The sequence below is a fragment of the Novosphingobium sp. genome, assembly GCF_036820275.1.
Classification (GTDB): domain Bacteria; phylum Pseudomonadota; class Alphaproteobacteria; order Sphingomonadales; family Sphingomonadaceae; genus Novosphingobium.
In genome coordinates this window covers 1-57,671 of the sequence record NZ_DAISLT010000030.1, presented here as the reverse complement: position 1 = coordinate 57,671, position 57,671 = coordinate 1, and the positions used below count along the sequence as shown (strand labels likewise).

Genomic DNA, 57,671 nt, shown 5'->3' with positions numbered 1-57,671 from the left:
CGCGCCGACGCCGCACCCGACATCAGCACGACACCGGCGTCCGTGTGCAAGTACGGCAGCGCCTCGAAGACGGTCCAGTGCTGGCTCCAGAACTTGGCGGCGAACAGTGCCTCGCTGGTTTCCGGATCGCCGTCGCGAAAGGCGCCGGTGCGATAGCTTGCAGCGGAGATGAACAGGCCGGAGAGTTGCTGCTCATCCGCTGCGAAGAACTTGGCAATCGAGGCCCGGTCGGTAGTATCGACCGCACGGCCGATGGCACCGGTTCCCAATCGCTCGATGGCCGCTTCGAGCTTTCCGGTAGACCGCGCTCCGATCAGCACGCGATCGCCGCGTGCGACCAGAGCCTGTGCAAGGGCAAATCCGATGCCCGACGAGCCGCCGATGATGGCGTAAGTTCTGTCACTCATGGACACGAAGCTATTGATGCCGATAAGAACGGTAAAATGAATAGATTTCTCTCCATTCACGAATTGAATTCCTGACTATGTCCTCTCGACATCCGTCCGGCGACGAGATGGGCGTGTTCCTTGATGTCTGCGCGGCCGGAAGTTTCGCCGCAGCGGCAGTGCGGCTGGGACTGACACCATCTGCGGTCGCCAAGGCCGTCGGCCGGCTCGAACAACGGCTTGGGGTGCGCCTCTTTCACCGCACGACACGGCGCCTCGCTCTTACAGCGGAAGCCGTTGCCTATCGCGAGGTCTGCGGCGCGGCGCGGCAGAGGATCGAACGGGTCGAGATGGAGCTGGCCCTGATGGCGTCGGAACCTGCAGGAAACCTGCGGATCAGCCTGCCGCCTTTGCTGGGCACGCACCTGATTGCGCCGGCGCTTTACAGGCTTTGCGATACCTGGCCCCGTCTCCGCCTCGAAATCTCGACATCGACCGCCTGGACGGAACTGGCAGAAGACAATATCGATCTCGCCGTGCGGATCGGCGAATTGCCGGAGCTACCGGGGCTGATGGCTCGTCGGCTTGGTATGCAGCGGATCGTGCTGTGCGGTTCTGCGGAATATTTCGCCTCACGCGCAGTTCCGCAGACAGCGCAGGATCTGGCTGGGCACAGCCTCCTTGCCGCCGCGCGGGACGGGCGAGTGGCGCCGTGGCATTTTCGCAGCCCGGGCGGGGAACTCATCGTGATGGAACCGGAACCAAAGCTGGTGCTGGATGGCAGTCTTCTGACGCTTTCGGCGATCCGGGCTGGGCAGGGGATAGGGCTTGTACCTTATTGGCTTGCCCGTGACGCGATTTTGGATGGAAGTCTCGTCCCCGTCCTCGAAGAACTGGTGACCGGTCATTTGCCGATCAATGCCCTCTGGATCGCTTCTCCGATGATCGTGCCGCGTCTGCGGGTGGCGATAGACGCCGTCGTTGAAACCACCCGCGAAGCAGCCGAAACAGCCTTGATCGGTTGAACCTATCCGTCGCTTTTGGCAGCCTCGATGGCATCTGGCTGCGAATGGCGAGCGAATTTGGGTAAGAAAAATTCGCCCTCCCGGTTAGCTTTCAGGCAGGGAACTTGAGATTGGAATGGCGGTTGCAAGGGCAAAAACCGGCAAGACCAAACAGTAATCCCATATGTTGTGATACCAACAGGCGTTGCCGCAGATAAGCGCCGCCAGTGGCCGACAATCACCAATCGACGCGTTACAGGGTGTGAAAATGCGCGACTAACCGCTTGGCACGGTTCTTGTTTGGAGAGGTCCCGAACAACCTCCGGGGGACCAATGACCAAGTTTCTGAATGCCGCTGCCACGGTGACAATCGGCAGTATTCTCGTTTCGGGTTTCGCTTCCGCCGCCCTGGCAGCGGATACCGCCGAAATCGCGCCGGCAGATAGCAGCGGAGGAACGAGCGAAGAGATCGTCGTCACCTCGCTCAAGCGCGAAGTGAAGTTGCAGGATGCACCTGCGAGTATCACTGCGATATCGGGCGATACGCTGCGGTCCGCCAACATCGATTCCGCCAACGACCTCGTTCGTGCCGTGCCCAGTCTCACCATCACCGACGCAGGACCGGGGCAGCGCCGTATCACCCTCCGGGGTATCCGCAGCGCGGGCGACGCGCAGGTCGGGATCTATTACGACGAGACGCCGGTCGCCGGCCCTCCGGGCACCACCAGCGATCCGGGCGGCAGCCAGTCCGACTTCAAGCTGTTCGATCTCGAACGCGTGGAAGTGCTGCGCGGTCCGCAAGGCACGCTTTACGGCGCCGGTGCGGTCGGCGGCACGATCCGCCTTGTCACCCGTAAGCCGGACTTCGAATTCGGCGGCAACGTCGATGTTTCGGGCACCACGACGGAGGGCGGCGGTCAGGGATACCAGCTCAATGCAGCGGTCAACCTGCCGATCGTCAAGGACGTGCTGGCCGTGCGCGGGGTCTATTTCCGTCGCGACAACGACGGCTGGGTCGACAATCCGGGGTTGGGCCTCAAGGGCATCAATGCCGAGCGCAGCGACGGCGGCCGCGTGCTGGTGCGCTTCATCCCCGCGCCGTGGCTGACCATCGACGGTGCAGCGCATTTCCTCTTCACCGAGGGCGGTGCCAGCACCTGGTCGCCGAGCGCGGGCAAGTACAATGCCGTCAATGCCTCGCAAGTGCCCTATACCGACAAGCAGCGGCTCTACAGCCTGTCGGCGCGTGCTGAACTGGGCTTTGCCGATCTCGTGGCGACCACGAGCTACCAGGACCGCGATACACTGGTGACGCGCGATCCGACGCCGCTGTTCCGCAGCTTCAAGACCCGCGCGACTTGCGCCACGCATTTCACGGCGGCGGTCTGCGCGACCAACAACGGGTTCGCGGCCTACAACGCCTATGTCGATGGCCTGCTGCCGGTCATCTACTACCAGCCGCAGTCGGTGACCGACTGGACCAGCGAGCTGCGCCTGCAATCGAGCGGGACATCGTGGTTCCAGTGGACCGTGGGCGGTTTCTACGAGGACCGCGACGCCAAGGTGCTTTCCGAGGCGCGCCGGACCAACGCTTCGGATGGTTCGCAGATCGCGGGGGCGACGCCGCTGCTTCAGCGCCACGTCGTGGATTATCTCAAGCAGAAGGCGGCCTTCGGCGAGATCGCGGTCACGCCCCTTTCCGGCCTGACCCTGACCGGCGGTCTGCGCTACTACAGCTACGACAAGACCGTGGGCGGTGACACCACCATCGGGCTCGACATCCTGCGCACCTCGGTCACGCCCTGGGCGCTCTACAAGACCAACAACAAAGGCTGGCTCTACAAGGGCAACGTGAGCTGGAAGGCGGCGGACAACGTGCTCGTCTACGGCCAGGTCGCGACCGGCTATCGGCCGGGCGGTGTCAACCAGGTCCTGGGCCTTGCGCAGGCGCTTTCCTATGCGCCGGACAAGCTGACCACTTATGAAGGCGGTATCAAGACATCGTTCGGCGGCGATGCACTGATCCTCAACCTTGGGGGCTACATCACCGACTGGTCGGACATGCAGGTTAGCATCAACAGCGGCAGCTTCGTCTATCTCGGCAATGCCGGCGCGGCGCGGATCAAGGGTGTGGAAGCCGAAGCCACGCTCAATCCGACGCGCGGACTGACCTTCAACGTCAACGCCGCCTTTACCGATGCCAAGCTGACCGAGGACCAGGTTCCCGACGGCGTCACCCCGCTTGCCTCCACCGCGCGGCGCGGCGACAAGATCCCGTTCATCGCACCCCAGACGGTGAGCTTTGCCGGGCAGTACGACTGGGCTTTGGGCTCCGGCGGCTGGAGCGCGTTGCTGCGCGGCGACCTCAGCTATACCGGCGCGTCGCGCGCCGACTTCCGCCCGACATCGATCAGCTACCGCAAGGTTGGCGACTATACCCTGGCGAACGCTCGCATCGGCGTGCGCAACGAGCGGTACGGGGTGTTTTTCTATGTCAACAACCTGACCAATACTGTTGCCCGTACGTCCGCGGGCAATACGCTGGGCGGCACGACCGAGACCGTGACCACCATTCCGCCGCGCACCTACGGCATCAACCTCACCGGCTCGTTCTGATCCGCAGCGAAAGAGCATCTTGATGAAACACGCTTATCTTGCCCGCGCCGCTTCCGGCGCGCTTGCACTCGCATCGGCCCCGGCGGCCCACGCCGATGCCCTGTCGGACAAGGATACCGCTGCGATCATCGCCGGGATCGATGCCCGCAAGCCCCAGCTTGCCGCCAATGCCCGCAAGATCTGGGAACTGGCCGAAGTCGGCTTTCACGAGGACCAGAGTTCGGCATTGCTCCAGCAACAGCTCAAGGGCGCGGGCTTTCGGGTCGAGACGGGGACGGATGGCATTCCGACCGCCTTTACCGCCACTTACGGAAACGGCGGCCCGGTGATCGCCCTGTTGGCCGAGTACGATGCGCTGCCCGGCCTGTCGCAGGTCGATCGGCCGGTGGAACAGTCGCGCGGCGGGCTGGCGGGTCATGCCTGTGGGCACAACCTGCTCGGCACAGCCTCGGTCGAGGCCGCGATCGCGCTGGCCAAGTGGCTGAAGGCCAGCGGCACGCCCGGCACCGTGCGGCTCTACGGCACGCCCGCCGAGGAAGGCGGTTTCGCCAAGGTCTACCTCGTGCGGGACGGTTTCTTCAAGGACGTGGACGCGGTGCTGAGCTGGCATCCCAGCTCTGCCAACGGCGCGTCGCAGGGGCAACTCCTGTCGATGGTGACGGCCAAGTTCCGCTTCACCGGCGTCGCCTCGCACGCCGCCGCCGCACCGGAGCGGGGGCGTTCCGCGCTCGACGGCGTGGAGATCCAGAACGTCGCGGTGAACTACCTGCGCGAACACGTTCCGTCGGATGCGCGCATCCACTACACGATCACCGATGGCGGCGATCAGCCGAACATCGTGCCGGCTCATGCCGAAAGCTTTTATTACGTGCGCCATTACGACCCGGAAGTCGTGCGCGATGTCTTCGAGCGCGTGGTGAAGGCGGGTGAAGGTGCGGCACTCGCCACCGGCACCAGGTTCGAATACGAGATCATCGGCGGCAGTTTCGGCACTTTGCCCAACGATGCGCTGGGCCGGGTGGTCGATGCCAGCCTGCGCAGGGTGGGCGGCTACAGCTACACGCCCGACCAGCAGCGTTATGCCGACGCGATTGCGAAAACCCTGCCCAAGGGTGCGGCGAAGGCTGGCCCTTCCGAGATCGGCGCCTACGATTTCGGCCGCAAGGGTTCCGCTTCGTCGGACGTGGGCGACATTAGCTGGGTCGTGCCCACCGCCAGCCTCGGCACGGCGACCTGGGTGCCCGGAACCGCGCCGCATAGCTGGCAGGCGGCGTCGGCCAGCGGCACCTCGATCGGCGTGGAAGGGGCGGAAGTAGCCGCCAAGACTCTGGCGCTTTCAGGGGCGCAACTGTTCCTCGATCCGGGCAAGCTGAAAGACGCGAAGGCGGAGCTTCTGCGCAGCCAGGGGCCGGACTTCAAGTATGTGCCGCTGCTGGGAGATCGCAAGCCGCCGCTCGACTATGCCCGCAGCGCATTGCCGCAGGGTCGCTCGGCGAAGTAGTCATCTGGCTTACAAGCAAAAGCCCGCCGCCGTCTTCCGGGACGGCGGCGGGCTTTTTGTTTTCGCAGTCTCAGCGGCTGCGTTCGAGACGTTCGTAAGCGGCTTGCAGCGGACGCGGATCGACCCAGTCGGCCAAGGCGAAATCGCGTTCGAGGAAACCGAACAGGCCCAGCGCCTTCTTCTGCTGGTCGAACAGGGCGAGCCGCTCGGCGTCCAGCGTGGGGTGCAGGGTCTTGTGGAATTCGGCCCCATAAGCCTGGGTGACCGCCTCCACGCTGCCGCGGGTTTCGGACTGGAGGATCTCGTGCACCCGCGCGACGTTCTGCGCCGCCCAGTCCGCTGCGCGCAGCGTGCTTTCCAGGAAGCGGACGAGATAGTCGAAGTGATCGTCGATCAGGCTCTGGTGGACGGTGATCGGCCGGGGGGTGCCGTTGTTCACGCGTGAACTGCGGTTCGGCAGGGCATCGAGATCGATGCCCACGACCACGCCCGCCTCGCGCGCGCCGTCGAGTGCGGAAGCGCCCTTGACGTAGACCGCATCGACTTCGCCTGCGACGAGAGCGTCGATCGCCCAGAGCTTGTTGAGGCTGCCTCGTCCCGGCTGGCTGTCGCGACCGGCACCGCCGATGTTGCGGATCGTGCCGTCCACTTCGACCAGTTCCACATCGTCGAACGTCAGCCCGGCTGTATGCAGGGCGCCCTTGTAGCCTAGCAGCGACATGCCCCGGCCGATGCTGGTGCCGCGGATGTGGCTGGGAATCTCGTGGTCGGTCCAGCCGGGCAGGGCAAGCCGCTTGCCATTGAGGTGCTTCGCGTCGGTAATGCCGGAATCGGGGCGAACGAGGATGACCTGACTTTCCTCGATCCAGGTCAGGCCGACCAGTTTTGTCGGCTCGCCTTGCGCGCGCGCGGCGAAGGCGAGGATGTTGCCGCCTTCGCGGATCAGCGTCGGCAGGCGGTGGTCGTAATGGCGCAGCGCGATCTCGGGCGTCGATTCCTGCAGGGTGCGGACGGGAATGCCTTCGGCGGCGAATTCCTCGGTCAGCCAGCCCAGCTTGTAGGCAAGGCCGGTGGCGGTGGGCACCGGGCAGCGGGTGAACCAGATTTCGTCGGGGGCCGAGGACGCGGAAGGAACGGGTTGGGTTGCCATGCGAGTTGTCCTTTTTCTCAGAAGGTCACGGAAACGGCGCCGCCCCAGACGCGGGGCTCGATGATGTATTTGATGTATCCGAAGTTCGCGGAGGGGATGATCGTCGAGGCGGCGTGGCTGTTGGTCAGGTTGCGCGCGAAGACCGAGAGCTTGATGTCGCTGGGCAGTTTCCAGCTCAGCGCGACATTGCCCAGCCACTTCGGTCCCTGTTCCAGCGGTGCGGTCTGGGTGCCGGCGTTGAAGTAGAGATGCGAGCGATAGGACCAGTTGGTTTCCGCAACGATCCGATGCCCGTTGCCCAGTTCGAAAGTATAGTCCCCGGCGATGCTGGCGGTAACGTGCGGCGCGCGCACGAACTGGTTGCCGGAGCAGTCGACGCTTGCCTTGCAGTTGGGAAATTCGGTGTACTTGGTGTCTAGCAGGCCAAGCGTTCCGGTCAGGTGCAGGGCATCCACCGGGCGCGCGGAAAGGACGCCCTCGATGCCCTTGGACCAGCCCTTGCCCGCATTGGAAAGCTGGCTGAGCGGCAACTGGATCACTGTTACCTGGATGTCGCTGTAATCGTTGTAGAAGGCGGCGAGGTTGGCGCTCAGGCGGCCGCCGAACCATTCCGACTTGAGGCCGATCTCATAGCTTTTTACATATTCGGGATCGACGGTGGCGACCTGGGTCTGCACGGTGGCGCCGGTGTTGAAGCCGCCGGAGCGGAAGCCCTTCGCATAGCGGGCATAGACGTTGAGATCGCGGGTGAAGTTGTACTTGGCCGTCGCGTCATAAGTGAACGCGCGCCAGTTGCGCTTCGTATCCTGTGCCGAGCGGGTCGCGATGCCCGTGCCGGTCACCGAATTGCGCGACCAGAAAGCCACGGTGTCCAGATAGGTCAGCGTTCCGGTGCCGCCGGTGGCGGTGCCGATGGTGTCGAGGTCGATCGCCTTGTCTTCCCAGGTATAGCGGCCGCCCAGGATGATTTCGAGATTGTCGATCGGCTCGTACGTGACATTGGCGAAGAGGCCGTAGCTGTTGTTGCTCTGGCTGAACTGCGTGTTGGTCCACGCCGTCCTGAGACCCACGGTATTGGGCAGTACGGCGGTGGCTGCCTCGGAATCCAGCTTCTCGTAATAGTAGTGCGCGCCGAGAATCCATTTCAGGCGGCCCTCGTCCGGCGAGGCGAGGCGCAGTTCCTGGCTGAAGACCTTGGCGTCGAGGCTGCTGTAGGTATGGGTGCCTTCGTGGTCGACTTGTGTGCCGAGTTCGGAGCGGTGCTTGAACTCGTTGTATCCGCTGATCGATGTAAGATGAAGGTCTCCCACGTCCCAGTCGAGGTTGAGTTGAACCCCGCGCTGGCGCAGATCCTGTCCGCTGTTGCCGAACGAGGAATTGTTCCTGTAGCCCTGCGGTACAGCGAAGCCTGCACTGTCGGTGGCATTAACGCCCTGGTAGATGATGTCGCCCACGTTCTTGTAGTCGCGGTACTGCACGCGCAGCAGCGCTTCGAACGTATCGGTCGGCTTGGCGAGCACCGAGAAGCGGGCGGCGGCTTCGCGGTTCTTGCCCATCGGGGTGCCGTCGTGCCGATTGGTGGCGAAGCCGTCGTCATCGCGGAAGTGCCCCGCGAAGCGCACGGCCACCATGTCGTTCAGCGGTCCGCCCCAGGCGCCTTCCAGCAGGGTTGATCCGTAGCTGCCGTATTCGGCACGGGCATAGCCGCTCGCATCGAAGGCGGGTCTGCGCGAGATGAAGTTCACCGCACCCGCCGTGGTGTTCTTGCCCCAGAGCGTGCCTTGCGGACCACTGAGCACTTCGACGCGTTCGAGGTCGAAGATCGGGAAGCCCTGCGCCACTGGAATGCCCAGATAGACTTCGTCCTGATAGATGCCGACCGGGCTGGTCTGGCCGTTGCCGGGCACCGAATTGCCGATGCCCCGCAAGTACCAGCGCGGAGTCAGGTTGCCGACGGACGTGTCGGCACTGAAGCTGGGCACGAAACGGGAGATGTCGCTGGCGCGGGTTATGAGCCGGTCGCGCAGGGCGTCGCCGCCCAGCGCCACGACCGAAGCGGGCACATCCTGCACGCTCTGGGTACGCTTCTGCGCGGTGACGAGGATCGTATTGCCGCCCGCGTCGCTGGCGGCATCAGCTGCGGTTGCAGGGGCCTCGTCGCCGGCTGCTTCCGTGGCTGTCTCGGCATGCGCCTGCGCCGAAAGCGCCAGGGCGAGCGCAAGGGCGCCGGCACCGCCGAGGCGGAGTGCGAGAGGAAATGGGGAAGGCTCCCTGAATGGCATGACGTGCTCGTTCCTGGATTGTGAGGTCTGTTCGCAATCGCAGGAGCAAGGCGCGTGCCACTTCGGAAAACGGCTTCATTTCCGGCCTGTCGTCTCGAACGCCTTCTCCCGGCTGCACAGAATGAAGCAGCCGGTGCGCGGATATGATCGCGAATGGCGAAAGGTTAGGGCATCTTCGAAACAGTAAAGTTACCCGATGGCTCGAAAAAACTGCGCTAGGCGGCGCGGTCGCCGGCCCGCAAGGCGAGCGCTGCGGCGAGGGGGCGCGCGTCGATCCAGCCATCGATATCGACGGCGTTTTCAAGAAAGCCATGGAGGCGCAGGAACTGTTCCTGCGCGCGCAGCATCTCGATCCGTTCGGGCGAGAGATCCGGATGCAGCGCGCGGTGAAAGCCGTCGCGATAGGCGGCTTCCACGCCGGCCGGACCGGAGAACGTCTCGCGTTCGAGGATCTGGCCAAGCCGGGCGGGATGGTGAGCGGCCCAGTCCGCTGCCCGCAAGGTGCACAGCAGGAAACGAACGACGACGTCGAAATGCTCCTCGATCATGTGCCGATGCGTGACGATCGGGCGCGGCGTGCCGTTGTTCACCCGCGTCATCCGGCTGGGATAGGCGTCGAGATCGATGCCGACTTCCAGCCCGAGCTTCTGGGCCACCTCGGCGGCGGCGGAGCCCTTGACGTAAACCGCATCGACCCGGCCGTCCGCCAGAGCCTGAAGGCCAGACCACATGCGCTGCATCATCTGCGGTTCGGAAAAATCGACCCTCGGGGTCGGCACGTCCACGAATTGCACGTCGTCCAAAGAGAGGCCTGCCAGCCGCAGGGCGTTCTTGATCCCGTGCAGCGACATGCCGCGCACGACGGACGCCCCGCGCGTCGAGACGTAGCCGGGCAAGGCGAACCGCAGGCCGCGCAAACTCTGCGGGTCGAAGACCTGCTCTCCGGCGCGAACCATTATGGCCTGTCGCTCGTCGATCCAGGTGAGCCCGATGACGCGGGTCTCGGCGCCGAGCGATCGCGCCGCGAGAGCGGGAATATTGCCGCCCTCGCGAAAGAGCCTGCAGGTCATCTCCTCCTGGTCCCGTTCGGCCACATGCAGCCGGTCCTCCCGCAACCAGTCCACGGAGATGCCGTCGGATGCGAACTCCTTGTCCAGCCAGCCGAGCGACCAGGCGATGGAAGAGGCAGCCGGAACCGGTGAGCGCACCAGCCAGATCCGATCCAGTGTCATGGCATCGCCCGGTGTCATTGCTGCATCCTCTCCATCCGCCATATCGTGTTCCTTAAAGCAAAGCCCGTGCCAGCGAGGAATGACGAAAGGCCTCCGCATCGAACGGCGGGGCTGCACGAAATCACACGGACATTGCGCAGATTTGCGCAGCGACAGCACTGTCCGCGCAGGTTGGGGCGGTTTCAGGCAGCTTTGCCGTGCGTGGCATGATCCGTGCTTTCCCATCTTTCGAACATTGCATTTTCTCAAGGAGAGCAAGAATGGCGTTGAGCTTCTATTGGCACCTGTCAACGGACGCGCCCGCCGATCGCGGGCGCGGCGAGTGGGCCGAAGGAGAGCGGCCCTGGACCCCGAAGCAGGATGTCGCCAGTCGCCGCCTTCAGATCAACCATTACGATTACCTGACGCAAGTTGCCCGCGCGGCCGAATTGACCGGCTTCGACGGCATCGTCATCCCCGACGAGCCCCAGGGCGAGGAGCCGTGGATCGTGACCGGCGCGCTGCTGCGGGAAACCCGCCGCGTGGGGATCGTCACGGCTGTCGCTCCCGGCTCGGCATCCGGGGTCTACCAGGGCAAGATGGCCGCCAGCGTCCAGCGCTTTTCGAACGACCGTCAGAGCTGGCTCATCGAAAACGGCGAAGGCCGGGGCGCCGGAGACGTGCTCGCCGCCAAGGAGCGGGCGGTGCGGGCGGGTGAATTGCTCACCTTGTTGGAAGGTATCTGGAGCGAAGGTCCCTTCGATCTGGAGGGACGTCATTTCGTGGTCGAGAAGGGCGGGCTGGCAGGTCTTGTGAAGGGACGCCGCCGCCCGCCGGTCTGGCTGCGCCGATCCGATGGGCCGGACGCGCAGCTGCTTGCCCATGCCGACGTGCTCCTGATCGACACGGAAGAGGCGCTTGGCTCCCTCCCGGATCTCGTCAGGTCGCTGCGCCAGGACCATCCCTCGCTTCGGATCGCCGCGCAGCTGCCGCTGCTGGCCCGTGCGGAAGCGCAGGACCTCGCGGTGGAGCTTGCGCGGCGCGACCTTTCGCCCTCCGCCTTGGTCGGCACGTTCGATGAGGTGGCTGCCAAACTCGGGGAACTGGCGAGCGCCGGGCTCGAAATCGCCGTGCTGGCCGCGCCCGACCAGATCCAGGAAGTCCACATTGCGGGCGAGCAGGTCATCGGCCGCGTCCGCGCCTCGGCCCTGCTTGCGGCCTGACGGAGACCAGACGATGAGCATCGATTTCTACTGGCGCATTCCCACCCATGGATGCAGCAGCTCGCTGCGCGAACGCAGCAGCAATCGCGGCGACTGGACGCCGCTCGTGCCCGGAAACCAGGCGCCGGGGCTGGTGAACGGCGAGCCTGACGGCACCAGCTATCTCGATCACATGGCCGAGATCGCGCGCGCGGCGGAAATTTCCGGGTTCGTCGGCGGTCTGTTGCCCTCGTTCCCGATGACCGACGATCCCTGGGTGATCTCGGCAGCATTGGCACGGGCGACCAAGGCTTTTCGCTTCATGATCGCGTTCCAGCCGGGTTTCCTCAATCCCGTGCGCGCGGCGCGGATGTCGGCGAGCCTCCAGCGGGCGACCAACGGACGGGTGGTCTACAACATCATCACCGGGGGTGGCGGTCCTGCCCAGCGCTGGTGGGGCGATCCTTTCGAGCATGACGACCGCTATGGCCGTACCACCGAGTTCCTCGACGTGATGAAGGGGGTGTGGAAGGACGGTCCGTTCACGCACAAGGGCCGCTTCTACGAAGTGGAGGATGCCGCGCTGGCTCCGGCTCTGGGGCGAGAGGACTTGCCGACGATCTACTTCTCCGGATCTTCCGAGGCGGCGTTGCAATCGGCGGCGCGCCATGCGGACTATTACCTTTCCTGGCTGGAGCCGTTCCCGCAGCTGGCCCAGAAGTTCGACCAGGTGAAGTCGCGCACGGCCGAGATCGGGCGCGGCATCAAGTGCGCCATCCGGGTCGAGGTCGTCGCGCGCAAGACCGAAGAGGAAGCCTGGCGCGAGATCGAACGGGGCTTCGCCAACGTCAAGGCCGAAAGCCGGGAGGCGTTCGGCGAACGGCGGGGCGACTCCGTGGGTGTTCGCCGCCTTTCGGGACTCGGCGTTGCGGAGGCGCGCGATTACCGCGACCTGATCGTCTCGCCCAATGTCTGGGGCGGTTTCAGCTTGCTGCGCCCCGGCCCGGCGCTGGGCATCGTCGGCAGCTACGAGAACGTGGCGGCGCGGCTCGACGAACTTATCGGGCTCGGCGCGGATTCGTTCATCCTCGCGGCAACCCCGCATCTCGAAGAAGCCTATCGGGTGGGCGAGGAAGTCCTGCCGCTGCTGGGCCATCAGGCGGTGCAGCGGTTGGAAGCGGCAGAGTAGCGTAGACCGGCACTACAAGAAAAGCCCGGCGCAGCATTTGTTGCGCCGGGCTTTTTTCGGAGTTGCGACGGATTCTGAAGGTCAAGGTTGGGCGGAGTCGCTCCACCAGCCTTCGAGCTTGAGGTCCTTCACGGCCTGATCGACGTAGCGCCGGTCGACCAGGTGAGACACGTCGACCTTGCTGCGCGTCAGGCCGGTGCGGAATGCATAGTCGGCCACGAAGTCGAAATGTTCCTGGATGGTCGGCCGCGGCAGCGGCGAATAGCGCTGACGCCAGGGGAGCGGGTTGTTGTCGGAATCCTTGATGACGGCGGCGAGCGGCGTGCCGCCCAGAGTGCCCCACGAAAGCACGGTGTCGCGGTTTTTCTCTTCGCTCGACCACTTCGCCTGCCGCACGAAGGCGGTGACGACGGTCTGCACGATGTCGGCGTGGGCATCGAGGAAGTCCTTGCGGGCGAAAGTACCGGCGGCCATCTTCCAGCTTTCCGGCGCATTGCTGGTTGACCAGAGGATGCGCGCCAGACCCTTGTCCTGCAGCACGTAGGCTTCGGCCTGGATGAGAACGATGGCATCCACCTTGCCGCTGGTGAGCGCGGCCTGGCCGGCCACCGCATTGACGTTGATGATCTTGAAGTCATCGAGCGTCATGCCCTGCGACTGGACGTAGCGCGCGAACCCGGCTTCCCAGGGACGGCCCCGGTGCAGGGCGATCTTCTTGCCCTTGAGGTCGCGCAGGGTGCGGGCGGAGGAGTTTTTGCCCACGGCGAGGTAGATGTTCGTGCTGCTGCGGCTGGGTACGACGAGCCGCAGGTCCACGCCGCCGGCCATGGCGATCACCGAGGGCAGATCGCCATACGCGGCGAGATCGATCGTCTTCGCCGCGAAGCCTTCGTTGACGACGGGGCCGCCGACCGAAGCGGGAACCGGCACCCAGCGCGCCTTCCAGCCCTTTTTCGCCAGTTCGGCATCGAGCCAGCCGTCTTCCTGGATGCGGGCGAGGCCGCCGATGAATTCGTTCTTGCCGTCCTTGGGAGAGACGATGCCGGCGATGTCGACGACTTTTTCTTCCGCTTGGCCGCCCTTGGGTGAACAGCCGCCGGCCAGGGCGAGCAGCGGAAACAGCAGGGCCAGTAACGTGCGGCCTTTGATCATGGTGGAAGCTCCGAAAGGAAGGGGCGTTCAGCCGCGCGGGCGCGTGGGGAAAGTGACCAGCGTGCCGTCTTCCTCGCGCGGTTCGCTGGTCAGCTCGGCAAGGATTTCGTCCTTGAGGCGGTGCAGCAGCGGCGAGGCGCGGTCGCGGGGATGCGGCAGGTCGACATCGACGATCCGGGCGATGCGGCCGGGGCGGGACGACATGACGACCACGCGGTCGCCGAGGAACAGGGCCTCGTCCACGTCGTGCGTGACCATGATCATCGTCGTTCCCGCCTCCATCCAGATGCGCTGGAGTTCGGTCTGCACCTTGACGCGGGTGAGCGCGTCGAGCGCGCCCAGCGGCTCGTCGAGAGCCAGGACCTTGGGTTCGTTGACGAGGGCGCGGGCGATCGCCGCGCGCTGCGCCATGCCGCCGGAAAGCTGGTGCGGATAGGCCTCGCCGAAGTCCGACAGGCCGACCAGCGCGAGGTGTTCGGCGATCAGGCGGTCCCGCCGCTCGCGGGGGAGCTTCTGGTTGAGCAAGGCAACCTCGACGTTCTTCGCCACGGTCATCCAGGGGAACAGGCGGTGGTCCTGGAACACCAGCCCCCGTTCCAGCCCGGTGCCCGCCACCCGCGCATTGTCGAGCCGGATTTCTCCGTCGTAATCGGTATCGAGGCCGACGATCAGGCGCAGCAGCGTGGACTTGCCGCAGCCGGAAGGGCCGACGATGCTGACGAATTCGCCGGGCCGGATCGCCAGGTCGATGTCGTCCAGCACGGTCATGGCCTTGCCGCCCATCGCATAGTGCTTGGAAAGGCCGGAGATGCGGACGGCGCCGGTTCCGTCATGCGCGGGCCGGTGGGCGGGATCGCGGAGTGTTCGGTGGTCGGTCATGGCCTATCCTATTTTGCGGCGGCGCCCTGCCAGCGCAGCAGGCGCGCGCGCAGGAGAGCGAAAAGCTGGTTGAGCGCGAAACCCATCACGCCGACGCAGGCGACGCAGACGAGCACTACGTCGGTACGGGCGGCGACTTGGGCCGCCATCATCTGGGTGCCGAGCCCGGCCGTGGCGCTGAACAGCAATTCCACGCCGATGGTGGCGATCCAGGAGAACGCGAGCGCCTGCGAAATGCCGGTGAAGATCAGCGGAAGCGCGCTGGGCCAGGCTATCAGGCGCAGCGCCTGCATCCGGGTGAAGCCGTAGAGGCGGCCCACCTCGGCGTGGCGCTGCTCGATGGCCTGCATCCCCTTCTGGGTGTTGAGCACGGTCGGGTAGAAGGCGGAGAGCGAGACGAGCAGCAGCTTCGCCCCATCGCCGTTGCCGAACCACAGCGCCACCAGCGGCAGCCAGCCAAGGATCGGCACCTGACGCATGGTGGTGATCAGCGGCGAAGCGGTGCGGTCCAGCAGGCGGGAAAGGCCGGTGGCGATGCCGGTCGCAATGCCGATCGAGCCGCCGATCAGCAGCGCGGTCAGGGCGCGCTGGAGGCTGGCACCGGCGTGGAGGAGCAGGGTGCCGTCGGCCAGCATCTCCGCGAAGCTGCGGGCGATCTGTTCCAGCGGCGCGAAGGCATAGGCATGGCCGGCGCTCTGGTGCGATTCCCATTCCCACCAGCCCAGCACGAGCGCCGGGAACAGCAGGGCGAGCGCCAGGGCGCGCAGGCGCGAGGTGAGGCGGGCGGCGAGTGGCATTGTCATGCCGTCCTCCAGCGGGTCAGGCGACGTTCGAGGCGAACCATCGAACCGTCGAGCAGGAAGCCGATCAGCCCGGCGACGAAGACACCCGAGAGCACCACGTCGATCTGGAACAACTGGCGCCCCATTTCCATCATCTGTCCAAGCCCGCTGTCGGCGGCGAGCAGTTCCGCGGCCACCAGTGAAAGCCAGCCGCGCGTCAGGCCGAGCCGCAGGCCAGTCAGCACTTGCGGCACCGTGGCGGGCAGGATCAGCCTGCGCAGGAACGGCAGCAGCGGCATGCGATAGAGCCGCGCGACTTCGCGGTGGCTTTCGGGAATGTCGCGCACTGCGTCGTGGGTGGCCAGCGCCGAGGGGAAGAAGCTCGCCATGGCGACGATCACGATCTTGAAGCTGTCCTCGACGTCGAAGAACAGGATCAGCAAGGGGATGAAGGCGATGACCGGCACCTGCCGCACGCATGTGAACGTGGGCCAGAGCAGCCGATGGACTCCCTGCGAAAGAGCCATGGCGGTGCCGATGACGATGCCGAAGATGCTGCCCGTCACGAAACCGTTCGCCAGGCGGTAGAGGCTTGCCAGCAGGTGGCGCTCCAGTTCACCGCTGGAAGCCAGGGCGAGCAGGGTGGCGCCGACCTGTTCGAGCGGCACCAGCACCTGCCGAGGCCAGATGCCGCTGAGCGCCGCGATTTCCCACAAGGCCAGCAGCGCGGCGAGTGGGGCGATCCGAAGCAGTCCGGCGGCGATTGTCGGGCTTCGGGAACTTATGGCTTGCACTGCGGGGCAACTCCTTGCGCCAACGCGATCTGATGAGATTTCAGCAAGGTCCGTGCCATTCGCCGGAATGGGCCGATTACGGGTGTGTGTTCGGGGCGGCGCCAGCCCGGCCTGTCGAAATTTGCGCAGTGACTGTGCGGATAGGGCCAGTTTGACGGCTATGTGCAGCTTTGGCCGTGGCTGCGCAGTTCTGCGCAGCGATCCCGGCATTTTCGGTGCCGTGCGAGCCTGATGCCCGGTTTTGCGCGAACGGCACGTTCGTTGCTTTTGGAGGCGGACCGATCATGCCGAGAAAGGTTCTGCGCAGATGTCGACACCCGATACCCCGCCCGCCATGCCCCGTAGCCCGCTTGGCCGACGTCTTGGCGCCATGCTGGTCACCGCCGCGCTGCTGATCGCTCCGCCCGTCTCGGCTCAGGGCGTGCCGCGCGCCGACCCGGAGCAGGGCGACGGCCGGGTCTCCCCGTTTTACGAGTGGAAACAGGCGATCCCCAAGACACCCGGCAAGTTGCTGCGCAGCGAGCCGCTGCCGGAAACCATCGGCCTGGCGAGCGCCGGGCGGCAGCTTCGCATCCTCTACACATCGACCAGCGGTTTCGACGGCAGGACCCCCATCGTCGTGTCGGGGGCGCTGTTCCTGCCCAAGGGCAAGGCGCCGAAGGGCGGCTGGCCGGTCATCGCCTGGGCGCACGGCACCGTGGGCCTCGCGGATATCTGCGCGCCGTCCTGGGCGGGGCGTTCCTATCGCGACACGGTCTACCTCAACCGCTGGCTGGCGCAGGGCTATGCGGTCGTCGCGACCGATTACCAGGGGCTTGGCGTGCCGGGGCCGCATCCGCTCATCAACATTCCCGCGATCTCCTACGGCGTGCTCGACAGTATCCGCGCGGCGGTGAACGGTGTGCCCGAAATCGCCAACAATGCCGTGATCGTCGGCCAATCGCAGGGCGGAGCCGCCGCTTTCGGCGCGGCGTCCTATGCTCCGACTTATGCGCCGGATATTCAGCTCAAGGGTGCGGTCGGCACCGGGGTGATCTACAATCGTTCGCCCGAGTTGCCGCCGCTCCCACCGCCGCCGGTGAAGCCCAACCCCAATGTCTTTGACGAAGCCATCGTCTACAGCCTGTTCGGCTTCGTGGTGGCGCAACAGTTCGATCCCGCGCTGCAATTCTCGGACGTGTTCACCGAAAAGGGCACGGCCCTCGCCGAAAAGGCCCGGACTAGCTGTCTAGCGGCGGTCGAGGCCGATGCCCAGTTCGGCGCCTTCACCCGTGCCGAGACCTTCCTGGCCACGCCGGGAGAGCGCTACCGCCGGTTCCTGGCTTCGGCCGACGAGCGGGCCGCGCGCTACAGCCGTTACCCCACGCTGAAGCTGGAAGTCCCGATCTTCATCGGCACCGGCGCTTCGGACCTGACGCCCTCGGCGCTCAACCAGTTGACCTTGATGAAAGACGCCTGCGCCGCCGGTTCGGTGGTCGAGGGGCATGTCTATGCGGGGCTGGGGCACAGCGCGACGGTCAATGCGTCGCTGCGCGATTCGATACCCTTCGTGCAGAAACTCTTCGCGGGCGAAAAGATCGCGCCGGTTTGCGAGCCGCACTTGCAATAGCGGGCGCTCTCTTCTGATGGCTACCCTTGCGGATCTTCCGCCATGATGATCGCAAGCAGGCCGGGGAAACGGGCGTCCAGATCGCTCCGCCGCAAAGCGGCGGCCCGGCTGTTGCCACGATCGACCTGGCGGATCAGCCCGGCGTGGCGCAGCACCTTGAAGTGATGGGTCAGCGAGGCCTTGCTCACCGGAAAGCCGAACGAGGCGCAGGTCCGCTCGCTGTCTTCGGGCAAGCGCGCCAGCGTGGCGACCACGTGCCTGCGCAGCGGCTCGGCCAGCGCCGCGAGGACGGCGCCGAGTTCGATCTCCTGAAGGTCCGGATGCCCTTCTTCGTCACGCATGTAAGGTAAGCCTTATATATTACCTAAAGAGCAGGTATGGCCGCCTTCATACCAATGGAGGTGAAAATGTCCAAGAATGCACCCGACGTGCCGCAGCCCCAGCCGGGAGAGGTCGGCCCTTACGCGCTCGTGGGCACTGTGCGGGCGCTGCCCGGCCGGGCCGATGCCCTGGAAGAGCGCCTGCTGTCGATGGTGGCGCCCACCCGGCTGGAGGAAGGGGCGCTGGCCTATCATGTCCATCGCGACCGGGCCGATCCCTCGCTTTTCGTGTTTTACGAGGCATGGCGTTCGCGCGAGGATCTCGACCTGCATCTGGGGATGCCCTACGTCGCCTCTTTCCTGGAAGAGCGCGGCGATTATCTGGAGGGCGATCTCCAGATCACCTGGCTGCGCATGGCAAGCCCTTACGCAAGCTGATCGCGACCTTCTGCCGCCTTGCTTGGCAGTGGATCCGAAAAGGGTGCGCAGGTCTTCCGGCTGCGCGCCCTTTTCAAGACCGACTTCTAGAAATTGACGCCGAACTGCGCGACGATCGAGCGGCTGCGCGTGGGTTGCAGGAAAGCGTTGGTCGATCCGGCAAGCCCGCTCACGAAGTTGAGCTGATCGGTCAGGTTCAGCACCTGGATCGCCGCGTTCCAGCGCGGCTGGCGGTAGAACACGCCGAGGTCGAGATTGTAGCTCGTGGGAATCCTTACGGTCTTGCTGAGGTTGAGATACCAGGGACTCGTCAGCCAGCCGGAAAGCTCCGCGCCGAAGCCGGAGGGGTGACGCCAGTCGATATAGCCGCTGAGGTTGTACTTGGGGATCTGCACCGCATCGTAGCGGCCGGCGGGAAGCTGGTTCAGCACGTTGCTGTCGCTGAACACGGTGCCGTTGTCCGGCACGAAGCCGCGCGGGGCGAAACCGGCCTGCGAGGTATATTCGTTGTAGGCGGAAAGGTAGTTGAAGTTCACGCCGGTGCGCCAGGTCTCGCTCGGCTGGTAGCGCAGCGTGGTTTCGATGCCCTTCACCTTGAGGCGGGCGATGTTGTTGAACTGGTCGGGACTTTGATCGCGCGCCTGCCGGAAACCGGCGAGGGTGAAGAACAGCTGGCCCGCGATCGGCTCCGCCTTGAGGCCGACCTCGTAGAGTTCGCTCAGGCTCTTGAACTGGAGCGGATTGAGCAGGTTGGCGGCGGCTCCGCTGCCCCAGCTCAGGCCATTGGCGAAGCCGCCGGTATTGATCGCGATCGAACGGTCGTAAGTGAAGTAGATCGTCGTGTTCGCGGTCGGCTTCACATAAGGGCTGACCTGGACCGAATAGAGCTTGTAGAGTCCGCTGTCCGCGCGGTCGCTGCCGCCGGGCAGCACGAAGGGATTGCGGATGGCAGCGTCCACCCAGCTATGGCTCGCACCCGCGTTGAGCCCGGCAAACGTGCCGAACTTGAGGTTGTGCTGGGTGAAGATCGTGGTGGTGCTCCACTTCGACTGCGACGTATAGGACGCCACGGATTCCGCGTAGAGGCCATCGCCCGCGTAATACATCGGCGGCAGGTTGAGCCAGCCGAGCGAACTGGAATATTGGGGCACCCCGGCCGTTCCGATCCAGGCCGCGTTGCCGCCGTTGGGATTGGATCCGGTCAATCCCAGCAGGTCGCCGGGATTCTTGGTCGAGGGATCGAGCGTCAGGTCGTAGGCGTAGATGTTGAAGAAGCTGTTGTTCGCCGCGATAGAGCGGTTTGTCTCGCGGCGGTAGACGATGCCGGTATTGCTGTCGTCGTCGATGTCGAGTCCGAAGAGGTTCTCGAAGTGGTGGCGCAGTTCCAGCCGGTTATCGAAGATACGATCGCGCGACTGGACGTTGAAAGACCCGGTTGCATCGGTCACATCGTTCGAACGCTGGTAGAACGTGCTGTTTACCAGGCTGGTGTTCTCGTCGAACTCGTAGTTCAGGCGAAGCTGCGCGGTCACGCGTTTGGCGGTGCTCTTGTCTTCCGCGCGCTGCGAGCGCTGGCGCGAGAGCTTGACCAGTTCGTTGCCCTCCAGCGAAGGATCGTAGACCCAGCCGCGCACGGTGCCGGGGCTGGTCTGGGTATTGGGCGAGGCGGTCTGGAACGAGCCGGGGACGACGACATACTGGCCGTCGGCATTGCGCGCGCGCCTCACCCAGCCCTGCGTCGCCGAATCCGCGGCACCCGAGGCGAAGACCGGCGACCAGTACGTGGAGCCGTTCTGGATCACCGGCGTTGCGCGACCGGCATAGTACAGGCCGTCATCGACCAGTTCCTGGGTGGCACGGTTCCAGCCGTGCGTGACGTTCCAGTCGTAGTAGTTGTCATAGGAAAAGTTCAGATCGGCGCGGAACTGACTGTTGGGCTTCCAGGCCAGTGCACCGTAGAGGGCATAGTAGTTGTTCTTGACGTTGTCGTAGTAGTCGTCCTGCTTCTGCACCGTCACGCTGGTACGATAGGCCAGCGTGTCGCTGATCGGGCCGGTATCGTCGCCGGTCACCGTGAAGGCCAGCTTGCTGTCGCCGTCCGGGATCAGTGTGCCGATGCGGGTGGAGAGGCTGGAGCGGCGCTGATCGAAATCGGGCTTCTTCGAGATGTAGTTGATGTAGCCGCCGCTGCCCGTCACCGATCCGAAGATCACCGAGGAAGGCCCCGCCACGATATCCGCGCCTTCATAGGCGTTGAAGTTGGCCGGGTGGCGCACCGCATAGCCGCGCTGGCCGTCCTGGAACACTTCGGACGCCTGGCCGCGAAGCTGCGGCGCGATCCCCGCGTTCTGGCCGCCGCCACGGGTGATGCCCGGCGCATATTTGGCCAGGTCGTCGGAACTCGTGATGATGTCTTTGGTGAGCTGCTCGGCATTGATCTCCGTCACCGAGCGCGGAATGTTGAGGATGGGTTCGGCGGTGCCGTAGATCGAAGTCGGCGCGCGCGTCGGGAGGACCGAGGTTTCCTTGTTGAGGCGTTCGCCGTTGACCGTGATGGACGCGGCGGCTCCTCCGGCCTCTTCCTCCGCCTCGGTGGACAGGCCCGTTTCGGCATCGGCGTAGCGGGTTTCCGCAAAGGCCAGACCCGGCCAGGCAAGCCCGATGATGCTGATGCCGTAAAGGTACTTGGTGACGCGCATGAACTGCTCCTGCTTCGAGCCGGTGAATCCGGTGATTTTCCGGGGTGAAGCCGAACGCCCTGATGCAGGCTCTTATGGATCGCGCCACCCTCGTGCATCCTCAAAGCAAAGGGTGTGCCAGAGGAGGTATCGGCGGTATTTTTGCGAAGAAGCTCCGTAGATATGGTGATTTGCCAGCAGTGTTGCTGGTCATTGAGCAGTACCGGGAGCAATTCCAGCCGCCTCCGCGGGCGGTGGCGGAGACTGTGGGCGGCCTGTCGGGAAATGGCCCGGGTCTTGCTTCAAGAGCTGCGTGGCGAGCCCGACGAAACGCGACTTCGCGCCGCGAACGCGGTGGGCATCGCCGCCTGAATAGAGCAGGAGGTTGGACGGACATGGCAGTGAAGATCTTGTGGTATCTCACGGCGCCCGATGGTGTCGTGCCCTGGGAGGAAAAGGGGCGCTGGGATACCGGCTTCGATCACCTTCAGCAGCTTGCGGCGACGATCGACAAGCTGGGCTATTACGGTGCGCTGCTCGCGACCGGCTACGGCGGGAACGACGTGCTCACCGTGGCGGCGGCGACGTTGCCGGTAACGCGGCGCATGACGTTTCTCGGGGCCATACATCCCGGTCTGCTCTCGCCCGCGAAGCTTGCGCAGATCGCGCTGACCATCAACACGTTCTCGAACGGGCGTCTGGCGCTCAATGCGGTGAACGGCAACGACGCAACCCAGCAGGCCTACGGCATGCATCTTGCGCACGACGAACGCTATGATTTCAGCCTCGAATACTGGCGCGCCTTCAAGCATGCCTATTCGGGGGCGCCCGAAGGTTTCCATGGCAAATACGTGCAACTGGCGCCGCCGCCGCAGGGGGGATATCGCCCCGCCCATGCCGGAGCCGAGCGGCCGCCGGTGCCGCTCTGGGGCGCGGGAACTTCGGCGCCCGGCGTGGCGCATTCGGTGCAGCTTCTCGATACCTACCTCAGCTTTGCGGATACACCGCAGCGGCTGGGCGACAAGTTCCGCCGCGTCGGCGCCGAGGCGGCGAAGCTGGGCCGTACGCTGGATTTCGGCACGCGCCTCCAGATCATCGTGCGCGAGACCGAGGAAGAGGCCTGGGATTATGCGCAGTGGCTGGTCGACCAGACCTCGCTCGACTACGCGCACCAGTCGCTGAGGCGACAGTTGCCGCGCGGCGAAACGCTGGAAGCCTATCGCAGCCCGAACGAGCAGGTGAACCGCAATCTCGCCGCGATCCGCGCCGGACGATTGCCAAAGGCGCGCGACTACGAGATTTACCCGAATATCTGGACCGGCCCGGCGCTGCACGGTTTCGGACTGCTGGGGCCGGGGGCGGGGACCACCCTTGTCGGCAGTGCGGAAAACGTCGCCGCGCGCATCCGCGGGTTCGAGGCGCAGGGGACCAAAGCATTCATTCTCTCCGGCTGGCCGCTGATCGAGGAAGCGCACCGCGTGGCGCACCTGTTGTTCCCGCTGCTCGATCTCGACCACGGCTTCGAGGTGCCGCTGCTCAATGCGCAGCGGTCGCGTTCGTTCGTTTCCGCCAATTGAAGGACAGGCAGTCATGACCGCCCCACTCGCCGCCGAAGCGCTGGACCAGATCTTCGGCACTGCCCGCAGCAACCATCGTTTCCAGGATCGCGCCGTTAGCGACGCGACGATCCGGACGCTCTACGAACTCGCCAAGCTGGCGCCCACCGGCTTCAACGCGCAGCCCGCGCGCTATGTCTTCATCCGCAGCGAAGCGGGCAAGGCGAGACTGGCTCCGGCCTTGTCGGGCAGCAACCGCGAAAAGACGCTTGCTGCTCCGCTCAACGCCATCGTCGCCTGGGACAGCCGGTTCTTCGAGCATTTGCCTGCACTCCTGCCGGGGCGCGACGTGAGCGCGTTCTTCGTCGAGGAAGCGCGCATCCGCTCAGCGGGCACGTTCAACGCGGCCTTGCAGGCGGCGTTCCTGATCGTCGCGGCGCGTGCGGTGGGACTGGACGCAGGCCCCATGACCGGCTTCGACGCGGCCGCTCTGGACCGGGCGTTCTTTCCGGACGGTCGGCTCCGGTCGCTGCTGGTCCTCAACCTGGGCTATGGCGATCGCCGGGACATCCGCGAGCGAGGACCGAGACTGGCTTTCGAGGATGCGGTGCAGATCGTGTAGGTATCCGGAGAAAGGGGAGCGTTCGTTCGCTGGCCGCTCCCCCTTTCCTCGTCCTACTCGGCCGCGACGGCAGTTTCGGCCGCGACAAGCACCGAGGCTTCCGCCAGCGGCCCATGGTCGATCCACGTGCGCACGTCGAAATCGCTTTCCAGGAAGCCCCAGTCGCGAAGGAAATCCTTCTGCGCCGAAAGACCGGCGATGTAGCCCTCGGTCAGTTTCGGGTGCAGGCTGGTCGCGTAGCGGGGGAAGGTTGCGGCGATGGTCCGGCGATCGGATCGGCCATCCTCGCGGGTGAGGGCATCGAGCGCCTCGCCGGGATTGGCCTCGGCCCAATCGGCCGCGCGGATCAGGGCGGCCAGGTAGCGCACCACCAGATCGCGATGCTCGGCAAGGAACCGGCGATGCACGGTGAGCGGGCGCGGCGTGCCGTTGTTGATCTGGTGCAGGGGATCGGGCTGCTCGGTCAGGCGGACCAGCTCGCGCAGGCGTTCCGCGTGCTGGTTGAACAGGCGCAGGCCCGAGGACTGGCGCAGGAACACCGCATCGACGCGGCCGTCGAACAGGGCTTCGAGTTCCGCCGAGCCCGAGCCGCTGCCGATGCCCCGCGCCACCGGCACATCGACGAATGTCACGTCCGCCGGTCCAAGCCCCGCGATCGCCAGCCCATTGGCCAGTCCATGGAGATTCGCGCCGCGCTGGAAGTCGATGGAGATGTCCGCGCAGAGCGGAACCGCCAGTCTTTTGCCGCGCAGTTCGGCCAGCGAGCGGATGTTGCTGTCTGCACGGACGACGATGGACTGGAATTCGTCCACCCAACTGATCGCCAGCACCACCGTGTCGGCGCCTTTCGATCGCGCCCAGATCGGGGGAATGTTGCCCCCCTCGCGCAGCATCGCCGGGTTCGAATGGTCGAAGTGGCTTTCGCGTAGCGCGGGGTCTTTCGAGTCCTGGAGCGAGCGCAGCACCGCGCTGCCGTCCGCGAATTCGTCGTGCAGGAAGTTTTGCTGGATTGCGATGGTGGAGGCGGTCGCTCCGCCGCAGCGGGTGAACCAGATTTCGGTATCGCTCATGGCAAGGTTCTTTCGTTGAAACGGCTCAGGTGCGGCGCCAAAGGGCATCGGTGCGCCAGGCGGAGAAGGCGGTACGGTCCGGGGCCACGCCGCCGATCAGGCTGGAGGCGGCGTCCTGGTTGTTGGCGAAGCCCCAGATCAGAAGCCCGCCGCGCTCGTGCTGGATGCGCTGCGCTTCGCCGACGAGGACTTTGCGCTTTTCGACATCGGGCTGGGCGGCGGCGGCAGTGACCAGCCGGGTGAACTCGGTATCGTCGAAATGGGTGCGGTTTCCCGCCGAGCGCGGCCCGTCGTGCTGTTGCAGCGTGAGCAGGAACGGACGCGAGACGCCAACTACGGTGCTGAAGGTCCAGTTGTTCTTGTCCGGCCCGTTGAAGATGGAATCGTCGACCAGCTTGATCTTCACTTCGACGCCCGCTTCCCGTGCCTGTTGCGCAAAGACGATCGCCGCATTGCCGCCCGCCCCCGCCGTGGTGACGAGCTCTACGGTCAGGCCGCCGCTATGCCCGGCGGAACGCAGGAGGCTGCGCGCCTCGGCCAGGTCGCGACGGCGCTGGGGGATGGCGTGGTTGAAAGTGGGATCGCTGGGGGAATAGAGATCGTTGGCGACGCGGCCCTGACCATGCAGCACGCGTTTCACCAGTTCCGGGCGGTCGGCGATCAGACGGAAGGCCTTGGCCACGCGGGGATCGTCGAACGGCGCCTTCGACAGGTTCATCGCGAAGCCGTGCCAGGCGTCGGTCTCGGAAGAGACGACCTCGAACTGGGCGGCGTTCTTGAAGAACGCGAGCTGCTCGAAGCCGATGCTCGGGGCAATGTCGACCTGCCCGGTCTGCATCGCCTGAAGCCGGGCGATCGGATCCTTGAAGTCGATGATCTCCACTTCGTCGAGATAGGGCTGGCCCTGCTTGTAGTAGTTCTCGAACCGGCTGAACACCGATCGCTGGCCGGGGGTGAAACTCTTCAACCGGTAAGGGCCGGCACCCACGGGATTGCGCACCGGATCGTAGTCGGTCGGCACGATCCCGCCCCAGCTCATCCACAGTTCCGGAAGCGCAGCCAGGCCGTGGCCCTGCTCGAAGGGAATGCGGACGGTCAGCGGGTCGAGCGCCTTCACGTCTCCGCGCCGCAGCGAGGGCAGATAAGAGCCGTAGGGAGAGGCGAGGCCGGGATCGGTGAGCCGCAGGATCGAAAACACTACATCCTGCGCCAAGATCGACTTGCCATGGTGAAACTCCAGCCCCTTGCGCAGGCGGATCGTCCATTCGGTGGCATCGTCGTTGACTTCCGCGAATTCGGCGAGAGCCAGTCCGGGATTGGCGTTGCGCTTCCACTCCCACAACTTGCTGTAAAGCGCCCAGCCGCGAAACGATCCGGTGCCGAGCGGCTTGTGCGCGTCAAGGTTGCCGGTCTGCGCGCCGGCGATGATCGCGAGGCGGGCTTTTCCACCGCGCTTGGGCGTGCCGCCAGAGGGAGCCTTGCCTTGCTTTTCCCCGCTGCATCCAGCGAGCAGACTCCCGCCCAGCATGATGCCTCCCGAAAGGGTCGCGCCGCGGGCGAGGAAGGCGCGGCGCGAGTGCGAGGTGATCCCGCTCATCGCTGGGCATCTCCGTGCGTGCCGCTTGCGCGGTCGGCGGCTTGGGGCAGGGGTGGGGACACGATGCTCTCCTTGCGTGATGTTGGCGAAGGAGGGGAGCAAGGGCCATGCCAACCGTGGGATGGCGCAAGTCTCGTCGTTCCGGGCGGTCAAGGTTGCGCGAGGTTGCGCAGTCCCGATCGCCGGAATTGCTGATTTCTGCGCAAACGGGAGGAAGGGCGGCCGAGAAACCGCCGAGGTTCGCCGACTGGCACGGATACTGCTTTGCATGGCTGCACATCTTGTGGAGTGCCGTCATGACCATCGAGTTCTTCGCACGCCTGCCCCTGCACGGCGAGACCCAGTTCATTCCCGGAGACAACCGCAATCGGGGGGACTGGAACCGCCAGCCCCACCTGAGCACCGGCGCGGTCTCCTCGTTCGAGGTCGGCGACGGTTTCGCCTATATCGACTATCTCTCGCAAGTGGCCCGCGCAGCCGAGATCAACGGTTTTTCCGGGGCGCTGCTCGTCAATGCGCCGTTCGGCGACGAACCCTGGATCGTCTCGGCAGCGCTGGCGCGCGAAACGAAACGGCTGCGCTTCGTCGATGCCTTCCATCCCGGACACTTCAGCCCCTGGCAGGCCACGCAGATGGCCGCCAGTTTCCAGCGGATCAGCGGTGGACGCCTCGTTTGGAACGTGATCCAGGGCGGTTCGGATGGATTGCTGCGTGCCAATGGCGAGCCGTTGCCCCATGACGAGCGTTATGCGCGGGCCATCGAGTTTCTCGATCTGGTGAAGGGCTTCTGGAGCAGCGAGAGCTTCCACTACAAGGGGCGCTATTACGAAGCCGACGGCGGCGGCCTGCGCGGCCCTCTGGCGCGGGCGCCGATACCGACGATCTGCTCCGCCGGCACGAGCGAGGGCGCCAAGGAACTCGCGGCCCGGCATTCCGACTATTACCTCGTCCTCGCGGAATCTCCCGAGCATGTCGCGCGGAACATCGCCGATGTGAAGGAACGAGCGGCGAAGTACGGTCGCGCCGACAAGATCCGTTTCGGCGTCTCGGTCGATGCCATAGCGCGCGAGACGGACGAACTGGCCTATGCCGAAGCCAGGCGCTTCTTCGACGAAGGCGTCCGTGCGGGCACCGTCAAGGCCGCCGCCGAGCGCTCGACCCAGATGTCCGATACCAATCGCGCGCGCTTCGAACGATACAACGGGCGCGAGGTGAACGACTTCGACGACCTCTTCGTGGAGCCGCATCTGTGGGGCGGATTCGGTTACATCGGCATTCCGCCGGGCTTCGCTTTCGTCGGCAGCTACGAGAACGTCTCGGCGAAGATCAGGCAGTTCGCCGACCTCGGGATCTCCTGGTTCTTCCTGAACGGCTATCCCCACCTTGAGGAGATCTACCGGCTGGGCGAGCACGTCCTGCCGCGCTTCCGTCCGTCGCGCCTTGCGCTGGCCGACGAAGGTGGGCCGGAAACGGAACAGCCGCTTCCGCTGGTTTCGGGCGGCGGGCTGGCCGCGCGCGGCAACGGTTGAGGAGCAGGCGATGGACGGATTGACGAGACGCGGCCTGATCGGCGGGGCAGCGGGTGCGGCGCTGTTGCTGTCGGGGTGCGGCAGGCGCAGCGAAAGCGCGGGCGAGGCGCCCGCTGCACCCCGGCGGGGCGGCAAATTGAGACTGGGCATCCTCGACGGCGAGCGCTCGGGAAATCTCGACGCGCACAAGCCGCTGGGGTTAGGCAGCACCATCCGGGGCTTTGCCATGTATGCCAAGCTCTGGGAATGGGACGGCAACATGCAGCCGCGTCTTGCCCTGGCAGAATCGGTCGAGCCCAATCGCAACGCCAGCGCCTGGGACATCCGGCTGAAGCCGGGGCTGGAGTTCCACAACGGCAAGACGATTACCGCGCAGGACGTGCTGTTCTCGATCCGGCGGATCACCGATCCGGCACTGGCCTCTCCTTACGGCGCGCTCGTTTCACCCGTTGATCGCGAGGGCGCGAGAGTGCTCGACGAACGCACCGTGCGCATCCCGATCCGGGAAGGGCGGGGTTTCGTGGCGCTGCCGGAAACCTGGACCAACTTCGGCGGCATCGTGCCGGTGGACTATCATCCGGTCAGCAATCCCGTCGGAGCGGGACCCTACCGGATCGACCGGTTCGAGCCGGGCCAGCGGGCCACGTTCAAGCGCTTCGACAATTACTTCAAGCCCGGTCGCCCCTACCCGGACGAACTCGAAATCATCGAGTTCAAGGACCAGACGGCGCGCATCGGTGCGCTTCTGGCAGGGCAGATCGATCTTGCGAATGCCATCCTGCCCGAACAGGCCGGTCTGATCCGGCGCGACAGTCGTGCCCGTATTCTCGTTTCGCCGACCAATGGCTGGCAGTCGTTCGACATGAACACGAAAGACGGGCCTTTCGCCGACGTGCGGGTGCGGCAGGCGTTTCGCCTGCTGGTGGACCGCGAGGAACTGGTGCGCCGGGCGCTTCAGGGAGAGGGGCGCATCGCCAACGACCTCTATGCGCCGCAGGATCCCACGTTCGACCAGGGCATAGCGCAAAGACGGCAGGATATCGAACAGGCGCGCAGTCTGCTGCGTCAGGCCGGGCAGGAGGGCCTGCGCACAGAACTGGTGGTCGGCCCGCCCCATGTCGCATCGGCGCTGGTGCTGGCCGAACAGGCGAAGAAGGCGGGCGTGGACCTGCGTCTGCGCCAGGTCGATGCCGCGACTTTCGCTGGCTCGGCGAAAACGAGTTGGTCGATCAGCACGGGCGGAACGCTGGGCGTTCCCTGGCTTTCCACCGCGCTCCATATCGATGCGCCGACCTCGGTATCCAACAAGACCAACTTCCACGATCCGGTCTTTGCCCGCCTGTTTGGCCAGGCCCTTGCCGAACCCGGTCTCGCGGCCCGTTCGCAGCTTGTCCACCAGATGCAGCGCATCCAGCATGAGCAGGGCGGCCTGCTGATCTGGGGCTTCGCCAATACTCTGGACGGCGTCGGCCCGCGCGTCGGCGGTATCGAGGCGGAGCACTCGCACTTCCCGACCTGGCGCTTCGATCGGATGTGGGTGTGAGCATAATCGCGCAGTCCCTTCGAGGCGAAGTGCGCAAATCTGCGCATTCATGCCGAGGCGGAGTGCTGGATCGCCGGATATGCGCGATTGGCACGGTGCTTGCTCTGGCGTCGGACATGACGGAGTTCCAATGACCGACAATATTCACACCCTTGGCGAGGCGGCCGCAGCGGGCCGTCTCGAACGCATACTCTTCACCCGCTGCCCGGTGCCGACGGCTTCGGGGATCGCCCATTCGCTCGGCTGGCTGAGCGAGGAATTCGCGCGGGACGGCCTTCGCGTCGAAGCCCTGCAGGACAAGCCGCGCGCCATGCGCGCCCACCACAACGAACATGACCTGGCCGGGCTGTTCCGCGAGGGCGGCAACATTCCGGCACTCGCCACCAAGGCCAAGGGCACGCCGACGCGGCTGATCGGCCTGACCTGGATCGACGAGTGGCAGGCGATCCTCGTTCGCCGCGAAACCGGCCCCATCGAACCGGCCCAGCTCAAGGGCCTGCGGATCGCACTCCCGGCCTGGAGCATCACGCGCGGCAGCAGCATTGCCAGAGGCATGTCGCTGGCCGGCATCAAGGGCGCGCTGGGTATCGCCGGACTGACGCTGGAAGACGTGACGTTCGTGGACGTGCCGCTGGCGCCGCCTTCGGAAGATTCCTCGCTCAATCTCGCCAGGATGTGGTCGGGGATCGACGCTCTGGCGGCCGGCAAGGTCGATGCCGTCTATGTGAAAGGCGCGTCGGCGGTGGAGGCCGCGAAGCGCGCGGGCGTCGTGGTCGGGATCGATCTGGACGGCTATCCCAGCCGTCACACCCGCGTCAACAACGGCACGCCGCGCCCGATAACCGTCAGCCGCGACCTGCTCGACAACCATTTCGATCTCGTCGTGCGGTTCCTCGAACAGACGCTGCGCGCGGCCGATTGGGCGGCGCATAACCTGCCCGCTTTGCGCGGTATCCTGCAGAAGGAAACTTACGCGGGCGCCGCAAGCGTAGAGGCCGCATACCGCAACAACTTCCATCGTTCCCTGCACCCCGATCTTTCCGAGGAGCGGGTCGGACTGCTCAAGAAGCAGGCCAATTTCCTGTGGCTTCACGGTTTCCTCGAACACGACGTGGACGTCGATGCGTGGATCGACCGCAGGCCGCTCGAAGCCGCTCTCGAACGCCGTGCGGGAAGCCGCGCCGCCTGATTTTACCGAGGAGACCCAAGATGGCTACTGCAGTCCAGACCCCCGAAGACACCCATGCCCTCAACTCGACAGTGCTCGATTTCGCGAATGAGGTCGTCGCACAGGCGGCGGAAATCTTCCGCGCCTACCGCGAGACCGGCACCATCACCGCCAACGGCACCGTGGGCTTTATCGAACGCGTGCCCGGCGAGGACAAGATCGTCAGTGTCAACCTGCCGCATCCGTTCGATCGCAGCATTCACAGCGTGAAGCCGCTGTCCTTCACCGTGACCGGACTGGACGGCACGGCTTTCAAGGGGCGCCCGAACGGACGCTATCTGAAGGTGTTCAACCAGAACCCGACGATCACCTCGCTCAGCCACGTCCACTCGCCGAATCTGGGCGCCTGGGCGCAGAGCCATCGCACGCTGCCGATCAGCTATGTGCCGGTCCAGCGCTTCCACCTCGCGCGCGAATTGCCGGTCTATATCGATCGCCGGCAGGACGAGCAGGACTTCATCAACGAGAAGCTGGCCGAAAACCCCTTCACCCCGGCGATCCTCGAAGCCAACGGCGGCGCCACGGTCTGGGGTTGGAAGGGGCTTCGCGACCTGGCCGAATTCATTCTCCTGCTGGAAGAAGGCGCCGATATCCAGATCAAGGCCCAGGCGCTTGGCGGATCGCGGACTTACGGTCCCGGCGTGCTGCGCCAGCAGTGGAAGATGAGCAAGCGCTACGACGAGGCCCGCAGCCTCGGCCTGCTGCCCGTCACCGATCTCGACTGAGCCGGAGCACATCCATGACCCGTCCCGTAAAGCTGCTCTGGTATCTGACCGCGCCCGATGGCCCGTATCCCTGGGCCGAGGAAGGGCGCTGGCAGACCGGCTTCGAGCATCTCGAACAGCTTGCCAAGACGATCGACAAGCTGGGCTTCTACGGGGCGCTGCTGGGATCGAGCACTTACGAAAGCCTCGCCGTGGCCGCCGCGATGATCCCGGCGACCGAGCGGATGAAGTTCCTCGTCGCACAGCACCCCGGCGAGCTTTCGCCGGCCGTGTTGGCGAAGTACGCGCAGACTTTCGACCATTTCTCGAAAGGCCGCCTGCTGTTCAACGTGGTCAACGGCAATGATGCCGGGCTGGCGGCGCTGGGCGTGCACTATCCCCATGACGAGCGCTACGAGTTCAGTTTCGAATACTGGGACGCCTTCCGGAAAGTCTACGCCGGGGACCGTAGCGGCTATGAAGGCAACTTCGTCAGGCTGGCACCGCGCGCCGAGGGCGGCGCGCCGATGGGGGTCTGGGCCGGGCCTTACCAGCGGGCCGGGGTTCCCCTCTGGGGCGCGGGCACTTCGGCGCCGGGCGTCGCCCATTCGGTGAAGCTTCTCGATACCTACCTCAGCTTCGCCAATACGCCGCCTTTGCTGGGCGACAAGTTCCGGCGGGTCGGTGCGGAAGCCGAAAAGATCGGGCGCAAGCTCCAGTACGGCACGCGGCTTCAGGTCGTCGTGCGCGAGACCGAGGAGGAGGCCTGGGCCTATGCTGAATGGCTGCTCCAGCGTTCGTCGGTGGAGCATGCGCTGCGGTCGATCCGCATGCGTCTGCCACCCGGCGAAACGATCGAGACCTACCGCAGTCCCGATCCCCAAGTGCAGCGCAACATCGATATCGTGAAGTCCGGCCGTTTGCCGAGCGCGCGGGATCTTGAAGTCTATCCCAACGTCTGGGTGGGACCGGCATGGTTCGGCTTCGACATCATGGGGCCTGGAGCCGGCACCACGCTAGTGGGCAGTGCGCAGAACGTCGCGGCGCGCATCCGCGAGTATGCCGAGCAGGGCACCGATGCCTTCATCCTCTCGGGTTTCCCGCTGATCTCGGAAGCGCACCGGGTGGCGGAACTGCTGTTCCCGCTGCTCGATCTCGACCACGGCTTCGAAGTGCCTTCGCTCCGCGTGGCGGGGCCGCGCGCGGTTCCTTCCGGGGAAAGAGCGCTGGAGCAGGCTCCGGCCTGACCGACACAGGGCCGGGCGATCGAAGCGGCAGGCACACAAGCAAGGGCATCAGATGGCGACGATCTACTCTCCCAAACCCCTGCAGGCGAACGACGGGGGCCGGCCGGAGACAGGCACTGTCGCCGAGCCGGGGGCACATGCTGGTAGGGGGTTGTCACTCCCGGCCTGGCTCCCCTGGCTCGGCGGGCGAGTGCTGTCCGGTCTCGCCACGGCTTTCGTGATCTCGCTGCTGGTTTTCGCCGCGACCCAGGCGTTGCCGTCCGATCCGGCGCGGGTGATCCTGGGGCCGGATGCGAGCGAGGACAGCATCCGCGTGCTCCAGCATCAGCTTGGCCTCGACCGGCCGATACCCGTCCAGTACGCGAAATGGGCATCGCGCGCCGCATCCGGGGATTTCGGGGTTTCGCTGGATTCCAGCGTGGCGGCAGGCAAGATCGTGGCCAACCGGTTCGGCAACTCGGCCGTGCTCATGGCGATCGTCCTCGTTCTGGCGGTTCCCATCGCCTTTCTCGGCGGTATCGCTCTCGCGATCCGGCGGGACAGCAGGTTCGATCGCTGGACGATGAATGCGGTCATCCTGTTCAAGGCGCTTCCGGCCTTCGTCCTGGCCATCGGCCTCATTCTGCTGCTTTCAACCACTGTGTTTCCGATCCTTCCGGCGGTTTCTCTGCTCGATCCGGCCGTGTCGCCGTGGTTGCAACCCGCCTATCTGGTCCTGCCCGCCCTGACGCTGATCCTGACCGTCGCGCCGTTCCTGCTGCGGTTGGTGCGTTCGGCGATGATCGAGACGCTGGAAGCGGAATATGTCGCCGCGGCCCGGCTGCGCGGCATTTCGGAATGGCGGATTGTCTGGACCCACGCGGTGCCCAATGCACTGGTGCCGGTGATCCAGGGGATCGCCTTGACCAGCCGCCTGCTGCTCGGCGGCGGGCTGATCGTCGAAGTCGTGTTCAGCTATCCCGGCATCGGCAATGCTCTCAATGCCGCCATCGAGATGCGCGACGTTCCGGTCATCCAGGCGATCACCCTGACGATGGCGATCGGCGTGGTGGCCATCAATCTCCTGGCCGATATCGCGACGGTTCTGGTCACTCCCAAACTACGCACCTCGTCACGGCCGCGTCTGCGCGCGGGGACGCGTGCGAAACTCAAGCTGAAGGCGGGCGGTGTATGAGCAACGGTCTTTTCAACTTGCGCCGCGATCCCCAGGCGCGGCTGGGAGCGACTCTCGCCGCCACCGTACTGCTCGTCGCACTGCTGGGACCGCACGCGGCTTCCCAGTCGCCGCTCGCGCTGATCGGCCCTACTTACGGTCTGCCGGACCATGGGGCTCCACTCGGATACGACTATCTCGGGCGAGACGTCTGGTCGCGGCTTCTGGCAGGTGGCCGTTCCGTGCTCTGGATGAGTTTCGCAGCTTCCGCCATCGCGCTGGCAGCGGGCGCGATCATCGGCATCGCCGCAGGGCTATCCCGCCGCCGGATCGATCATGCCGTGGTCTGGGCCACCGACGTCCTGCTTGCGTTTCCCGACCTCATTCTCGTGCTTCTGGTGGTGTCCATGCTGGGCCGCGCACCCTGGCTCATCGTCCTCACCGTGGCGGTATCCTTCGTTCCCGGAGTGATCCGCCTGGCGCGCGGCGTCACGCTGGGCGTCGCCTCCCAGGAATATATCGAGGCGGCGAGGCTGATGGGTTATCCCTGGTGGCGGGTGGTCCTGCTGGAAATCCTGCCGAACATCTCGACCCCGCTGCTGGTGCATCTGGGCATCATGCTGACCTGGGCGATCGGCATGCTCTCGGGCCTCAGTTTCCTCGGCTACGGCGTGGCACCGCCGGCGGCGGACTGGGGGCTGATGATCAACGAGAACCGAGCGGGCCTGATGATCCAGCCATGGGCGGTGCTGGCGCCGGTGGCGATGATCGGCCTCTTCGCGCTCGGCAGCAACCTCCTGGCAGAAAGCGTCGCCAGGGCAGGGGCGCGCATTCCGTCGCGGCGGGGTCCGAAGTCGCGCGCCCGCACGCTGATGCGCGGGATCAAACGCCGCGAACGGGAGACGCGGGCATGAGCGTCGTTGCTTTCGCCAGGAGCCTGTTGCAGGTCCGCGATCTGATCGTCGCCCTCGAGGACGGCACTCCGATCGTGGAAGACATCGCCTTGTCGGTCGCACCGGGAGAGATTCTCGGCGTGGTCGGCGAGAGCGGCTCGGGAAAGAGCAGCATTGCGACCGCGCTGCTGGGCGACGCGCGCGCCGGCGCCGTGATCTCCGGAGGATCGGTGCTGGTGGAAGGGCGCGATCTGCTCGCTCTGGACGAGGCCGGGCGGCGGCAGATGCGGGGACCGGTCATCTCCCACGTCGCGCAGGATCCCGCGCTTGCGCTCAATCCCATGCGCCGCATCGGTTCGCTGCTCGAAGAAGTGTTGCGGGTCCATCAGCCCGAACTCTCGCGAGATGCCCGGCGCCAGCGAATAGCCGAAGCGGCAGCCGACGTCGGCCTTCCGGCAGATGCGGCGTTTCTGCGCCGCTTTCCGCACCAGCTTTCGGGCGGCCAGCAGCAGCGGGTGCTGCTGGCGCTGGCCGTCGTGCTGCGGCCGCGGCTGATCGTGCTGGACGAACCGACGACGGCGCTGGATGTGAGCACCCAGGCGAAAGTTCTGGAAACGGTGCGAGATCTCTGCCGGACGCGGGAGATCGGCGCCGTCTATGTTTCGCACGACCTGGCGGTCGTGCGCGAACTGGTCGACCGGGTCGTCGTTCTCTATGCTGGCCGTATCGTCGAAAGCGGAACGCGGGAGCAGGTCTTCGAGGCGCCGACCCATCCTTACACCCGCGGCCTGCTCGATGCCGTGCCCGACATTTCCGGAAGACACGCGCTGCGGGCCATCAAGGGGCACGCTCCGGCGCTGAAGGACCGGGGGGAAGGCTGCGCCTTCGCGCCGCGCTGCGATCTGCGCAGCGCAAGATGCAAGGCGCGGCCGCCCTTACGCGACTTCGGCGAAAAACGCCTCGTGGCCTGTCATCACCCCATTCGCGGCGATCGCCTCGATGGCAGTGCGACCGCGCAGATGCTGTCGAACGGGCCGGGCAAGGCCCTGGCCGAAGGGGAAGGCCGCATGTTGGCCGTCCTCGACGCGGTAACGGCTAATTACGGCGCGAACCAGGTGCTGGTCGACGTCAATCTGTCGCTGCGGGAAGGGCATTGCACCGCGCTGGTCGGAGAGAGCGGCTCGGGGAAGACCACTTTTGCCCGCTCGCTGGTCGGCGCCGTTGAGGACGTGGCGGGCGTGTTCTTCTACGATGGACGCCCGTTCGAACTGGCGGGGGATCGGGGCAAGGACCTGCGCCGACGCATCCAGTATATCTTCCAGAACCCGTTCCGGGCGCTGAATCCGCGCCAGACCGTAGGGCAGATCCTGCGGACTGCCGCTCTGCACTTCTTCCCGATCCGGTCGGCCGATGCCGACAAGAAAGTGGCCGAAGTCCTGCGCCGCGTCGCCCTCGCGCCGGAACTGGCGGAGCGCTATCCGCGCGATCTTTCCGGCGGGGAGCGGCAGCGCGTCGCGATCGCCCGCGCGCTGATCTGCAAGCCGCAACTGCTCATCTGTGACGAGATCACCTCCGCGCTCGATGTCTCGGTCCAGGCGGCGATCATCGACCTGTTGCGTTCGCTGCAACGCGAATCGGGCCTGACGATCCTGTTCGTCACCCATGACCTGGGCGTGGTGCGGGCCGTTTCCGACTATGTGGCTGTGTTGAGGCACGGGCGTATTGTCGAGCAAGGGCCGACGGACCGGGTGCTCGACCAGCCAGAGCATGACTATACGCGGAGCCTTGTCGCCGATTCTCCGCGCCTTCACGGGACGGCTGCATGAGCGACTAAAGCCCAGCTTCGTGTCAATCAAGAATTCTCAACTGTTTTAGTAGACAATTGGTGTTAGCGTCGATCCGACAAGTGGAAGCGGACCACCGCACTGGCTTGAAAGCTGGGAGCGACAAGCACGGGGCTTCGACATGCGCGATACGATCCTGAAATTCGAGGTTTCGGCCCTGGCGATCCGGGCACGGACATTCATCTTCTCCGACCCTCGGTCAAAGGCGCTTCTGCCGTTGATCGAGAGGACCGCGCCGAGCAATGCGACGATCATGATCACCGGCGAGACGGGGACCGGAAAGGAGCTCGTCGCCCGCCACGTCCACCAGCTCAGCGGCCGCGCGGACCGGCCTTTCATCGCGGTCAACTGCGGCGCCTTTTCCGAAACACTGGTCGAGAGCGAACTGTTCGGGCACGAGCGGGGAGCCTTCACCGGTGCCCACAATGCCCGCGAAGGCTGGTTCGAGGCGGCCAATGGCGGAACCCTGTTCCTCGACGAAGTGGGCGACCTTCCGCAGCCCCTTCAGGTCAAGCTGCTGCGGGTGCTTCAGGAACGCGAAGTGGTCCGTCTGGGCGCAAGGCGGCCGGTCAGCCTCGACGTGCGCCTCATCGCCGCGACCAACGTCGATCTGCGCGCTGCCGTGGAAGCCGGAAAGTTCCGGGAGGATCTCTATTACCGGCTCGGCGTGGTGACTTTGCCGCTGCTGCCGCTGCGCGAACGTCCTGCCGACATCCTGCCGCTCGCCCGTCATTTTCTGGGCGTCTATGGAGAGAAATCCGGTTCGCCCGCAATCGAATTGAGCCCGGATGCTGAAGACGTGGCGTTCCGCTACGCCTGGCCCGGCAACATCCGCGAACTCGAAAACGTAATCCAGCGTGCCACGCTGGTCGCGCCGGGCAAGATGATCGAGCCGGAGCATCTCGGGTTGCCTACGGACCCCCTGGCGAGCGCCGCGGAGGCGCGTGGCGACGGGCATGGGCTGGAACACCTCCGCGCGACGCTTTCGCAACTGATCTCCACGGGAGAGCCGCAGTTGCTGGACCGGCTGATCGATCTGGCGGTCCGCGAAGCCTTCGCCCTCTCCAACGAGAATCAGGTCCGTACGGCGCAGGCGCTGGGCGTCACTCGCAACGTGATCAGGACCTACCTGAAGAACGCGGGCCTTATCGGCGATTGAGCCGGGCGGCAGGCCCTGCGCCCGCCGCCCGGCCTTCCCTTTACTCGGCTTCCGCGGCGCGTTCGCGCAGCCGCTGGCGCGCGGCTTCGAGCGGGCGGGCATCCACCCAGTCGGAGAGCGCGAAGTCGCGGTCGAGCAGGTTGTGGACGTACATGAACGCCTTCTGCTGTTCGAACAGGGTGAGGCGCTCTTCGGAGAGATCGGGGTGCAGGTCGGCCAGAGTCTCGTCGCTATAGGCGCGGGCGACGCCTTCGGCCCCGGCGCGGGTCTCGCCCTGCAGCAGTTCGCGCACTTTCTGCTGGTTGGTCCCGGCCCAGTCGGCCGCGGCGAGCGTGCGTTCGAGGAAGCGCACCACGAGATCGAAGTGATTGTCGAGCAGATCCTGATGCACCGTGATCGGCCGCGGCGTGCCGTTGTTCACGCGCCAACGGCGTTCGGGCAGCTTGTCGAGGTCGATGCCGACTTCCAGCCCCAGCCGGTTGGCGGCGTCGATGGCCGAGGCGCCCTTGACGTAGACGGCATCGACCCGCCCGTCGACAAGGTCGGCAAGCCCACTCCAAAGCGACTGGAGCTGGGCGCGCGGATCTTCCTGCGGAGCGGCTCGCGCTGCCACCTCGACGAAGTGGACGTCATCGAAACTCAGCCCGGCATAGGCGAGCGCGCCCTTGACGCCGTGCAGGCTCATGCCGCGCGCGATGCTGGAGCCGCGCACGTGCGCCGCGTCGGGCTTTTCGCTCCAACCGGGCAGGGCGACGCGCTTGCCCTTGAGGTCTTCCGGACGGGTTATGCCCGAGCCGGGACGGACGAGGATCGCTTGCGCCTCGTCGATCCAGGTGAGGCCGATCAGGCGGCTCGGCGCGCCTTGCGCCCGCGCCGCGATGGCCAGCAGGTTGCCCCCCTCGCGGATGAGCGAGGGAAGCTGGTGGTCGTAATGATGGCGGGCTAGGTCGGTTCCGCGATTGTCCTGCCCCCGATTGTCCTGCAACGTCGAGACGGCGATGCCGTCGGGCGCGAATTCCGCGTCCAGCCAGCCCAGCTTGTAGGCGAGGCCGGTGGCGGTGGGCACGGGGCAGCGGGTGAACCAGATCGTGTCTATGGCTTGCGTCATGATGGCCTCCTTCGGGCGCGTTGAAATTACCAGCGATAAGTAAGGGTGGCGGAATAGAAGCCGCCGAGCGGATTGACCGGGCTGTCCTGCACGTAGGCGACGGAGGAGAACGGCCAGCGGGACGTGGCGTTCTTCGGAACTTGCGCGGGCTTCGCGTCGAACAGGTTGTTGACGTTGACGCGAAGGCCCAGTCTCTCGGTGAAGTCGTAACCGGCTTCGAGATCGGTGACGAAGATATTGCCCACGTTGACGAGTTCGATGGTGTTCGGGCCGCTGGCGTGTGTCAGCGTGTAGGAGCGGTTGATCTTGCCGTAATAAGTACCGCGCAGGCCGAGCGAGAACGGGCCGGATTCCCAGTTCAACGATCCGATCGCCTTGAGGCGAGGCGCGCGATAGAGGATCTGCGCCTGCGTGGTGGTGGAGATCAGCACGATGTTGAACTGCTGGAGAACCGCTGGAGTATCGGCCACATCCAGCAGCTTCGTCTTGTTGTAGTTGCCCGCAAGGCTCCAGCGGATCGCGCCGGGGCCGACTTCGACCTTGCCGTCCAGCACGACATCGACACCGCGCGTTTGCGTCGTGCCGGCGTTGATGAGATAGGAAATGCTGTCGTCCGGCCCGAAAGTGGGTGAGGCGGCCTGGACCAGCACGCCCGATCCGGGATGTGTGGATTCCCGGAATGCGCCGATCTGCGAGATGCGGTCCTTCACGCGGACCTGATAGAGGTCGACGGTCAGGTTCACGTCGCTGGCCGGCTGTGCCACGAGGCCGAAGCTGAAGTTCGTCGATCGCTCGGGCTTGAGCGGCCTGGCGCCGAGCGCCTGCGCCTCGGGCGAGCCGACCGAAAGGATGTGGTTGGTCTGGTTCACGGTCACGTTGGTCTGGCGGAAGGTCAGCGCGGCGAGCGCGGGCGCCTGGAAGCCGGTGCTGGCGGTGCCGCGAACGGCAAGGCCGGGGACGATCTCGTAGCGTCCCGACACGCGGCCGGTCAGTACGTCCCCGGCGCGCTGATAGCGTTCGTAGCGGGCCGCCAGATCGAGCGTGGCCCGCTCGCTCGGCCGTAGGGACAGCCCGGCGTAGAAGGCGTAGGAATTGCGCTCGTCGCTCGCCGCATCCTCGGGCCGGACGCCGGTGTCGGCCTGGGAGCCCGCATCCGACAGCGAGATCGGTTTGCCCGCGTTGGGGCCGTCGAGAATGGGCTGGCCGCCGTATCCCCAGGATTGCTCTTCACCGGCGGTACGGCGGTACGTCTCGCGCCGGAACTCGGCGCCCAGCGACCAGTCCGTGCCGAAACCGAACAAGCCTTCCTCGGTGCTCTTGCGGATATCGAGGTTCGAGGTCCAGGCCGTATAGCGATAATTGCCGAGGAAGAAGTCGGTCCGGCTCTGGAGGCCGTAACTGGGGCTGACGGAATCGTAGACGTATGTGTCGATGTCGTCCTGTCCGTAGCCGCTGCTGAGGTCCCAGTTCCAACCGTCGCCGATTTCGCCGCGAAGGCCGAGCAGGGCGGAGAAGTCGTTTTCGACCACGCCGCTATAGGGTGTGAAGCCGTCGGGCCAGATCGCGCGCACGTTCTGGTCGCGCGAGGGAAAGCGGTAATGCTGCGGCGAGCGGCCCTTGCGCCAGGAGTAGTCGCCGAAGCCGTAAAGTTCGAGGCCGTCTCCCAGCGGAAGGCCGAGGTCGGCGGTAAAGGAGGCGAGCTGCGCCTTGGGCACGCCGCCCGCCGCGCCGAAGATCCGGCGGCGATCGACCGTCGCTTCGCGCGGATCGGGCGTGGCGCCCGCGGGCAGGGTGGGGGCAGTGGAGGCATTGCCTGCGGGAAGCACCGGATTGCCGGATGCATCACGCGGGAAATAGAACAGGATATTGTCCGGCACGTCGCCGTCGGCGAACAGTTGCTTCTGGTCCACGTACTGGCCCGAAAGGTAGAGGTGCCCGCCGTCCCCCAATCGAAGACCGGCACCGGCGTCGTATTGCTGGACCCAGCCGCCGCCCTGGTAGTATTGCCCGGCCCGGGCACTGACTTCGCCCCCTTCGGCCGATTTACGGGTGATGATGTTGATGACGCCCGCGATCGCGTCCGAACCGTAGAGCGCGGAGGCGCCGTCGCGCAGGACTTCGACCCGGTCAATCGTGCTCAGCGGGACAAGGCCGAGATCAACCGCGGCGACGCCCACGTCGTTGACTCCCAGCCGGGCGGTGACGTGGCGGCGCTTGCCGTTGATGAGGACGAGGGTGTGGCCGCTGCTCAGTCCGCGAAGCTGTCCCGCGCGGATGAAGGTGTTGATGCCGTAACCCGGCATGTTGGGCACGTTGAAGGAGGGGAGGGTATCGTTCAGGGTTTGCAGGAGGCTGGCCTGGTTGGCCTGGCGCAGGGTCTCGGCGGGCAGCACGTCGATCGGGGTCGGGCTGTTCTCCACGGTGCGGCCCGCACTCCGCGCGCCGGTGACGACGATATTGCCTGCCCCGTCCGCGCTTTCCAGCTCCGCTGTGGAAACCGTCTCCGCCCTCGCCGTGGTGGACAACGCCGCGACGGTCAATGCCAGGGCCGAGATGGCCGAACCACGCAGGAAGTAGCCTTTGATCGAAATCATGCAGATTGCTCCGAACCGCTGTGTTGCTGTTGGTATTTGCGGTTCGCGCAGCTTTCGATCTGAACGGTTATACTGCGCGGTCGCCCCGCAAGCCGACACATTGCAAGGTGCGGGCCAATTTGCTTTATTCGGATCAAGTATATGAATTTGCGTGCTATTGAATTCTATGAGGTGTCGATTGAGTGGGTGGCCTGCGCCATTGTCAGCATTTCAATATTGAAAGTGTGACAATAGCAGCAGTGGATTTGGCTGAAATTGTAATCTGATTGAGAACAGCTATTTCCCGGAACATCTTTGAGAAATATTGCGGAAATATTCAAAGCTTTGCCGCCGCATGAAGACGTGAAGACGTGTCTTCGATGGCCAGCTCCTGCTGACCGTCGGTAACGATCCCGCTCTGGCGCTCGTAGGCCTCGTAGAGCCGGGCATAGGCGCCGCCCAGCGCGGTCAGTTCCGCATGGCTCCCCAGTTCGACGACTTGTCCGTCCCGGATGACGGCAATGCGGTCGGCGTCGCGGATGGTGGCGAGGCGATGGGCGATCACGATGGCGGTGCGCCCTTCGCAGAGCCGGCGGAGCGCCCGCTGGATCATGCGTTCGGTGTGAACGTCGACCGCCGAGGTCGCTTCGTCTAGCACGAGCACTGCCGGATCGGTGAGGTAGGCGCGAACGAGGCAAACGAGCTGCCGCTGGCCATGGCTGAGGTTCGCGCCGAGCGGACCGACCTGCGTGTGATAGCCGAAGGCGAGCCTTCCCAGCACTTCGTCGGCATCGAGGGCGCGGGCCGCCTCGATCAGGTCCTCGTCGGGTGCTTCCGGGCGAGCCTGGCGCAAGTTGTCGAGCACGGTGCCGCTGAACAGGACGTTGTCCTGAAGCACTACGCCGACGTGACGGCGCAGTTCCGACTGGCGCATATGCTTCACGTCGATCCCGTCGATCAGGACCTGTCCGGTCTGCGCCTCGTAGAAACGGGTGAGAAGCTGCACGAGCGTGCTCTTCCCGTGCCCGGTCGCGCCGACAACGGCGAGCACTTCACCGGCGCGGATATGCAGGGAAAGGTCGTGCAGCACTTGCGGCAACACGCCCGGCGCATAGGAGAAGCCGACCGAGCGGAACTCCACTTCGCCGCTGAGGGAAGGCACCTGCACCGGCTCTTCGGCGTCGAGGATGTCGGGCCGGGTATCCAGCAGCAGGAAGATGCGCTGGGCCGAGGCAGAGCCGGAGGCGTAGCGCTCGAACAGGTCGTTGAAGTCCTGTAGCGGGCCGAGGAACAGCATCACATAGAACAGGCTCTGGGCAAGCTGCCCCAGCGTGATCTGTCCTTCGAGCAGGCCGTAGCTGCCCACCAGCAGGATCATCGCCATGCCTGCCGCGTTGAGCAGACCACTGAGCGGCGCGAACCAGCCCGAGCGCATGTTGCCGCGCACGAGAGCGCCGTCGAAGTCGGATAGCAGTTCGCGGTAGCGCCGCCGGTTGGGCTCCTCGCGCACGAGCTGCTGGATCATGCGCACCCCGGACACCGTCTCGACGAGATGCGAGGTGAAGCGGCTGCGGTTCTCCGCCACGACGGCCCAGCTGCGCTGCGAAACCCGTTTGAACAGCCAGGTTCCGACGACGAGGAACGGCACCACGCTGGCCAGCGCCAGCAGCAGCAGGGGCGACATCAGCCACAGCATCAGCGCCGCCCCGCCGAAGCGCAGCACGGCCGAAAGCATGTCCGGCGGACCCTGGACCAGCAGGGCTTCCAGCGCGTCCACGTCGCGGTCGGCGCGGGAAAGGATGCGGCCTGCCTTGGTGCGGTCGAAGTAGCCGACGCTGAGCGCCTGGATATGTTCGAAGATGCGGATGCGCAGGTCGTTGAGGACATGGAGCGCGGCTGCACCCGCAAGATATCCCGACAGTCCCGCGAACAGGAACCGGGCCAGCCAGGTCACGGCAAGGCCGATGCTCAGCCAGACGAGCAGGCCTTCGTCGAGCGTCCAGCCCCGTGCGCCCTTGACCAGCCCATGATCGAGCAGTTGCCCGACGAACCAGGGACGGACGAAGACGATGCCGACGAGCAGCGTTTCCAGCGCGAAGACCGCGGCCACTTGCCTGCGCACGGGGCCAAGCAGGGGAACCAGACGCCGGAACATGCTCCGGTCGAGCGCCTTGCGCGCCAGCATTTCCTCGATTTCGATATCGCTGAGGACGCGTTTGTTGTCAGGCGGCGGCACGGTCAATTCCCAGAAGGTCGCGGTAGAGCGGATCGGACAGCAGGTCTTCGTGCGTGCCGGCAGCGGCGATGCGACCGCCGGCCAGAACCACGGTCCGGTCGGCGAGCAGGACGGAGGACAGCTTGCTGGTGATGAGCAGAACGGTCATCGGCTCGCCGTGCGCGGCGCGAAGCGCGCGGATGTTGCGCAGGACGGTGCGTTCGGTGACGGCGTCGAGCGCGCTGGTGGCATCGTCGAGGACGAGCATGTCCGGGGCGGCGAGCAGGGCGCGGGCGAGGCAGAGGCGCTGACGCTGGCCGCCGGACAGGGTTACGCCGCGATCGCCGATGCGTGTATCCAGCCCGTCGGGCAGGCGCTCCAGCAGTTCACCGGCCCCGGCGAGGCGAAGCGCCTCGACCAGAGCATCATCGTCGGCCCCCGGCGCCGCCGCGCGCAAGTTGGCGGCCAGAGTGTCCGAGAAGAGGAAGATGTCCTGCGGCACGACATGGACCCGGCGGCGCAGGTCGGACAGGTCGAGACCGCGAACGTCGTGCCAGCCGACTGCCTCGGAGCCGATCGAGACGGCGCCGCCGCTGACGTCGGCAAGGCGCGGCAACAGTGCCGCCAGCGAGCTTTTTCCCGAACCCGTGGCCCCCACCAGAGCCACGATCCGCCCCGGCTCCAGGGTCATGCTGCAATCTTCGAGAATGGCCGTCTCACCGCCCGGTGCCAGCAGCCGCACCGCATCCAGGCGGAAACCGAGGGCTCCCTGGGGGAGCGCTGCACTGCCGTCGACGATGGCGGGGTGCTCGTCGAGTAGATTCCAGATGCGCGCGGCCGAAGCGCGGGCGTCGGCGAAGATGCGCATCACGCGGCCGACCGTCTCGACCCTGAAGACCAGAGTGGTGGCGATCAGCAGCGCGGAAACCAGTTCGCCGACGCCCAGCCTGCCGGCGACGACGAGGTGCGCGCCGTAAGCCATGATCCAGACGTGCCCCAGCGCCACGACCGCCTGCGGGATCGGGATGCGCGAACTGCACCAGGCGAGGGCGTGGCGGGACTGGTCGAGGAAGAACCCGACATGGCCCCGGAACTTGCGGATACGACCCTGTTCGAGGCGGAAGGACTTGATGACGCGGACGCCGCCGATGCCCTCGGAAAGGTCCTGGTTGACCTGATCGTAGGCGTCGCTGACATTGCGGTCCAGCACGACCAGGGTATCCGTCTGGCGGACGAAGATCCAGAAGCCGAACAGGGTCAGCAGAAACGGCACCAGGCCCAGCAGGAAGTCGTACCAGAACAGCAGACCCATGGCGGCGGTTACGACGAGCGCAGTTTCCACGGTCTGGCGCCAGAACGCGACCAGGGCATCGCGCAGCTTGTCTGCATCGCGGGTGGTGCGGGTAATCATCTCCCCCATGCCGTGCTGCCAGTGATAGCCGAGATGGAGCGTCTGCACCTGGAGGAGGATTTTCTCGCGTAGCGTCGAGAGCAGCGACTGGCTGGCGCGGATGCTGCACATCCCGGAGACATATTGAAGCACGCCCCGCCCGGCCGCGAGGCCGACGAGCAGCGTCGTCCAGTGCCAGGCGACGCTGAAGTCGATCGTGCCGTCGGCCAGACGCGTGGCCGCCTTGCCGGTGTTTACGGCGTCCAGTGCCCGGCCGACCAGCCATTGCTGGAGCGCGAGACTGAGATGGATGACGCAGAAAAGCGTGAAGGTGGCTGTGAACAGCACCGGAATCGTCCGGTAGAGCGCCAGGCTGCGGAGCAGGGGATAGGCGGCGAGCGGCGACGCGCCGCTGGGCTGCGCCGCGCGGGAGGGCACGGGTCTGGGGTTTGTCATCGGCGCAGTGTCAGTCCGGGTTCGAAAGGGTCGGGCGGCGAATGGCGGCGGCGGAATATTCGTGCGGCGGTACGCCGTTCAGGTAGTAGTCGCCGATGTGGTGCAGACGCCAGCGGATGGGATCGTGCGTGGTGTGGACGCGAACGTCCGCCCAAAACCGGTCGAGGTTGAACTTGCGATAGGATGAACTGGCGCCCAGCAGCGAGAACATGTCGCTGGAGATCAGCAGCGCCGCCGCGTCGGTCCGCGCGCGCGCGGCGGCGACGGCGAGGATCAGTTCGTCGTCCAGCTCGCTCGGCCGCCCCCTGGCATTGTATTCGTCGTAGAGTTCGGCAGCATCGCGCAGCAGCGATTCCGCCACGCGCAGCGCCACCGCGTAGTCGCCGATGCGCTTGACGATGAGCGGTTCCTGCACCGCGCGCTCCACTTCGGCATCGATCCAGACGTTGGAATTGTTGTTGAGGTAATGGATCGCCGCTTCGAAGGCGCCGCGCGCGATGCCGGCGTCGATCGCGGCGTGGTTGATCTGCGCCCAGGTCAGGCCGGTCCGTTCCGGCTTTTGCGACGTACCGGCCACGGGCAGATTTACCTGCCAGTCATCCAGCACCAGATCGACGAAGCGGACGCCGCCGCTCATCGAATGTCGCTGTCCGAAGGAGTGCCAGTCGTCGTCGAGGACGAGACCCGGCGTGTCGCGGTGGACGAGGAAACCGATCTGGCCTTCCTCGGTGTTCGCGCCCGAGGAGATCCATTCGGCCAGGTAGCTGCCGGTGGCATAGAACTTGGCGCCGTTCACAACCCACTTGCCTTCCGCGTTGCGGGTGGCGGTGGTGCGGGTGTCGAACTTGTGCTTGCCGCCCACTTCGGCGGCGGCATGGCCCAGCCGCTTGCCGGCGGCGACATCGGCGATGACGCGGCGGCGCACTGCGTCGTCGGGGCGGCGCAGGATGCCGCGCAGCATCATGTTGTGGATCTGGACGAGCTGGCCGACGCCGCCGTCCGCAGCCGAGACGATCCGCGTTATCTCGACGATCGTCGCCACCGAGGCACCGACGCCGCCCTCCTCGACAGGAAGCGCGACGGCGGTCACGCCGGAGCGCTCAAGGATCGCCGCCTGTTCGTGCGGGGTGAGATTGCGCTCCTGAGGATCTGCGGAGATCGCGGCGATCAGCGCGGCGGCTTCGTGCGCGGCGGAGATCGCGGCGGCCTCGTCGGCAAAGCGCGGGGCGGAGGGACGCTCGCGGTCGAGCAGGTCGTTGGCGGGTTCTACGCTCACAGCGCGTTCTCCTTGGTGGCGCTATTGGTCGCTATGGCGATTTCCTGCTGGCGCAGCCGGGCCGCGCGGCCGTACTCGTCCGGCGGGACGCCGTTCAGGTAGTAGTTGCCGATGTGATAGATGCGCCAACGGATCGGATCGTGGGTGGTGTGGACGCGCGCGTCGGCCCAGTAGCGCTGCAGGTTCCAGCGATCGAGCGTGGAATTGGCCCCGGTCAGCGAGAACAGGTCGCTGCCGATGAAGATCGAGGCTTCGTCGGACTGCGCGCGTGCCGTGGCGGTGGCGAGGATCAGTTCGTCTTCCAGCGCGCGGTTGCCCGGATCGGCCTTGAACCGGTCGAACGTGCGCGCGGCGTAGCGCAGGGCGGATTCCGCCGCGCGCACGGCGACGGCATATTCGCCGATGCGCTTGATCGTGTGCTGCTCGTCGGCGGCGCGCTCCAGCCCGGATTCCGGCCAGGCGCGCATGTTGTCGCGGATATAGGCGGTCGCCGCCTCCAGCGCGCCGCGCGCGATGCCGGTATCGATCGCGGCGTGCAGGATCTGCGGCCAGGTCAGCCCGGTGCGGGGCATGAAGTCCGGTGCGCCGCCCGCCTTGGCCGCCTTGGGCGCAAAGCGCGGATCGACTTCCACATTATCGAAGCTGATGCTGCCGCTGACCGAATGCTGCTGGCCGTAGGCATGCCAGTCGTCCTCCAGCTTCAGCCCCGGCGCGTCGCGGTGGAGCAGGACGCCGACCGGCCCCTGGTCGCTGGTGGCGGAGATGGAAATCCACTCGGCCAGATAGCAGCCGGTGGCGAACGTCTTGCGGCCGTTGAGCCGCCACACCCCGTTCGCGTCCTGAGTCAGGCGGGTGCCGCCGCCCTTGCCCTTGCCTTTGCCCTCGGCCAGTGCATTGCCGAAGCGCTTGCCGGCAAAGATATCCTCGATCAGCCGCGCCCGAAAGGCATCGCCCGGGCGCGAGAAGACGCCGCGGATCATCACGTTGTGGATCTGCAGGATCTGCCCGACGCCGCCGTCCGCCGCCGAAATGATCCGCACGGTTTCCACCACCGTTTCGATCGAGGCGCCCAGCCCGCCGAACTCGCGCGGCACGTAGATGCTGGTCACGCCCGAGGCGGACAGGATTTCGGCGGCCTCGTGCGGGACCTTGTCGTTCAGCGACGCGTCGCGGGCGAGCCGGGCGATTTTGGCGGCCGCTTCATGCGCGGCGGCTAGGGCTTCGGCTTCGCTCGCCAGGCGGGGGGGAAAGGTGGTCATCGAGAAAGGCTCCGTTCAGGCAGGCTGAAGCGTGGAGGATGCGGCTTTGGCGGCGGCTTCCTCGCGGCGGCGGACTTCCTCGCGCACGGCGGGGATGATCCAGCGGCCGTAGTCGACCGCGTCGTAAAGCGGCTCGTAGCCGCGGTTGAGGAAGGTGGTGACGCCGATGTCGTAGTAGTCGAGCAGTGCCTCGACGATCTGGTCCGGCGTGCCGACGAGCGAGGTGGAATCGTGGGTGGCGCCCACTGCGGTCGCCGTGCCGAACCACAGGCACTTGTCATGACGCTCGCCCCGCTCGGCGGCGGCCAGGAGGCGCTTGGTGCCGGTGCCCTGAACGCCGTGGAACAGCGGGCTGGGCGAGGCATTGCGACGATTGCTGGCAAGGCGGTCGGCGATGTCGTGAGCGCGCTCCCACGCCTGCGCCTCGGTCTTGCCGGTGATGAGGCGGACCGAGAGGCTGACGCGCGGGGTGGGCTTGCCGATTGCGGCAGCGGCGGCCTTCAGCTTGCCGATCTGCTCCTTCACATCGGACAGCGGCTCGGCCCAGAGGGCGTAGAGATCGCAGTGGCGCGCCGCGACGTGATAGGCCGCATCCGACGATCCGCCGAACGAGACCGGCGGGTGCGGCTGCTGGAAGGGCTTGATCGGCGAGTAGACGTTCTTCAGCTGGTAATATTTGCCCTCGTGGTCGAACGGTTCGTCCGAGGTCCAGACCCGGCGCAGCACGTCCAGATATTCGCTGGTGCGGGCGTAGCGCGTGTCCTTGTCGGTGACGAAGTCGCCATGGCCGGGCTCGGCGGTGATGCCGGTGATGGCATGGACGCGGATGCGTCCCTTCGTGACGTGATCGAGTGCAGCCAAGGACTTGGCGCCTTGCAATGGAGTGGTCAGGCCGGGGCGGTACGGGATCATGAAGCCCAGGTTTTCGGTGTGCGAGGCGGCAAATCCGGTGGCGACGATCGATTCCCCGCCGCCGAGCATCAGAACCCGGTCGAACCCGGCATTCTCGTGCGCGCGGGCGAGATCGCGCAGGAATTCGAGATCGAGATGCTGTCCGCCCCCCGCTGGCCCCTGAAACTGATCGCGACCGGCGAGTGCTCCAACGAATTCGACTGGCATATTGAACCCCTGCTAGGCGCCTGCTGCGCGTTTGCAGTTTGTCTAATCAAGAGCTGTGCCAGTTGCCGGAAACGCTCGCAATTCCGTGGTGTGTTGCCGGCTCGTCGTCGTTCTTTTGCAGGGAGCGCGGAAAATTCATCAGCTGACAAAGCGGGTATGTTTAAAATCGAGCAACTGAGTAGCCCCTAGACCGTATGTTCGTGCGGTGAAGTTGGCCCGCTCTCGGAGTAGGCAGGAAACGGGTGTTATGCCAATGGTGTGTCGCAACCAAGCAGCTAGCCTTTCATCGTCGCTGGCGGCTCGGTGAACGAACGGCAGGGCGCAGGATGGGCGAATGAGGCGCTGAATGTTGGCTCTGTTGGCGATAGCTGCCCCCGAGGGGACAAGGCATGGCCTCGGGTTCATGCGGCAGTCGGGCGCCATATTGCTGCGGTGATCGCTGACTCCTCGCTCCCTGTTTTCCGGGCAAGGCGGATAAGAAAGTTTTGCTTCTCGGCTGAGCACGCATAATGTCTAGTGGAATGGTTGAGAACAGTTACTTCGGATTACGGCTCTGGCTGAACTTGAGCAGGAAACGAACGAAGCGATGCTGAAGGAACGATTGCGCGACCTGGATCTCAATCTCATGGTCGTCTTTGAGGCTTTGCTTCGCTGCGAGAACGTTTCTCGCGCCGCCGAAGAACTGGACATGTCGCAAAGTACGGTGAGCCATGCGCTCAAGCGGCTGCGCGTGCTGTTCGAGGACGTTCTCTTCGTCCGCGCGCGCGACCGTATGGCGCCGACACCTAAAGCGGTGGAACTTTCCGGTCCGATCTTCGAGATCATGCGGTTGGCCCGCAGCGCGTTGCTGCCATCTCCCTCCTTCGATCCGCTGACGTCCCAGCGTGCGCTGACGCTGGCGCTGGGGGATGTGGGCGACATGGTGATCCTGCCGCCGCTGATGCGCCATCTACGGCGGCATAGTCCGGGTGGCCGGGTCATCTCATTGCCCGCGACTTCCGAAGAATCGTTGGAACTGCTCGAGAGCGGCAGTCTCGATATCTACGTCGGCATCATGGACCCGACGTCACCGGAAATTCTCTGCCAGAAACTCTACGAGGACCGGATCGTCTTTCTTGCCGCCGCCACCAGCCCGCTTGAGGGGCAGGTGGGCCGGGAGGAATACATGGCCATGGATCACATTGCGCTTCAATCCAGATCCTCGGTAAAGTCCGGGCAGTTCATCGCGGATGCCCTGCTGCCGGAAAACGCGGGTGGACGGGTGCGTATCGAAACCCCGCATATCGCCGCGATTCCCTCGATCGTTGAAGGGGACGGCAACCTGGTGGCGGCCATTCCGATCTCGCTGGCGCGCTATTTCCGCCGGATCGCCGATGTGAAGATTCTGACGCCTTCTTTCCCGGTGCCGACGATCGCGATCAGCCAGTACTGGCATCGCAGGTTCGACAAGGATCCCTTCAACATCTGGCACCGGCAGTCGCTTTACAGGTTGCTCAAAGGCGGTGTGAATTTCGGCGACGAGGTGAGGGCCGAACTCGCTTTCTGAACCGGCGTTCCGGCCTATGCACGGGATCGATAAGGCCTATTGACCCAGCCCGCGTGGCGGCGCGCCGGGGGGCATGTTAGCTCCTTCTCCTTCGCTTCGGTGTGTTGTCGCACGCGTCCCGAAGCACGCACTTTCGCGTCAGGAGCAGGCATTATCATGGAAGATATCGTTTCCACGCAGTGGCTTGCCGATCATCTGCACGATCCGGACCTGCGTATCGTCGATGCCACGCGCCACCACTTCGAACCACATCGCAATTCTATTGAGGAGTATGCGCAAGGTCATATTCCCGGCGCCCTGTTCCTCGACATGCCCTCTTTCGTGGATGCATCCTCGCCGATCGAGAATACCGCGCCAGGGGCGGAGCAATTCTCCGGGAGAATTCGCGAACTCGGGATCGATCATGGCCAGCGTATCGTCCTTTATGACGACAGCGTGGTGAAGACGGCGGCGCGGGCCTGGTTCCTGTTTCGGGCCTATGGTCTGTCCAATGTCGCGGTGCTCGACGGCGGGCTTGCGAAATGGAAGGCCGAAGGGCGCCCGCTTGCGCAGGGACATGAACCCGCCATCCGCAGCACGTTCACGGCCCAGCCGGATCATGGCCGTTTCCGCACCAAGGCCGATCTGCTGGCCAACCTTGCCGGCGGGGCGGAAATCGTGGTCGACGGGCGCGGCGTAGAGCATTTCACCGGCACGGACGACGATCCCGATCCCGATGTCGCCGCCGGGCACATTCCCGGCGCCCGCAACGTACCGTTCTGGGATCTCTTCGCTGCCGATGGCACTTTCCGCGATGCGGATGCCCTGCACGCCCTGTTCGAGGGCGCGGGCGTGGATCTGAACAAGCCGCTGGTCACAAGCTGCGGCAGCGGCGTGGTGGCCTGCTCGCTCGCGCTGGCGCTGCGGCGGCTCGGGAAGGACGATGTCGCACTCTACGATGGCAGCTGGACCGAATGGGGCGCCGACCCGTCGCTCCCACGCGAGACCGGCCCGGCCGCTCCCCGATATTTCCCTATTTTCTGACAGGATGGCCCATGCCTCAGGATAACCGCATTCAGCTTTTCGATCTGCAACTCGAAGCGGGCTGCACGATCAGTCCCTTCGTCTGGCAGGCCAAATATGCGCTGGCCCACAAAGGGCTGGACTACGAAATCGTTCCCGGCGGCTTCACCAGCCTCGAACGCCGGACCGAGGGACGCTCGACCCACCGGCCGGGTATCCGCGGCGGCGAAAACTGGGTGTTCGAAAGCCTGCGCAGCGGCGAGTTCGTCGTCGCCGACCATCTTGATGCGGCCTATCCGGATCGTCCCTTGCTGTTTTCGGGCAGCGACCAGCGCAACTACGTCAAGTTCCTCGACAACTGGCTCTGGGCGGTAGCGATCCATCCGTGGTTTTCCTGCTACATTCTCGATTACCACGACCGCTGCCTGCCCGAGGATCGGCCTTCGGTACGCCAGAGCCGCGAGCAGGACTTCCTCGGTGGGCGCAAGCTGGAGGAGGTTCAGGCCGGACGCGAGGATCGCCTGCCGCTGGTGCCGCCCGCGCTGGAACCCCTGCGGGAGATGCTGCGCGAGAGTCCATGGCTGGGCGGCGATACGCCCGACTTCGCGGACTACGCGGCGCTGTCGGTGTTCCTGTGGGTTGCTTCTGTGGCGCGTACTCCGGCCCTGACCGTGGACGATCCCCTGCGCGACTGGATCGAGCGCGGCTTCGATCTGTTCGGCGGACTGGGCCGTCATCCCGGCCTCAATCCCCTGTTCGGGCTGGAGCTGCGCGAAGGCGATCCGGCACCTTTCGTCCGGGTTTGACCCCAAGCGAGCATCTGCCCGCCCAGGCGGCGGGCGGGGCGCGGCCTGCGATCCGGGGGTGTCGCGGGCCGCGCTGCGTTTCACTGACTAGATACCGGCAAGGCCGGAAAGGACTGGCGCGTGAGTTTTACCGAGAAGGTCGACCGCATCACCATCGATGCGCTGCGTGCGACCGGGGCCACGAAATGGGCCAACGAGGATGGGACGCTGGGCGCCTTCATCGCGGAAATGGACTTCGGTATCGCCCCGCCGATCACGCAGGCTCTCCACGCCGCCGTCGACGAGGGGGCGTTCGGCTACCTTCCCGCGCGCCTTACCGCCGACTTGCGCGGCGCGACGAGCGAGATGATGGCCAAGCGCCATGGCTGGACCATCGGGGAAGGGGATGTCTGGCCGGTTCCCGATGTCATCAAGGCGCTGGAAATGGCGATCCAGCATTCGCGTCCCGGCGGCAAGGTCATCGTGCCGACGCCTGCCTACATGCCCTTCCTGCTCATTCCGCCGCACATGGGCCGCGAGGTGATCGAAGTGCCGATGGTGGAGGCCGAAGGCCGCTACGCGCTCGATCTGGAGAGGCTCGACGCCGCCTTTGCCGCAGGCGGCAACCTGCTGATCCTGTGCAACCCCTGCAATCCGGTGGGGCGCGTCTTCGCGCGGGAGGAACTGGAGGCGATCAGCGAAGTGGTCGATCGCCACGGAGGGAGGGTGTTTTCGGACGAGATCTGGGCGCCGCTCGCCCATGCCGGGCATCGCCATGTTCCCTACGCCTCGGTGAACGCAGCCGCGGCGGGGCATACGCTGACCGCCATCTCGGCATCGAAGGCCTGGAACCTGCCGGGCCTCAAGTGCGCGCAAGTCATCGTCAGCAACGAGGCGGACCGGGCGCTGTGGCAGAATATCGGGTTTTTCGCGGGGCATGGGACCAGCAACCTCGGCGTCGTCGCCAATGTCGCGGCCTATCGTTCGGGCTTCGAATGGCTTGGCGAAGCGCTGGGCTATCTCGGCCGCAATCGCCTCGCGCTGTCGCGGTTGGTGGCGGAGAAGCTGCCGGGGGCCGTCTATAGGCCGCCGGAGGGGACCTACATCGGCTGGCTCGATTTTCGCGGCACCGGGCTGCCGGACAGGCCCGCGGCGTTCTTCAAGGAGAGGGCCGGGGTCCAGCTGACCGACGGGGAAAGCTGCGGCGAGGGGTTCGGTGCTTTCGCGCGGCTGGTTTTCGCCACGCCGCTGCCGGTGCTGGAAGACATCGTGGAGCGGTTGGCCGCTGCACTCTCCAAGGCTTGAGGCGCAAAAAAAAAGGCGGGCGGGGATCGCATCCCCGCCCGCCTTTTTCGTTATCGCGTCGCCGGAATCCAGTCCTCGGCGGCCTTGCGATCCTTGGCCAGATATCGTCCGGCCAGCAGCAGCACCGGCGCGGAGACGATCGACATCGCTGCCGTCACTGCCATCGAACGGCGGATCGCCTCGTCTCCCCAGATCGCCTGGAAATGGTCGTTCAGCAGCCCCACCGCGAGCGGCCCGAGAATGTCGCCGAGCAGCGAGTTGGCCAGAAAATAGAATGCCATGCCGAAAGTGCGGATGCGCGGCGGCAGGATCTGGATGAGGATCAGCGAGATCAGCGGCACCGCCATGGTCACGGCAAAGCTGCCGAGTGCCGCTGCGCTCAGCAGGCCCCAGAGGCCAGGCGCGAAGAGGAAGGCATATTGCGCGCCGCCGGCAACGAGAAAGCACAGTGCGGGCAGGGCAAATTGCCAGCGTTCGTCGCGGCGGTTCAGCCAGGCGAGCGTCGGGCCGGCGGAAAGCCCGCCGATCAGCCCGCTGATACCGCCGATCGGGCCGAACAGGCTGGCGGTGTGGGCCACGCTCATGTGATGTATGCGGACCATGAAGGTCGTGTTCCACACGATGTAGGCATAGAACGAGATGATGAAGAGCGATGCCGCCAGCGTCGTATAGACGTAAGTCCGGCGGCGCAGGAGATAGAGCAGGGACTCGCCGAGCGCAGGGCGGGCCTCGTCGTCCCGAACCGGTACCGGATCGAACCGGCCGCGCTGGGGTTCCTTGACCGTCAGCAGCACCACGAGGCCGAAGAACAGGCCGATGCCGCCCGCGATCCAGTAAGCCGCGCGCCAGCCATATAGCTGGGCGATCCAGCCCGCTGCCGGGGTCAGCAGCATCCCGGAAATCGAGGTGCCGGACACCATGACCGAGAAGGCGACCGGGCGACGCTCCTTGTCGAACAGGTCGGACAGCATCGAGGAGGAGGACGGCGTGCCCGAGGACTCGCCCGCGCCCATCAGGAAGCGCGTCGCCGCCAGTTGCCAGAAATTGGTGACGAAGCCGGTCAGCACCGTCATCAGGCTCCAGAACGAGAAGCCCAGCCCGATGATCCATTTGCGGTTGCCGCGATCGGCAATGCGGGAGACCGGGATGCCCATGAAGGCGTAGATCAGCACGAAAGCCACGCCCGAGATCAGGCCGAGATCGGTGTCGCTGAGCGACAGGTCCTTCTGGATCAGCGGGAACAGCAGGGAGATCAGCAGGCGGTCGAAATAGTTGAACGCGAAAGTGATGGTGAGCATCGCCAGCGTGTAGATCGCGGCCGGACTCCATCCTCCCTCACCCCCAGACACGGGTGTGTCCGGGGGTGTGAAAGCGGGAACAGCGGCTTCCGGCTCGGCCCTCTTTAGGCCGGGTTCGAGGATGGTCAAGAGGTTTTCCTGCCCGATTCCAGTATCAGAAGTCGATCTTCACCTTGGCGTAGTAGTATCCGCCGTTGATCCCGTAGGGAGAGTAGAAGATCGGGCCGTTGTAGTTGTAGGTTCCGTTCGCGGGCTGCACGCCGCCGGCGCCGTCCGAAACATTCGGAACTGTGTGCGCCTTGCGGTTGAACAGGTTGTTGGCCCCGAGGCTCAGCGCGATCGATGAGGTGAGTTTGTACCCCACATCGAGATCGGTGATCGCGGTGACGGGCATCTTCAGGACAAGGCCGTCCACGCCTGTTCCGTTCAGGCTGGCGAGGCTGGAAACCTTGCCATAGACGTTCTCGCGAATGTTGAGGCTGAGACGGCCGTGGACGATATTCACCGCCGGGATCACGCGCCAGCGCGGCGTCGAGTTGGTCAGCGTGCTGATCGCCGAGGGGCCGAGCAGGGCGGTCTGCCCATAGGCGGCATTGGCAACGGCGGCGGGCAGATCGGCCTGGCTCAGCACTTTCGTGCGATTGACATTGAGGCCGAGCGACCAGTTCGCCTGTCCCCAGTCGCCCAGCGCCGTATCATAGCTGAACGTCGCGTCGAGCCCGCGCGTGCGGGTGTCCGCCGCGTTGGTGAACAGCATCATCGCCACGTAGCCCATGTTGGGGCCGACGACGTTACCATGATCGCTGATCGCATCGAGCACGGCCTGCGACACGACATTGGCGCCGACTTGCCCAAGCAGATAGCCGGTGGCGAGAATGCGGTCGCGGATGGTGGTCTGGTAGGCGTCGATCGTCAGCGCCATGCCGGGGGCCGGGTGAATGACCGTGCCAAGGCTTAAGCTGCGCGAGTTCTCCGGCTTGAGCGGCGAGAATCCGGCAGACCGGGCCGCCTGCGAATTCACCGGCAATTGCACGATCGCGTAAGTCGGCGTCAGCGTGGTCGAGGAGTAGTATTCCTCCGCCAGCGTGGGGGCTCGGTAACCCGTGCTGACCGTACCGCGCAGCGCGAAAGCGGGCGAGACGTCATAGCGTCCGGTCAGCTTGTAGACGGCGGTCGAACCGAAATCGCTGTAGTGTTCGAGCCTCCCGGCCAGATCGACATGCAGGCCCTTGACCGGATCGACGGCAAGATCGAGGTAACCCGCAACGTTCGAGCGCGAATGGGAACCGGCATCGGTGGGCTGGAAGCCGGGATAGCCCTGTCCGCCTTCGGCATAGATCGAGGCGTCGTCGCCCCGGCCGATGGCGTAAGTTTCCCGCCGGAATTCCCCGCCGAAGGCGATGTTGAGCGGGCTGGCGAGCCCCACCTCGACATCGCGCGAGATATCGAGGTTGTTCGTCCACTGCGTCGCCTTGAGCGAGCCGTCGTAGAAGTTCGTCGGCGTCGATCCGGTGTCGGCATAGAGCGAGGCATTGGCGGAATCGCGCGTCCAGATCTTCGAGCGATTGATCCCGTAAGTCGAGGACAGATCCCAGGCCCAACCCGAAAGCGTGCCTTCGAGGCCGGCAGTGATCGAGAAATCGTCCTCGTAGAAGGCCTCGCGCGGGCTGAAGCCGTTCGGATAGAGCGCCACGGTTTCGCCGGTCACGTCGGTGGTGACGGCGCTGGGCAGGCGGTAATTCTGGTAGGCCGTAGCATAACGGTGGCTGTAGCTGCCGAAGCTGTAGAAACTGGTGCCGCCGCCAAGGTCGTAGCGGGTATTGTACATCAGGTTGTAGACGCGGTAGCGCGCATCGCCGACCGACTTGTTGATATAGGGATAGCCCGAGGCGCCGGCGACGCCCGCCGCATCCAGCGCGCCAAGGCTGTCCTTGACCGAGCCGTCGAGGTTCTGCGCGCGGTAGTCGATTCCGCCGACCTGGCTGCGGTCATGGAAACGAGCTTCGGCGGTTACGTTGAAGACTCCGCGATCGCCCATGCGGAACCCGTAGTTGATCTGGGCATCGCCGCTTTTGCCGTCGCCCTTGTAATACTGTCCCGCGGTGCCGGTGAACGAGCCGCCCGTCTTGTCCTTGAGGATGATGTTGATGACGCCCGCGACAGCATCGGTGCCGTACTGCGCCGCCGCGCCGTCCTGCAGCACTTCGACATGGTCGATCGCACTCACCGGGATCAGGTTGAGATCGACCGCTGCCGCGCCCTGGTAGAGCCCGCCGCCGGGCGAGGCCTGAAGGTTGGCGCTGGTATGGCGGCGCTTGCCGTTGACGAGGACCAGCGTGTGGTTCGGATTGAGCCCGCGCAGCGACGCCGAAAGGGTGAAGTTTCCGGTATCGCCACCCAGCGACTGGGCCGTGAAGGAGGGCAGGTTCTGTTGCAGGCCCTGCGTCAGATCGGGCTGGCCGACCTTTTCGAATGCAGAACTACTCACGATCTGGATCGGCGCGGCGCTGTCTGCCGCGCGCACACCGCGCTGACGGGTGCCGGTGACGATGATGTCCGACCGAGGGGACTGGTCCGTCAGGTCGGAACTTTGATCCGCCGGCTGCCCCCCGGTCTGCTCGGCAAATGCCACTTCCGCGCCGAACGCCAATGCGAGAAGGCTGGCGCCCAGATATGCCGCGTACTTGCTCATGATCTGCTCAATCTCCTGTTCGCCCTGCGCAGCGATGCTGCGCAGGGTCGGTCCCTGTGGTCGTTGCGGGATGGGGGGCGGCGGATGCCGTGACGCTTCCTTGCGATCCGCTTTGTCAACCAATTAAGTGGACAATAGCGCGCGACCGCGGACTGAGCCATGCGTTTCTTCGAAGGGGCATCGATAGGTTCTATCGATCGGAGACATAGTTCTCCATCGAGGCCGCACTCGCGGCTTCGGTCAGTCACGCGTGGAGAGGTGGCCTGGTAAAACTGGACAGAGGGTTAAGTGGATTTTCTGCCTGACGGC

Annotated in this window: 43 protein-coding genes (1 of these 43 running past the window's edge); 22 read left to right on the top strand and 21 right to left on the bottom strand. The window is 65.4% G+C overall.

Going from position 1 to position 57,671, the window contains the following annotated elements; genetic code table 11:
* Positions 1 to 407: the 5' portion of an SDR family oxidoreductase gene (locus V7066_RS20280; protein WP_334184794.1), read on the bottom strand. The gene continues 304 nt to the left of window position 1, outside the view; the window shows 407 of its 711 coding nt (coding positions 1-407); it begins with the start codon at positions 405 to 407; its stop codon lies off the left edge, out of view.
* Between the two features lie 107 nt (positions 408 to 514).
* Between V7066_RS20280 and V7066_RS20275 the strand changes: the two genes are divergently transcribed.
* From V7066_RS20275 to V7066_RS20265, 3 genes are all read left to right on the top strand, one after another.
* Complete coding sequence (locus tag V7066_RS20275) at positions 515 to 1,411, top strand: LysR family transcriptional regulator (RefSeq protein WP_334184793.1); 897 nt, start codon at positions 515 to 517, stop codon at positions 1,409 to 1,411.
* Between the two features lie 312 nt (positions 1,412 to 1,723).
* The gene (locus V7066_RS20270; protein ID WP_334184792.1) at positions 1,724 to 4,006 is read left to right on the top strand and encodes a TonB-dependent receptor; all 2,283 of its coding nucleotides are present in this window, start codon (positions 1,724 to 1,726) and stop codon (positions 4,004 to 4,006) included.
* A 22-nt stretch (positions 4,007 to 4,028) separates the two neighbouring features.
* The gene (locus V7066_RS20265; RefSeq protein WP_334184791.1) at positions 4,029 to 5,507 is read left to right on the top strand and encodes an amidohydrolase; all 1,479 of its coding nucleotides are present in this window, start codon (positions 4,029 to 4,031) and stop codon (positions 5,505 to 5,507) included.
* A gap of 70 nt (positions 5,508 to 5,577) precedes the next feature.
* On the opposite strand, the gene V7066_RS20260 is transcribed toward V7066_RS20265, so the two are convergent.
* The 3 genes from V7066_RS20260 to V7066_RS20250 form a co-directional block, all read right to left on the bottom strand.
* Positions 5,578 to 6,657, bottom strand: a complete 1,080-nt coding sequence (locus tag V7066_RS20260; RefSeq protein ID WP_334184790.1) for an ABC transporter substrate-binding protein — start codon at positions 6,655 to 6,657, stop codon at positions 5,578 to 5,580.
* Between the two features lie 17 nt (positions 6,658 to 6,674).
* Positions 6,675 to 8,939, bottom strand: coding sequence for a TonB-dependent receptor (locus V7066_RS20255; RefSeq protein ID WP_334184789.1), 2,265 nt, complete (start codon positions 8,937 to 8,939; stop codon positions 6,675 to 6,677).
* A gap of 215 nt (positions 8,940 to 9,154) precedes the next feature.
* Complete coding sequence (locus V7066_RS20250) at positions 9,155 to 10,213, bottom strand: ABC transporter substrate-binding protein (protein ID WP_334184788.1); 1,059 nt, start codon at positions 10,211 to 10,213, stop codon at positions 9,155 to 9,157.
* A gap of 218 nt (positions 10,214 to 10,431) precedes the next feature.
* Between V7066_RS20250 and V7066_RS20245 the strand changes: the two genes are divergently transcribed.
* Together V7066_RS20245 and V7066_RS20240 are read left to right on the top strand one after the other, a co-directional pair.
* Complete coding sequence (locus tag V7066_RS20245) at positions 10,432 to 11,373, top strand: LLM class flavin-dependent oxidoreductase (RefSeq protein WP_334184787.1); 942 nt, start codon at positions 10,432 to 10,434, stop codon at positions 11,371 to 11,373.
* A 13-nt stretch (positions 11,374 to 11,386) separates the two neighbouring features.
* Entirely contained in the window at positions 11,387 to 12,541 is a 1,155-nt protein-coding gene (locus V7066_RS20240) for an LLM class flavin-dependent oxidoreductase (protein ID WP_334184786.1), read from the top strand.
* 81 nt (positions 12,542 to 12,622) lie between these two features.
* Here the strand turns inward: V7066_RS20240 and V7066_RS20235 are convergent, their stop codons facing one another.
* The 4 genes from V7066_RS20235 to V7066_RS20220 are packed head-to-tail and all read right to left on the bottom strand — an operon-like array spanning position 12,623 to position 16,148.
* Positions 12,623 to 13,693 (bottom strand): ABC transporter substrate-binding protein, encoded by a 1,071-nt coding sequence (locus tag V7066_RS20235; protein WP_334184785.1) that lies wholly within the window; start codon positions 13,691 to 13,693, stop codon positions 12,623 to 12,625.
* Positions 13,694 to 13,720: 27 nt separating this feature from the next.
* On the bottom strand, positions 13,721 to 14,572 hold the full coding sequence (locus V7066_RS20230; protein WP_334184784.1) for an ABC transporter ATP-binding protein: 852 nt from the start codon (positions 14,570 to 14,572) through the stop codon (positions 13,721 to 13,723).
* 8 nt (positions 14,573 to 14,580) lie between these two features.
* On the bottom strand, positions 14,581 to 15,375 hold the full coding sequence (locus V7066_RS20225) for an ABC transporter permease (RefSeq protein WP_334184783.1): 795 nt from the start codon (positions 15,373 to 15,375) through the stop codon (positions 14,581 to 14,583).
* Positions 15,372 to 16,148: an ABC transporter permease gene (locus V7066_RS20220; RefSeq protein ID WP_334184782.1), complete on the bottom strand. Its 777-nt coding sequence runs from the start codon at positions 16,146 to 16,148 to the stop codon at positions 15,372 to 15,374. The genes V7066_RS20225 and V7066_RS20220 overlap by 4 nt, the downstream gene beginning before the upstream one ends.
* 307 nt (positions 16,149 to 16,455) lie before the next feature.
* Here V7066_RS20220 and V7066_RS20215 point away from each other — a divergent pair, with 307 nt between their 5' ends.
* The gene (locus tag V7066_RS20215) at positions 16,456 to 17,757 is read left to right on the top strand and encodes an alpha/beta hydrolase (RefSeq protein ID WP_334184781.1); all 1,302 of its coding nucleotides are present in this window, start codon (positions 16,456 to 16,458) and stop codon (positions 17,755 to 17,757) included.
* A gap of 20 nt (positions 17,758 to 17,777) precedes the next feature.
* On the opposite strand, the gene V7066_RS20210 is transcribed toward V7066_RS20215, so the two are convergent.
* A complete protein-coding gene (locus V7066_RS20210; RefSeq protein WP_334184780.1) occupies positions 17,778 to 18,098 on the bottom strand; it encodes an ArsR/SmtB family transcription factor in 321 nt (106 codons plus the stop codon).
* Between the two features lie 66 nt (positions 18,099 to 18,164).
* Here V7066_RS20210 and V7066_RS20205 point away from each other — a divergent pair, with 66 nt between their 5' ends.
* Positions 18,165 to 18,515 (top strand): putative quinol monooxygenase, encoded by a 351-nt coding sequence (locus V7066_RS20205; protein ID WP_334184779.1) that lies wholly within the window; start codon positions 18,165 to 18,167, stop codon positions 18,513 to 18,515.
* 86 nt (positions 18,516 to 18,601) lie between these two features.
* Here the strand turns inward: V7066_RS20205 and V7066_RS20200 are convergent, their stop codons facing one another.
* Positions 18,602 to 21,214, bottom strand: coding sequence for a TonB-dependent receptor (locus V7066_RS20200; RefSeq protein ID WP_334184778.1), 2,613 nt, complete (start codon positions 21,212 to 21,214; stop codon positions 18,602 to 18,604).
* A gap of 374 nt (positions 21,215 to 21,588) precedes the next feature.
* Here V7066_RS20200 and V7066_RS20195 point away from each other — a divergent pair, with 374 nt between their 5' ends.
* Positions 21,589 to 22,770, top strand: a complete 1,182-nt coding sequence (locus tag V7066_RS20195; RefSeq protein WP_334184777.1) for an LLM class flavin-dependent oxidoreductase — start codon at positions 21,589 to 21,591, stop codon at positions 22,768 to 22,770.
* A 13-nt stretch (positions 22,771 to 22,783) separates the two neighbouring features.
* On the top strand, positions 22,784 to 23,371 hold the full coding sequence (locus tag V7066_RS20190) for a malonic semialdehyde reductase (protein ID WP_334184776.1): 588 nt from the start codon (positions 22,784 to 22,786) through the stop codon (positions 23,369 to 23,371).
* 53 nt (positions 23,372 to 23,424) lie between these two features.
* Here the strand turns inward: V7066_RS20190 and V7066_RS20185 are convergent, their stop codons facing one another.
* Together V7066_RS20185 and V7066_RS20180 are read right to left on the bottom strand one after the other, a co-directional pair.
* Positions 23,425 to 24,441, bottom strand: a complete 1,017-nt coding sequence (locus V7066_RS20185; RefSeq protein WP_334184775.1) for an ABC transporter substrate-binding protein — start codon at positions 24,439 to 24,441, stop codon at positions 23,425 to 23,427.
* Positions 24,442 to 24,466: 25 nt separating this feature from the next.
* Positions 24,467 to 26,038, bottom strand: a complete 1,572-nt coding sequence (locus V7066_RS20180; RefSeq protein ID WP_334184774.1) for an ABC transporter substrate-binding protein — start codon at positions 26,036 to 26,038, stop codon at positions 24,467 to 24,469.
* A gap of 296 nt (positions 26,039 to 26,334) precedes the next feature.
* Here V7066_RS20180 and V7066_RS20175 point away from each other — a divergent pair, with 296 nt between their 5' ends.
* The 9 genes from V7066_RS20175 (at position 26,335) to V7066_RS20135 (ending at position 37,338) form a co-directional block, all read left to right on the top strand.
* A complete protein-coding gene (locus V7066_RS20175; protein WP_334184773.1) occupies positions 26,335 to 27,567 on the top strand; it encodes an LLM class flavin-dependent oxidoreductase in 1,233 nt (410 codons plus the stop codon).
* A gap of 10 nt (positions 27,568 to 27,577) precedes the next feature.
* Complete coding sequence (locus V7066_RS20170) at positions 27,578 to 29,110, top strand: ABC transporter substrate-binding protein (RefSeq protein ID WP_334184772.1); 1,533 nt, start codon at positions 27,578 to 27,580, stop codon at positions 29,108 to 29,110.
* A 130-nt stretch (positions 29,111 to 29,240) separates the two neighbouring features.
* Entirely contained in the window at positions 29,241 to 30,299 is a 1,059-nt protein-coding gene (locus tag V7066_RS20165) for an ABC transporter substrate-binding protein (protein WP_334184771.1), read from the top strand.
* Between the two features lie 20 nt (positions 30,300 to 30,319).
* Positions 30,320 to 31,063 carry a class II aldolase/adducin family protein gene (locus V7066_RS20160; protein WP_334184770.1) on the top strand — a complete coding sequence of 248 codons (744 nt, stop codon included), beginning with the start codon at positions 30,320 to 30,322 and terminating at the stop codon, positions 31,061 to 31,063.
* 14 nt (positions 31,064 to 31,077) lie between these two features.
* Positions 31,078 to 32,289 carry an LLM class flavin-dependent oxidoreductase gene (locus V7066_RS20155; RefSeq protein WP_334184769.1) on the top strand — a complete coding sequence of 404 codons (1,212 nt, stop codon included), beginning with the start codon at positions 31,078 to 31,080 and terminating at the stop codon, positions 32,287 to 32,289.
* 52 nt (positions 32,290 to 32,341) lie between these two features.
* Positions 32,342 to 33,463, top strand: coding sequence for an ABC transporter permease (locus tag V7066_RS20150; protein ID WP_334184768.1), 1,122 nt, complete (start codon positions 32,342 to 32,344; stop codon positions 33,461 to 33,463).
* A complete protein-coding gene (locus tag V7066_RS20145; RefSeq protein ID WP_334184767.1) occupies positions 33,460 to 34,356 on the top strand; it encodes an ABC transporter permease in 897 nt (298 codons plus the stop codon). Before V7066_RS20150 ends, V7066_RS20145 begins: the two co-directional genes overlap by 4 nt.
* Positions 34,353 to 36,161 (top strand): ABC transporter ATP-binding protein, encoded by a 1,809-nt coding sequence (locus tag V7066_RS20140; RefSeq protein ID WP_334184766.1) that lies wholly within the window; start codon positions 34,353 to 34,355, stop codon positions 36,159 to 36,161. The genes V7066_RS20145 and V7066_RS20140 overlap by 4 nt, the downstream gene beginning before the upstream one ends.
* A 139-nt stretch (positions 36,162 to 36,300) precedes the next feature.
* Positions 36,301 to 37,338, top strand: a complete 1,038-nt coding sequence (locus V7066_RS20135) for a sigma-54 interaction domain-containing protein (RefSeq protein ID WP_334184765.1) — start codon at positions 36,301 to 36,303, stop codon at positions 37,336 to 37,338.
* 40 nt (positions 37,339 to 37,378) lie between these two features.
* Here V7066_RS20135 and V7066_RS20130 read toward each other — a convergent pair whose 3' ends face one another.
* The 7 genes from V7066_RS20130 to V7066_RS20100 all read right to left on the bottom strand — a co-directional run bounded on the left by V7066_RS20130 (position 37,379) and on the right by V7066_RS20100 (position 48,734).
* Positions 37,379 to 38,446 carry an ABC transporter substrate-binding protein gene (locus tag V7066_RS20130; protein WP_334184764.1) on the bottom strand — a complete coding sequence of 356 codons (1,068 nt, stop codon included), beginning with the start codon at positions 38,444 to 38,446 and terminating at the stop codon, positions 37,379 to 37,381.
* Between the two features lie 26 nt (positions 38,447 to 38,472).
* The gene (locus V7066_RS20125; RefSeq protein ID WP_334184763.1) at positions 38,473 to 41,040 is read right to left on the bottom strand and encodes a TonB-dependent receptor plug domain-containing protein; all 2,568 of its coding nucleotides are present in this window, start codon (positions 41,038 to 41,040) and stop codon (positions 38,473 to 38,475) included.
* Positions 41,041 to 41,356: 316 nt separating this feature from the next.
* Positions 41,357 to 43,255 (bottom strand): ABC transporter ATP-binding protein, encoded by a 1,899-nt coding sequence (locus V7066_RS20120; RefSeq protein WP_334184762.1) that lies wholly within the window; start codon positions 43,253 to 43,255, stop codon positions 41,357 to 41,359.
* Positions 43,242 to 45,080: an ABC transporter ATP-binding protein gene (locus tag V7066_RS20115; RefSeq protein WP_334184761.1), complete on the bottom strand. Its 1,839-nt coding sequence runs from the start codon at positions 45,078 to 45,080 to the stop codon at positions 43,242 to 43,244. Before V7066_RS20115 ends, V7066_RS20120 begins: the two co-directional genes overlap by 14 nt.
* A 10-nt stretch (positions 45,081 to 45,090) precedes the next feature.
* Positions 45,091 to 46,356 carry an acyl-CoA dehydrogenase family protein gene (locus V7066_RS20110; RefSeq protein WP_334184760.1) on the bottom strand — a complete coding sequence of 422 codons (1,266 nt, stop codon included), beginning with the start codon at positions 46,354 to 46,356 and terminating at the stop codon, positions 45,091 to 45,093.
* The gene (locus V7066_RS20105; protein ID WP_334184759.1) at positions 46,353 to 47,615 is read right to left on the bottom strand and encodes an acyl-CoA dehydrogenase family protein; all 1,263 of its coding nucleotides are present in this window, start codon (positions 47,613 to 47,615) and stop codon (positions 46,353 to 46,355) included. The genes V7066_RS20110 and V7066_RS20105 overlap by 4 nt, the downstream gene beginning before the upstream one ends.
* Before the next feature lie 15 nt (positions 47,616 to 47,630).
* Positions 47,631 to 48,734: an LLM class flavin-dependent oxidoreductase gene (locus V7066_RS20100; protein WP_334184758.1), complete on the bottom strand. Its 1,104-nt coding sequence runs from the start codon at positions 48,732 to 48,734 to the stop codon at positions 47,631 to 47,633.
* A gap of 586 nt (positions 48,735 to 49,320) precedes the next feature.
* On the opposite strand from V7066_RS20100, the gene V7066_RS20095 reads away from it, so the two are divergent.
* The 4 genes from V7066_RS20095 (at position 49,321) to V7066_RS20080 (ending at position 53,372) form a co-directional block, all read left to right on the top strand.
* The gene (locus tag V7066_RS20095) at positions 49,321 to 50,280 is read left to right on the top strand and encodes a LysR family transcriptional regulator (RefSeq protein WP_334184757.1); all 960 of its coding nucleotides are present in this window, start codon (positions 49,321 to 49,323) and stop codon (positions 50,278 to 50,280) included.
* Between the two features lie 156 nt (positions 50,281 to 50,436).
* On the top strand, positions 50,437 to 51,303 hold the full coding sequence (locus V7066_RS20090; RefSeq protein WP_334184756.1) for a sulfurtransferase: 867 nt from the start codon (positions 50,437 to 50,439) through the stop codon (positions 51,301 to 51,303).
* Positions 51,304 to 51,314: 11 nt separating this feature from the next.
* Entirely contained in the window at positions 51,315 to 52,088 is a 774-nt protein-coding gene (locus tag V7066_RS20085) for a glutathione S-transferase family protein (protein ID WP_334184755.1), read from the top strand.
* A gap of 120 nt (positions 52,089 to 52,208) precedes the next feature.
* On the top strand, positions 52,209 to 53,372 hold the full coding sequence (locus V7066_RS20080; RefSeq protein ID WP_334184754.1) for a MalY/PatB family protein: 1,164 nt from the start codon (positions 52,209 to 52,211) through the stop codon (positions 53,370 to 53,372).
* A gap of 50 nt (positions 53,373 to 53,422) precedes the next feature.
* Here the strand turns inward: V7066_RS20080 and V7066_RS20075 are convergent, their stop codons facing one another.
* Both V7066_RS20075 and V7066_RS20070 read right to left on the bottom strand, forming a co-directional pair.
* Positions 53,423 to 54,799, bottom strand: a complete 1,377-nt coding sequence (locus V7066_RS20075; protein ID WP_334184753.1) for a spinster family MFS transporter — start codon at positions 54,797 to 54,799, stop codon at positions 53,423 to 53,425.
* Positions 54,800 to 54,824: 25 nt separating this feature from the next.
* A complete protein-coding gene (locus tag V7066_RS20070; protein ID WP_334184752.1) occupies positions 54,825 to 57,362 on the bottom strand; it encodes a TonB-dependent receptor plug domain-containing protein in 2,538 nt (845 codons plus the stop codon).
* Positions 57,363 to 57,671: the final 309 nt, after the last annotated feature.

Coding starts and splice junctions, on each gene's coding strand:
- V7066_RS20130 (WP_334184764.1), bottom strand. CDS start 38,446: ATGACGCAAGCCATAGACACGATCTGGTTCACCCGCTGCCCCGTGCCC.
- V7066_RS20250 (WP_334184788.1), bottom strand. CDS start 10,213: ATGGCGGATGGAGAGGATGCAGCAATGACACCGGGCGATGCCATGACA.
- V7066_RS20260 (WP_334184790.1), bottom strand. CDS start 6,657: ATGGCAACCCAACCCGTTCCTTCCGCGTCCTCGGCCCCCGACGAAATC.
- V7066_RS20160 (WP_334184770.1), top strand. CDS start 30,320: ATGGCTACTGCAGTCCAGACCCCCGAAGACACCCATGCCCTCAACTCG.
- V7066_RS20270 (WP_334184792.1), top strand. CDS start 1,724: ATGACCAAGTTTCTGAATGCCGCTGCCACGGTGACAATCGGCAGTATT.
- V7066_RS20135 (WP_334184765.1), top strand. CDS start 36,301: ATGCGCGATACGATCCTGAAATTCGAGGTTTCGGCCCTGGCGATCCGG.
- V7066_RS20265 (WP_334184791.1), top strand. CDS start 4,029: ATGAAACACGCTTATCTTGCCCGCGCCGCTTCCGGCGCGCTTGCACTC.
- V7066_RS20175 (WP_334184773.1), top strand. CDS start 26,335: ATGACCATCGAGTTCTTCGCACGCCTGCCCCTGCACGGCGAGACCCAG.
- V7066_RS20215 (WP_334184781.1), top strand. CDS start 16,456: ATGTCGACACCCGATACCCCGCCCGCCATGCCCCGTAGCCCGCTTGGC.
- V7066_RS20165 (WP_334184771.1), top strand. CDS start 29,241: ATGACCGACAATATTCACACCCTTGGCGAGGCGGCCGCAGCGGGCCGT.
- V7066_RS20180 (WP_334184774.1), bottom strand. CDS start 26,038: ATGAGCGGGATCACCTCGCACTCGCGCCGCGCCTTCCTCGCCCGCGGC.
- V7066_RS20195 (WP_334184777.1), top strand. CDS start 21,589: ATGGCAGTGAAGATCTTGTGGTATCTCACGGCGCCCGATGGTGTCGTG.
- V7066_RS20085 (WP_334184755.1), top strand. CDS start 51,315: ATGCCTCAGGATAACCGCATTCAGCTTTTCGATCTGCAACTCGAAGCG.
- V7066_RS20245 (WP_334184787.1), top strand. CDS start 10,432: ATGGCGTTGAGCTTCTATTGGCACCTGTCAACGGACGCGCCCGCCGAT.
- V7066_RS20225 (WP_334184783.1), bottom strand. CDS start 15,375: ATGACAATGCCACTCGCCGCCCGCCTCACCTCGCGCCTGCGCGCCCTG.
- V7066_RS20185 (WP_334184775.1), bottom strand. CDS start 24,441: ATGAGCGATACCGAAATCTGGTTCACCCGCTGCGGCGGAGCGACCGCC.
- V7066_RS20150 (WP_334184768.1), top strand. CDS start 32,342: ATGGCGACGATCTACTCTCCCAAACCCCTGCAGGCGAACGACGGGGGC.
- V7066_RS20230 (WP_334184784.1), bottom strand. CDS start 14,572: ATGACCGACCACCGAACACTCCGCGATCCCGCCCACCGGCCCGCGCAT.
- V7066_RS20095 (WP_334184757.1), top strand. CDS start 49,321: ATGCTGAAGGAACGATTGCGCGACCTGGATCTCAATCTCATGGTCGTC.
- V7066_RS20115 (WP_334184761.1), bottom strand. CDS start 45,080: ATGACAAACCCCAGACCCGTGCCCTCCCGCGCGGCGCAGCCCAGCGGC.
- V7066_RS20255 (WP_334184789.1), bottom strand. CDS start 8,939: ATGCCATTCAGGGAGCCTTCCCCATTTCCTCTCGCACTCCGCCTCGGC.
- V7066_RS20200 (WP_334184778.1), bottom strand. CDS start 21,214: ATGCGCGTCACCAAGTACCTTTACGGCATCAGCATCATCGGGCTTGCC.
- V7066_RS20145 (WP_334184767.1), top strand. CDS start 33,460: ATGAGCAACGGTCTTTTCAACTTGCGCCGCGATCCCCAGGCGCGGCTG.
- V7066_RS20105 (WP_334184759.1), bottom strand. CDS start 47,615: ATGACCACCTTTCCCCCCCGCCTGGCGAGCGAAGCCGAAGCCCTAGCC.
- V7066_RS20240 (WP_334184786.1), top strand. CDS start 11,387: ATGAGCATCGATTTCTACTGGCGCATTCCCACCCATGGATGCAGCAGC.
- V7066_RS20170 (WP_334184772.1), top strand. CDS start 27,578: ATGGACGGATTGACGAGACGCGGCCTGATCGGCGGGGCAGCGGGTGCG.
- V7066_RS20070 (WP_334184752.1), bottom strand. CDS start 57,362: ATGAGCAAGTACGCGGCATATCTGGGCGCCAGCCTTCTCGCATTGGCG.
- V7066_RS20210 (WP_334184780.1), bottom strand. CDS start 18,098: ATGCGTGACGAAGAAGGGCATCCGGACCTTCAGGAGATCGAACTCGGC.
- V7066_RS20205 (WP_334184779.1), top strand. CDS start 18,165: ATGTCCAAGAATGCACCCGACGTGCCGCAGCCCCAGCCGGGAGAGGTC.
- V7066_RS20100 (WP_334184758.1), bottom strand. CDS start 48,734: ATGCCAGTCGAATTCGTTGGAGCACTCGCCGGTCGCGATCAGTTTCAG.
- V7066_RS20090 (WP_334184756.1), top strand. CDS start 50,437: ATGGAAGATATCGTTTCCACGCAGTGGCTTGCCGATCATCTGCACGAT.
- V7066_RS20235 (WP_334184785.1), bottom strand. CDS start 13,693: ATGATCAAAGGCCGCACGTTACTGGCCCTGCTGTTTCCGCTGCTCGCC.
- V7066_RS20190 (WP_334184776.1), top strand. CDS start 22,784: ATGACCGCCCCACTCGCCGCCGAAGCGCTGGACCAGATCTTCGGCACT.
- V7066_RS20140 (WP_334184766.1), top strand. CDS start 34,353: ATGAGCGTCGTTGCTTTCGCCAGGAGCCTGTTGCAGGTCCGCGATCTG.
- V7066_RS20275 (WP_334184793.1), top strand. CDS start 515: ATGGGCGTGTTCCTTGATGTCTGCGCGGCCGGAAGTTTCGCCGCAGCG.
- V7066_RS20125 (WP_334184763.1), bottom strand. CDS start 41,040: ATGATTTCGATCAAAGGCTACTTCCTGCGTGGTTCGGCCATCTCGGCC.
- V7066_RS20155 (WP_334184769.1), top strand. CDS start 31,078: ATGACCCGTCCCGTAAAGCTGCTCTGGTATCTGACCGCGCCCGATGGC.